Origin of the sequence: Nitratireductor sp. GCM10026969, from assembly GCF_042660605.1 — a bacterium.
Taxonomy (GTDB): domain Bacteria; phylum Pseudomonadota; class Alphaproteobacteria; order Rhizobiales; family Rhizobiaceae; genus Chelativorans.
In genome coordinates this window covers 1-56909 of the sequence record NZ_JBHSUM010000002.1, presented here as the reverse complement: position 1 = coordinate 56909, position 56909 = coordinate 1, and the positions used below count along the sequence as shown (strand labels likewise).

At 63.8% G+C, this 56909-nt stretch carries 52 protein-coding genes and 1 pseudogene (1 of these 53 running past the window's edge); 27 read left to right on the top strand and 26 right to left on the bottom strand.

The window, feature by feature from the left end; all coding sequences use genetic code 11:
* From ACFP9U_RS00960 to ACFP9U_RS00935, 6 genes are all read right to left on the bottom strand, one after another.
* On the bottom strand, positions 1 to 280 hold the 5' portion of the coding sequence (locus tag ACFP9U_RS00960) for an ABC transporter ATP-binding protein (protein WP_378618347.1). It extends 842 nt beyond the left edge of the window; 280 of the gene's 1122 nt are visible here — the first part of the coding sequence; the start codon lies at positions 278 to 280; its stop codon lies beyond the left edge, outside the window.
* A complete protein-coding gene (locus ACFP9U_RS00955) occupies positions 262 to 2199 on the bottom strand; it encodes a glycoside hydrolase family 127 protein (RefSeq protein WP_378618345.1) in 1938 nt (645 codons plus the stop codon). Before ACFP9U_RS00955 ends, ACFP9U_RS00960 begins: the two co-directional genes overlap by 19 nt.
* A gap of 32 nt (positions 2200 to 2231) precedes the next feature.
* Positions 2232 to 3107, bottom strand: a complete 876-nt coding sequence (locus ACFP9U_RS00950; RefSeq protein ID WP_322450485.1) for a carbohydrate ABC transporter permease — start codon at positions 3105 to 3107, stop codon at positions 2232 to 2234.
* Positions 3104 to 4051 carry a carbohydrate ABC transporter permease gene (locus ACFP9U_RS00945; protein ID WP_378618344.1) on the bottom strand — a complete coding sequence of 316 codons (948 nt, stop codon included), beginning with the start codon at positions 4049 to 4051 and terminating at the stop codon, positions 3104 to 3106. Before ACFP9U_RS00945 ends, ACFP9U_RS00950 begins: the two co-directional genes overlap by 4 nt.
* A gap of 71 nt (positions 4052 to 4122) precedes the next feature.
* Positions 4123 to 5364, bottom strand: coding sequence for an ABC transporter substrate-binding protein (locus tag ACFP9U_RS00940; protein ID WP_322450483.1), 1242 nt, complete (start codon positions 5362 to 5364; stop codon positions 4123 to 4125).
* 32 nt (positions 5365 to 5396) lie between these two features.
* On the bottom strand, positions 5397 to 6404 hold the full coding sequence (locus ACFP9U_RS00935; RefSeq protein ID WP_378618342.1) for a LacI family DNA-binding transcriptional regulator: 1008 nt from the start codon (positions 6402 to 6404) through the stop codon (positions 5397 to 5399).
* 527 nt (positions 6405 to 6931) lie between these two features.
* Between ACFP9U_RS00935 and ACFP9U_RS00930 the strand changes: the two genes are divergently transcribed.
* The 4 genes from ACFP9U_RS00930 (at position 6932) to ACFP9U_RS00915 (ending at position 11655) form a co-directional block, all read left to right on the top strand.
* The gene (locus ACFP9U_RS00930) at positions 6932 to 7579 is read left to right on the top strand and encodes a LysR substrate-binding domain-containing protein (protein ID WP_378618340.1); all 648 of its coding nucleotides are present in this window, start codon (positions 6932 to 6934) and stop codon (positions 7577 to 7579) included.
* A 17-nt stretch (positions 7580 to 7596) separates the two neighbouring features.
* Positions 7597 to 7836: a LysR substrate-binding domain-containing protein gene (locus ACFP9U_RS00925; protein WP_378618338.1), complete on the top strand. Its 240-nt coding sequence runs from the start codon at positions 7597 to 7599 to the stop codon at positions 7834 to 7836.
* 786 nt (positions 7837 to 8622) lie between these two features.
* Entirely contained in the window at positions 8623 to 9645 is a 1023-nt protein-coding gene (locus ACFP9U_RS00920; RefSeq protein WP_378618416.1) for a TAXI family TRAP transporter solute-binding subunit, read from the top strand.
* An 81-nt stretch (positions 9646 to 9726) separates the two neighbouring features.
* On the top strand, positions 9727 to 11655 hold the full coding sequence (locus ACFP9U_RS00915; protein WP_378618337.1) for a TRAP transporter permease: 1929 nt from the start codon (positions 9727 to 9729) through the stop codon (positions 11653 to 11655).
* Positions 11656 to 11671: 16 nt separating this feature from the next.
* Here ACFP9U_RS00915 and ACFP9U_RS00910 read toward each other — a convergent pair whose 3' ends face one another.
* The 4 genes from ACFP9U_RS00910 to ACFP9U_RS00895 are packed head-to-tail and all read right to left on the bottom strand — an operon-like array spanning position 11672 to position 15571.
* Complete coding sequence (locus ACFP9U_RS00910; RefSeq protein WP_378618335.1) at positions 11672 to 12466, bottom strand: SDR family oxidoreductase; 795 nt, start codon at positions 12464 to 12466, stop codon at positions 11672 to 11674.
* The gene (locus ACFP9U_RS00905) at positions 12463 to 13842 is read right to left on the bottom strand and encodes an MmgE/PrpD family protein (RefSeq protein ID WP_322450453.1); all 1380 of its coding nucleotides are present in this window, start codon (positions 13840 to 13842) and stop codon (positions 12463 to 12465) included. The genes ACFP9U_RS00910 and ACFP9U_RS00905 overlap by 4 nt, the downstream gene beginning before the upstream one ends.
* A complete protein-coding gene (locus ACFP9U_RS00900; RefSeq protein ID WP_322450452.1) occupies positions 13843 to 14757 on the bottom strand; it encodes an NAD(P)-dependent oxidoreductase in 915 nt (304 codons plus the stop codon). It lies immediately after the preceding gene.
* A 31-nt stretch (positions 14758 to 14788) separates the two neighbouring features.
* Entirely contained in the window at positions 14789 to 15571 is a 783-nt protein-coding gene (locus ACFP9U_RS00895) for an SDR family oxidoreductase (RefSeq protein ID WP_378618333.1), read from the bottom strand.
* 174 nt (positions 15572 to 15745) lie between these two features.
* Between ACFP9U_RS00895 and ACFP9U_RS00890 the strand changes: the two genes are divergently transcribed.
* The 3 genes from ACFP9U_RS00890 to ACFP9U_RS00880 all read left to right on the top strand — a co-directional run bounded on the left by ACFP9U_RS00890 (position 15746) and on the right by ACFP9U_RS00880 (position 18802).
* Positions 15746 to 17089, top strand: a complete 1344-nt coding sequence (locus ACFP9U_RS00890; RefSeq protein ID WP_378618331.1) for an MmgE/PrpD family protein — start codon at positions 15746 to 15748, stop codon at positions 17087 to 17089.
* A gap of 91 nt (positions 17090 to 17180) precedes the next feature.
* Positions 17181 to 17873, top strand: a complete 693-nt coding sequence (locus tag ACFP9U_RS00885; RefSeq protein WP_378618414.1) for a GntR family transcriptional regulator — start codon at positions 17181 to 17183, stop codon at positions 17871 to 17873.
* A 188-nt stretch (positions 17874 to 18061) separates the two neighbouring features.
* Complete coding sequence (locus ACFP9U_RS00880) at positions 18062 to 18802, top strand: sulfite exporter TauE/SafE family protein (protein ID WP_322450448.1); 741 nt, start codon at positions 18062 to 18064, stop codon at positions 18800 to 18802.
* 71 nt (positions 18803 to 18873) lie between these two features.
* On the opposite strand, the gene ACFP9U_RS00875 is transcribed toward ACFP9U_RS00880, so the two are convergent.
* The 3 genes from ACFP9U_RS00875 to ACFP9U_RS00865 are packed head-to-tail and all read right to left on the bottom strand — an operon-like array spanning position 18874 to position 21882.
* Entirely contained in the window at positions 18874 to 19857 is a 984-nt protein-coding gene (locus tag ACFP9U_RS00875; RefSeq protein WP_378618330.1) for a tripartite tricarboxylate transporter substrate binding protein, read from the bottom strand.
* 47 nt (positions 19858 to 19904) lie between these two features.
* Positions 19905 to 21422 carry a tripartite tricarboxylate transporter permease gene (locus tag ACFP9U_RS00870; RefSeq protein ID WP_322450446.1) on the bottom strand — a complete coding sequence of 506 codons (1518 nt, stop codon included), beginning with the start codon at positions 21420 to 21422 and terminating at the stop codon, positions 19905 to 19907.
* 10 nt (positions 21423 to 21432) lie between these two features.
* Positions 21433 to 21882: a tripartite tricarboxylate transporter TctB family protein gene (locus ACFP9U_RS00865; RefSeq protein WP_322450445.1), complete on the bottom strand. Its 450-nt coding sequence runs from the start codon at positions 21880 to 21882 to the stop codon at positions 21433 to 21435.
* Positions 21883 to 22464: 582 nt separating this feature from the next.
* Here ACFP9U_RS00865 and ACFP9U_RS00860 point away from each other — a divergent pair.
* From ACFP9U_RS00860 to ACFP9U_RS00835, 6 genes are all read left to right on the top strand, one after another.
* Complete coding sequence (locus ACFP9U_RS00860) at positions 22465 to 23175, top strand: GntR family transcriptional regulator (RefSeq protein ID WP_322450444.1); 711 nt, start codon at positions 22465 to 22467, stop codon at positions 23173 to 23175.
* Positions 23176 to 23440: 265 nt separating this feature from the next.
* Positions 23441 to 24349: an NAD(P)-dependent oxidoreductase gene (locus tag ACFP9U_RS00855; RefSeq protein WP_378618328.1), complete on the top strand. Its 909-nt coding sequence runs from the start codon at positions 23441 to 23443 to the stop codon at positions 24347 to 24349.
* A 274-nt stretch (positions 24350 to 24623) separates the two neighbouring features.
* Positions 24624 to 25022: a cupin domain-containing protein gene (locus ACFP9U_RS00850; protein WP_322450442.1), complete on the top strand. Its 399-nt coding sequence runs from the start codon at positions 24624 to 24626 to the stop codon at positions 25020 to 25022.
* A gap of 127 nt (positions 25023 to 25149) precedes the next feature.
* The gene (locus ACFP9U_RS00845) at positions 25150 to 25548 is read left to right on the top strand and encodes a hypothetical protein (RefSeq protein WP_322450441.1); all 399 of its coding nucleotides are present in this window, start codon (positions 25150 to 25152) and stop codon (positions 25546 to 25548) included.
* Positions 25541 to 26383, top strand: coding sequence for an alpha/beta fold hydrolase (locus ACFP9U_RS00840; RefSeq protein ID WP_378618326.1), 843 nt, complete (start codon positions 25541 to 25543; stop codon positions 26381 to 26383). The genes ACFP9U_RS00845 and ACFP9U_RS00840 overlap by 8 nt, the downstream gene beginning before the upstream one ends.
* Positions 26384 to 26413: 30 nt before the next feature.
* On the top strand, positions 26414 to 27214 hold the full coding sequence (locus ACFP9U_RS00835) for an N-acyl homoserine lactonase family protein (protein ID WP_322450439.1): 801 nt from the start codon (positions 26414 to 26416) through the stop codon (positions 27212 to 27214).
* Positions 27215 to 27374: 160 nt separating this feature from the next.
* Here the strand turns inward: ACFP9U_RS00835 and ACFP9U_RS00830 are convergent, their stop codons facing one another.
* The 5 genes from ACFP9U_RS00830 to ACFP9U_RS00810 all read right to left on the bottom strand — a co-directional run bounded on the left by ACFP9U_RS00830 (position 27375) and on the right by ACFP9U_RS00810 (position 32007).
* Positions 27375 to 28076, bottom strand: coding sequence for an ABC transporter ATP-binding protein (locus tag ACFP9U_RS00830; RefSeq protein ID WP_378618413.1), 702 nt, complete (start codon positions 28074 to 28076; stop codon positions 27375 to 27377).
* A 29-nt stretch (positions 28077 to 28105) separates the two neighbouring features.
* A complete protein-coding gene (locus ACFP9U_RS00825) occupies positions 28106 to 28828 on the bottom strand; it encodes an ABC transporter ATP-binding protein (RefSeq protein WP_378618324.1) in 723 nt (240 codons plus the stop codon).
* On the bottom strand, positions 28825 to 29799 hold the full coding sequence (locus ACFP9U_RS00820) for a branched-chain amino acid ABC transporter permease (protein ID WP_322450437.1): 975 nt from the start codon (positions 29797 to 29799) through the stop codon (positions 28825 to 28827). The genes ACFP9U_RS00825 and ACFP9U_RS00820 overlap by 4 nt, the downstream gene beginning before the upstream one ends.
* Entirely contained in the window at positions 29796 to 30656 is an 861-nt protein-coding gene (locus ACFP9U_RS00815; RefSeq protein WP_322450436.1) for a branched-chain amino acid ABC transporter permease, read from the bottom strand. The genes ACFP9U_RS00820 and ACFP9U_RS00815 overlap by 4 nt, the downstream gene beginning before the upstream one ends.
* A gap of 91 nt (positions 30657 to 30747) precedes the next feature.
* Positions 30748 to 32007 carry an ABC transporter substrate-binding protein gene (locus tag ACFP9U_RS00810; RefSeq protein WP_378618322.1) on the bottom strand — a complete coding sequence of 420 codons (1260 nt, stop codon included), beginning with the start codon at positions 32005 to 32007 and terminating at the stop codon, positions 30748 to 30750.
* A 139-nt stretch (positions 32008 to 32146) separates the two neighbouring features.
* Between ACFP9U_RS00810 and ACFP9U_RS00805 the strand changes: the two genes are divergently transcribed.
* From ACFP9U_RS00805 to ACFP9U_RS00780, 6 genes are all read left to right on the top strand, one after another.
* Complete coding sequence (locus ACFP9U_RS00805) at positions 32147 to 33613, top strand: aldehyde dehydrogenase (protein WP_378618320.1); 1467 nt, start codon at positions 32147 to 32149, stop codon at positions 33611 to 33613.
* 153 nt (positions 33614 to 33766) lie between these two features.
* Complete coding sequence (locus tag ACFP9U_RS00800; protein WP_378618318.1) at positions 33767 to 34516, top strand: SDR family NAD(P)-dependent oxidoreductase; 750 nt, start codon at positions 33767 to 33769, stop codon at positions 34514 to 34516.
* Between the two features lie 42 nt (positions 34517 to 34558).
* The gene (locus ACFP9U_RS00795; RefSeq protein ID WP_378618316.1) at positions 34559 to 35515 is read left to right on the top strand and encodes a branched-chain amino acid ABC transporter permease; all 957 of its coding nucleotides are present in this window, start codon (positions 34559 to 34561) and stop codon (positions 35513 to 35515) included.
* Positions 35515 to 37278 carry an ABC transporter permease subunit gene (locus ACFP9U_RS00790; RefSeq protein ID WP_378618314.1) on the top strand — a complete coding sequence of 588 codons (1764 nt, stop codon included), beginning with the start codon at positions 35515 to 35517 and terminating at the stop codon, positions 37276 to 37278. The genes ACFP9U_RS00795 and ACFP9U_RS00790 overlap by 1 nt, the downstream gene beginning before the upstream one ends.
* A complete protein-coding gene (locus tag ACFP9U_RS00785) occupies positions 37271 to 37978 on the top strand; it encodes an ABC transporter ATP-binding protein (protein ID WP_378618312.1) in 708 nt (235 codons plus the stop codon). The genes ACFP9U_RS00790 and ACFP9U_RS00785 overlap by 8 nt, the downstream gene beginning before the upstream one ends.
* Before the next feature lie 31 nt (positions 37979 to 38009).
* Positions 38010 to 39233, top strand: a complete 1224-nt coding sequence (locus ACFP9U_RS00780) for an ABC transporter substrate-binding protein (protein ID WP_378618310.1) — start codon at positions 38010 to 38012, stop codon at positions 39231 to 39233.
* A gap of 121 nt (positions 39234 to 39354) precedes the next feature.
* Here the strand turns inward: ACFP9U_RS00780 and ACFP9U_RS00775 are convergent, their stop codons facing one another.
* From ACFP9U_RS00775 to ACFP9U_RS00755, 5 genes are all read right to left on the bottom strand, one after another.
* The gene (locus ACFP9U_RS00775) at positions 39355 to 40761 is read right to left on the bottom strand and encodes an MmgE/PrpD family protein (RefSeq protein WP_378618309.1); all 1407 of its coding nucleotides are present in this window, start codon (positions 40759 to 40761) and stop codon (positions 39355 to 39357) included.
* Between the two features lie 12 nt (positions 40762 to 40773).
* Complete coding sequence (locus tag ACFP9U_RS00770; protein WP_378618307.1) at positions 40774 to 41934, bottom strand: acyl-CoA dehydrogenase family protein; 1161 nt, start codon at positions 41932 to 41934, stop codon at positions 40774 to 40776.
* Positions 41931 to 43112, bottom strand: coding sequence for a CaiB/BaiF CoA transferase family protein (locus tag ACFP9U_RS00765; protein ID WP_378618305.1), 1182 nt, complete (start codon positions 43110 to 43112; stop codon positions 41931 to 41933). The genes ACFP9U_RS00770 and ACFP9U_RS00765 overlap by 4 nt, the downstream gene beginning before the upstream one ends.
* Positions 43109 to 43957, bottom strand: coding sequence for an FAS1-like dehydratase domain-containing protein (locus ACFP9U_RS00760; protein WP_378618304.1), 849 nt, complete (start codon positions 43955 to 43957; stop codon positions 43109 to 43111). Before ACFP9U_RS00760 ends, ACFP9U_RS00765 begins: the two co-directional genes overlap by 4 nt.
* Before the next feature lie 106 nt (positions 43958 to 44063).
* The gene (locus ACFP9U_RS00755; RefSeq protein WP_378618302.1) at positions 44064 to 46121 is read right to left on the bottom strand and encodes a TRAP transporter large permease subunit; all 2058 of its coding nucleotides are present in this window, start codon (positions 46119 to 46121) and stop codon (positions 44064 to 44066) included.
* 205 nt (positions 46122 to 46326) lie between these two features.
* On the opposite strand from ACFP9U_RS00755, the gene dctP reads away from it, so the two are divergent.
* The 8 genes from dctP (at position 46327) to ACFP9U_RS00715 (ending at position 54574) form a co-directional block, all read left to right on the top strand.
* Positions 46327 to 47394 (top strand): TRAP transporter substrate-binding protein DctP, encoded by a 1068-nt coding sequence (dctP, locus tag ACFP9U_RS00750; RefSeq protein WP_378618301.1) that lies wholly within the window; start codon positions 46327 to 46329, stop codon positions 47392 to 47394.
* Positions 47395 to 47585: 191 nt separating this feature from the next.
* Positions 47586 to 47966, top strand: a complete 381-nt coding sequence (locus ACFP9U_RS00745; RefSeq protein ID WP_322450422.1) for a carboxymuconolactone decarboxylase family protein — start codon at positions 47586 to 47588, stop codon at positions 47964 to 47966.
* Positions 47967 to 48852: 886 nt separating this feature from the next.
* Entirely contained in the window at positions 48853 to 49815 is a 963-nt protein-coding gene (locus ACFP9U_RS00740) for a Bug family tripartite tricarboxylate transporter substrate binding protein (protein WP_378618299.1), read from the top strand.
* A gap of 73 nt (positions 49816 to 49888) precedes the next feature.
* Positions 49889 to 50362, top strand: a complete 474-nt coding sequence (locus ACFP9U_RS00735; RefSeq protein ID WP_378618297.1) for a tripartite tricarboxylate transporter TctB family protein — start codon at positions 49889 to 49891, stop codon at positions 50360 to 50362.
* Positions 50353 to 51879, top strand: a complete 1527-nt coding sequence (locus ACFP9U_RS00730) for a tripartite tricarboxylate transporter permease (RefSeq protein ID WP_378618296.1) — start codon at positions 50353 to 50355, stop codon at positions 51877 to 51879. Before ACFP9U_RS00735 ends, ACFP9U_RS00730 begins: the two co-directional genes overlap by 10 nt.
* The gene (locus ACFP9U_RS00725; RefSeq protein WP_378618294.1) at positions 51842 to 52540 is read left to right on the top strand and encodes a GntR family transcriptional regulator; all 699 of its coding nucleotides are present in this window, start codon (positions 51842 to 51844) and stop codon (positions 52538 to 52540) included. Before ACFP9U_RS00730 ends, ACFP9U_RS00725 begins: the two co-directional genes overlap by 38 nt.
* Before the next feature lie 67 nt (positions 52541 to 52607).
* Entirely contained in the window at positions 52608 to 53663 is a 1056-nt protein-coding gene (locus tag ACFP9U_RS00720; protein ID WP_378618293.1) for a 2-hydroxyacid dehydrogenase, read from the top strand.
* On the top strand, positions 53663 to 54574 hold the full coding sequence (locus ACFP9U_RS00715; protein ID WP_378618291.1) for a dihydrodipicolinate synthase family protein: 912 nt from the start codon (positions 53663 to 53665) through the stop codon (positions 54572 to 54574). Before ACFP9U_RS00720 ends, ACFP9U_RS00715 begins: the two co-directional genes overlap by 1 nt.
* 21 nt (positions 54575 to 54595) lie before the next feature.
* Here ACFP9U_RS00715 and dgoD read toward each other — a convergent pair whose 3' ends face one another.
* From dgoD to ACFP9U_RS00700, 3 genes and pseudogenes are all read right to left on the bottom strand, one after another.
* Positions 54596 to 55744, bottom strand: a complete 1149-nt coding sequence (gene dgoD, locus ACFP9U_RS00710) for a galactonate dehydratase (protein WP_378618290.1) — start codon at positions 55742 to 55744, stop codon at positions 54596 to 54598.
* Between the two features lie 170 nt (positions 55745 to 55914).
* Positions 55915 to 56661, bottom strand: a complete 747-nt coding sequence (gene pldH / locus ACFP9U_RS00705; protein WP_378618288.1) for a pyridoxal 4-dehydrogenase, SDR-type — start codon at positions 56659 to 56661, stop codon at positions 55915 to 55917.
* Between the two features lie 38 nt (positions 56662 to 56699).
* A pseudogene (locus tag ACFP9U_RS00700) lies at positions 56700 to 56909 on the bottom strand (alanine--glyoxylate aminotransferase family protein); the annotation flags it as partial.

Genomic DNA, 56909 nt, shown 5'->3' with positions numbered 1-56909 from the left:
TCGCGATCCCGCGGCGCGACGGGTCGCGGTCGGTCACGTCCTCTCCACCGATGAAGACATCGCCCGAGGTCACGTCCTCGAGCCCCGCGATCAGCCGCAGCAGGGTCGACTTGCCGCAGCCCGAGGGGCCCACGAAGACACAGAACTCGCCGCTCTCCACGGACAGGTCGATCCCGTGGATCACGTCATGCGCGCCGAACGACTTGCGCAGCCTCCTCAGTTCGATCATGCCCGCCCCCGTTTCGGCCGACAGGCTCCCGATCATCGTGTGCGTATCCATACCAGCATCTCTCCCGGGTCCCGGTTGTCCCAAAGGAAATAGGGCACAAAGGTGCCAAGCACCGTCTCGACGCGGGGCGGTGCCGCCTTGTAAAGCGCCCTGCCCCAGCCCTCGTGCGTTTCCTTCCCGACGGGCACCCTGATCGCAACCGCTCCACCGAGTTCGTCCATCTTCGACGTCTCTGCCCTCTCAAAGCCGCCGTCGAGCAGGATCGTGTCCAGCGGCGTGTCGTTGTCCGTTTCTTCCATGCAATAGACCAGCGGCCCGCGCGTCAGCGCCGTGCGGCCGCGGTCGGCGCGGATGCGCGGGTCGGCGCGCAGGGCCGTGACCGCCATCGGTAGATCGAGCGTCACGCTGTCGCCATGCGACCACTCGCGGTCGATCGTGACGTAGCCGCTCCTTGAGGCCGAGCTGAGGTCGACCGCCTCACCGCCCACACTGACGGAGGGGTTCGCGCACCAGCCCGGCAGCCGCAGGGAGAGCGCGAAGCGGCGCGGCGTCTCGGTACCGATCTTCAGGACGACGCGGCCGTCCCATGGGTATTCGGTCTCCTGCTCGATGCTGACTCTGCCACCGCCAAGAGTGAACGTCGCTCGGTTGGCGCCGTAGAGGTGGACCGCCAACGCATCGTCGGCGACGCCGTACATGTAGGTCCCGATCGAGGTGACCGCGCGGGCGATGTTGGGCGGACAGCACGGGCAGCGATGCCACTCCCAGCGGTGATGACAGCCCCGGCTCTCGAGCGGGTTCTCGTAGAAGAACCGGTCGCCCTCGACCGACAGGCCCGACAGCGCGCCATTGAGGAAAGCCGTCTCCATCACGTCGGCATAGACCCGGTTCGGCCCGCGTCCCAGCATCCGCGATGCCCAGAAGGCGAGCGCGATGGCTGCGCAGGTCTCGGCATATGCCGTCTCGTTGGGTAGATGATAGGGGTCCGAGAAGCCCTCGTTGTGCTCCTCGGGCCCGATCCCACCGGTGACGTACATCTGCCGCTCGGTCAGATCCGACCAGAGCATTTCGAGCGGTTCGGTCAGGCTGTTGTCGTGGAACTCGGTCGCCACGTCCGCCATGCCGCAATAGAGGTACATCGCCCGGACGGCGTGACCCACAACGCGGGTCTGCTCACGCACGGGCAGGTGCGACTGGCTGTACTCGTGGGTACCGTGGACGAAACCGTCGGGTGAGGCGCCGCGGCGCTCGGCCTCGAGGTCGAAATAGTGCGGTTTCCGGCCGCGCACGTCGATGAAGAACTTCGCCAGGTCGAGATAGCGCTGCTCTCCCGTCTCGCGGCCGAGCTTGATCAAGGCGAGCTCGATTTCCTCGTGCCCGCAATAGCCCTGCATCTTGTCGGCGCCGGGGCCGAAGCGCCGGTCGATCAGGTCGGCATAGCGGATCATCACGTCGAGGAACTTCCGCTTGCCTGTCGCCTGGTGGTAGGCCACGGCGGCCTCTATCAGGTGGCCCGCGCAATAGAGCTCGTGACAGTCGCGCAGATTGGTCCACTCCCGGCCCGGCTGCATCCTCAGATACCAGGAGTTGCAGTAGCCGTCCTCGCGCTGGAGCGCGGCAAACATGTCCACGATCTCGTCCACCCGCGCCTCGAGCGCCGGGTCCGGCTTGCGGTGGATGGCATAGGCTGCGGCCTCGAGCGCCTTTGCAACATCGGAGTCCCAGAACATCTGCGTGGTGACGGTCGGCTCCTTGCCCTCCTTGCGGTGGAACGGCAGGCGCTGCCTGGGGACGGGGCGCGTGGGGTCGATCTGCTCGAACATCCCCGCCTCGGCGCAGCGGTCGAGCAGGATGTGCACCGTGGTCGAAGCCACGGCATCCGCCCGCTCGCCCCAGAAGCCGCGCAGTTCGACATCCGGGATCGCTGGCGGTCGGAACTGTAGTTGCGATACGTTGGTCACGGCATTCACCTGGTTTTTCCTTTCAGGTCTGTATCGCGCTGTCACTTGACGGCTCCCGCGGTCAGCCCGCGCAGGTAGTAGCGTTGCAGCGTTACGAAGAGGATCAGGCAGGGCACCATCATCACGGTGACGCCGGCCTGCACCGCCCCCCAGTCGACCGAGCCGTAGTTGCCCGAACGGACGGCGGCGATGAGGATGGGCAGAGTGTAATTGTCCTGATCGGTCATCAGGACCAGCGCGGCCAGGAACTCGTTCCAGGCCGCGAGGAAGGCGAAGATCGCGACCGTCACGACGCCGGGTAGCACCAGGGGCGCCATCACCCGCATCAGTACGGTGAAGACCCCGGCTCCGTCGACCCGCGCGGCCTCTTCCAACTCCTTCGGAATCCCGTCGAAGGCGTTACGCATCATGAAGACGGAAAAGGGAAGCTGCAGGGTGGTGTAGATCAAGATCAGCCCGAACAGCGTGTTCTGAAGCCCGACCTTGGCCAGGATCAGGAACAGAGGTGTCAGGATCGACTGGAACGGGATCATGATCGTCGAGATGATCAGCACGAATAGCAGGTTCTTCAGCGGGAATGAGAAGCGCGAGAAGCCGTAGCCTGCGAAGAAGCTGACCACGACCGACAGCGCCACGGTGGCCACCGACACGATCACGCTGTTGGCGGCATGGGTCCAGATGCCCGACCCGACGCTGCCCAGCACCTGATAGCTGTCGGTGCTGAAGCCCGTGGTCGGCCAAGGCGGCAGCGGCGGGCGCCGCGCCTCGGCTGTGGGCTTGAGGCTGGCCGCCACCGCCCAGAACAGCGGCGCAAGGAAGATCGCCGAGATGGTCACGCCGACCAGGTGCCGGGTGATCCGCTCGGCCAGCCTGCGCTGCCGGCGGCGTGGCGTGGCCGGTTCGGCGGTGTCGGTCATCTTGCATCCCTCGGGTCCCGCAGCAGGCGGAGTTGCACCGTGCTGATGATGACGAGGATGACGAGCAGAACGATCGACAGCGCCGAGCCGTAGCCGAGGCGGAACGACACGAAGGACTGCGTGAAGATCCAGTAGACCGCCGTCAGCGTCTGGTTGCGCGGCCCCCCGCTCGAGATCAGATAGAACTGGTCGAAGGCGAGCATCGACCCGGCCACCGATAGCGTCAGTGCCAACGCGATGGTCCTGCGCATGAGCGGCAACGTGATCCGCCGGAACCGCTGCGACGCTGACGCGCCGTCGATGCGGGCCGCCTCCAGGATGTCGGAGGGCACGCCCTGCAGGCCGGTCATCAGGATCACCATCGTCAGGCCGGCGGTCTTCCAGACCACCATGATGATGATCGACCAGAACACCCCGTTATAGCTCGCTAGCAGGTTGAACCGACCCTCGGTGATGCCCAGTCCCTGCGCGGCCGGGCTGAAGAGCCCGTTGTCCACGTGCATCAGCCAGACCCACAGCAGCGCGGCGGATCCGAAGCCCACGACGACGGGCAGGAAGACCGCGGTCCGGTAGAAGCTGTTCGCCCGATTCGGCTGCTGCACGAACAGAGCCAGCGGAAAGGCCACCGCAAAGATCGCGATGGTCACCACCACCGTGTAGTAGATCGTGAAGCCCAACGCGTCCCAGAAGCGGCTGTCCGACCACATGCGCACATAGTTGTCGAGGCCGATGAAGCGCGGCTCGCCCATGAGCGGCCAGCGATGCAGCGACATCCAGGCGGCGCTGCCGAGCGGAATGAGGAAGAAGACGACAACGAGAAGGATCGCGGGGCTGACGAAGAGAAGCCCCGCCACCGAGCGGCGCAGTCTCTTGCGGCGGCCGCTCCGCCCGCGGTCGCGCACGCCAATGCCGGCGACCTCCGCTTCCTGGGTCGTGATGCTCATGATGGTGTTCCGGACTTTGGGGCAGTGGGCGCGGCCCGCAGCGTTTAAACGTAGGGGCTGCTCGAGGTCTGTCAGTAGTCCGACATGTCGATCATCGACTGCATCTCCTCCTGCAGATACTGGAAAGTGCCATCGACGTCGTCGGTGTAGAAGATCTCGCCAATGAAGGTGCTCCAGGGGCTCGTGGACGAGTTGATCAGGTCGTTGTAGATCGGCGTTCCCGGCGTCTTGCCGTTCGCCATCGCCTCGGTCGCGGTGGCGTAGCGCTCGTCGAGGCCTTCCAGGGCCTCTTCGGCCACGGCGCCGTTGACCGGAATGCCGGTCGCTCGGGCGAGGATCCTCTGCCCTTCGAGCGAGTACATGAAGTCCACCCATTCTCGGACCGGCTCCATGTCCTCGATTCCGGCGGTCACGACGAAGTTGTCGCCGCCCGCGAACGAGGAGAACCCGCCCTCCTCGCCGGGAATGAAGCCGACGCCGTAGTTCAAATCCGGATAGTCCGCCTTGAGCGCGCCGATCGCGAAGGCACCGGAGAGTTGCAGGCCGATGTTGCCCCCGGCGAAGGCCGCCAGGAAGTTCACCCCGTTATCGGTCTGTGCGCCGGCCGGAACGAGCCCGTCCTCGATCATTCCGCGGTAGAGATCGACCGCCGCCCGCATTTCGGGCGTGTCGAGCGTGGCCGTCCTGGCATCGTCGGAGAACAGTTGCCCGCCCGAGGCCCAGACCATCGGCAGGAAGGTGAAGGCATTGCAGCCCGGGCAGGTACCTGCGTAGTAGAAGCCGTGGATGTCCTCGCCCAGCGCGTCGATCGCGGCGGCATGCTCGGCGATCTCGGCGAAGGTGGTCGGCGGGCTCTCGGGGTCAAGCCCGGCCTGCTCGTAGAGGTCCTTGTTGTAGATCACCAGCGACGCGTCGGCGCCCATGGGCAGCCCGTAGATCTTGCCCTGATACGTGCCGACCTGAATGTGGGCGGGCGACAGTTCGTCGAAATAAGGCAGGGACTGCGCGAACTCCGTCAAGTCCTCGAGCTGCCCGGCCGCGGCGAAGGCCTGGGTGTAGACCAGGTCGATTGACAGGATGTCGGGCGCCGAGCCGCCGGCAGCGGCTGTGGCATACTTCTGCACGAGTTCCGAGCTCGGCACGATCTGCAACTCGATCTGGGTATCGTGGCTCTCGTTGAACACCTCAATCATCTCGGGAAGGAACACTGCAGTGTCGTCCCGCCCCCAGATGGTCAGCGTCTCCTGCGCCGCCAAGGGCGATGCGGCCCCCAACAACGCGGCAATCGTCAGTCCGCTAGTCAGTTCTTTCATGGTTTTTCTCCTCCTCAATTGTATCGCCCCGGTCAGCCGACCGGCCCGATCGTCGATGCCCTGCGCACCAGGGTGCAGGGCAATCGGGTCGTCCCTTCCGCCTGGTGCTCTCCCGCGATCATGCGCATCAGGGTGAGCCCCACCTCCCGGCCGAGTGCGGGCAGGTTCATGTCGATCGAACTGAGCGGTGGCCGGGAATCCTCGGCCAGCACGTGCCAGTTGTCGAAACCAATCACGGCGACCTGTCCAGGGACCGCGATGCCGCGTTCGCGCAGGGCGTCGACCAGCCCGTGCCCGATTTGGTCGTTGCCGCAGAAGACCGCGTCGGGCCACTCGGCCTCGGGCCTGCCGTCAAACAGCTCGGCCACGGCTGTGTGCCCCCAGCGCTGGGACCAGTCGCCGTTGAGGACCGCCATATCGGATGCCAGACCGTGCGCGGCGAGCGTCTCGCGCCAGGACGCGGCCCGCTCCCGCACCACGCGGAAGCGCTCGGGCCCGGTCACGTGAGCGATCCGCCTGCGGCCGATCTCGATGAGATGGGTGACCGCCAGCCGCGCCCCTTGCTTTTCGTCTGGCGCCAGCGTGACCCCGTGCTCGGGACCCTGGCTGAGCGCGTAGACAATCGGAACGGGCACGCCGCTTAGATCGATATCGGGCAGACGGTCGACCCGCCGGCCCGAGATGATGAGCCCGTCGACCCGCTTCTGCAGCAATGCGTCGAGATGCGTGGCACCGAGTTCGGGCGGTCCGTCGATGGTGCAGAGAAAGACGGACATGCCGTGGGCGATCAGCCCCTCCGTAACCCCCGCCATGAGCGGCAAGCTGAAGCGGCCGTAGGTGTCGTCGGTCAGTAGCCCGACTGAGGAACTGCGGCTGGACTGCAGCGCTCGCGCCATCGCGTTCGGGCGAAAATCGAGCCTCTTGGCCGCGTCGAGGACGGCCTTCCGAGTCTCCTCCGACACCCGACCTGTGGCGTTCAGGACCTTGGAAACAGTGGCAGTCGATACCCCCACCGCATTGGCCACGTCGCGGATCGTCACGCGCAAGCCTCCACCCTGGTCCCTCATCGATTCCTCTCATGAGTAATCGTTTAACCACTACATCAAAGTTGGCGATTCGACAAGGGTAAACGTTTAATCTACCGCAAGCAGCTTTGGTTGAGCGTGAGAATGATGACATCCCGGTAGGCCTGACCACGTCATTGCGCCGACGGCGCGTCGCCGAAAATTGCGGCACGGGAATTCGCTGGTAACCGTGTGCTGGCCTTCGACTTCACACAGGACAAATGGGAGGTGCTCGGCGAGTGCAACCGCCAGCAGCGCAATTTGCACATGCCCTGCTGTGGCGCCAAGTATTACTGTTGCGCCGCTCCAAACTGGGTACTCAGTTCTTTGCCCACAAACGGGTCGGTGCCTGTGTTACCGCGCCGGAAACAGAGGTGCACCTGCGCCTCAAGCAACTTGCGGTCGTAGTCGCCCGCTTGCGGGGGTTGGGATGCCGAGACCGAGGTTGCCGGCCGTGGCGCCAACGGAGAACCTTAGTGCGCTGACATGCTCGCTTGGAGGTGATGACGCCCGGATTGCTATCGGGATCCAGTGGTCCAGCCAGACCAGGGAAGAGACCCTGCGCCGGCAAGAGCGGTATCGCCAGTCCGGCAGCCTGTCGAGCTTCAGGGTCATTGCGGTGCCTCCCGCGGCCCATAGAGCGCAGCATCTCCACCACCGAGGAGGGCGATCGTCTGCTGGTCAGGTTACGCCATGCCTTCGCAGAGATCGCGGCGGCAACCGAGGAACTCGACGAGCGCAGGGCGCGGCCGACAGGCATCGTAAAGATCATCATGCCGCGGATTGCTTATCGCGATCTTATGGAGCTGCTGCTCCCCAACTTTCACGCTGCCTATCCGGACGTCGTGCTCGAGATCCATCTCGACGACGCGATAACCGATATCGTGAGTGAGGGATATGATATCGGGCTCCGGCTCGGCGAATATCTAAACCCCGAAACAGTCGCCTTTCCCGTCGGGCCGACACTTCGTCAGATTGCTGTCGCCTCCCCAGCTTATGTCGCCGCGCACGGCACCCCATCGCATCCGCGCGATTTGGCCAATCATCTCTGCATCAATTGGCGTCCGCATCGTGGTGATGCACCCTATGCTTGGGAATTCTCGAAAGACGATGAGCAGATCATCGTCGCGGTGCGCGGACCGCTTACGTAAATGACCGCGAGCTTGCGGTGCGCGCAGCGCGGCTGGGGCTGGGCATTGCGCTATGGGTCGAGCATCGTGTCCGGGATTGGATCGCGTGCGGGGAGCTTGTGTCGCTGCTGGAGGATTGGTCTGCGCCTTATCCCGGTTTCCACGCCTACTACTATCGTGACCGCCACATGAGCCCCGCCACGCGGGCGGTACTGTCGTTCCTGCGCAACGCAAGTCGATCATCGATCCGGAGCGCAAGCGAGCCCTATCGAAGCTGACAGAGGGAAGCAGCGACTCGTTCTGGTCGGAATTGGGTGCATCTGATACCGAGATCGTCATTCGCATCGGCACCCACTGCCACTCGTCGCGGTGCGGCTCATACAATGCAAGCTTCCGGGCAGCGGTCCCGGCGGGCAATCGAGGCCTTACCATCGACAGGCGACTGGGCCATGTCGCTCGCACCGCGGCCAGGTTGGCCTCGACGCTCGACGGCTGGTCTTTGTTAACGAGACCTGGATCAAGACCAACATGGCGCCGCGGCGCGGCTGGGAGCTGACGAGTAGCGGAGATAGGCGGCAGCGGACCTCTGCTATCATTACCGCCGCGATAACGGCTGGATAGATTGAAGGTCCACGGGCGCGGTCGTTCCTTCTCGGATCCAGTTCTTAATCTCACAACAACCTGCCCGCGCTGCACACGATCTGCACACACCAAGTCGTAAGTAGATGATACATAAAACTTTCCGCGTAATCCATTCATGCGGCGCGACGGAAAAGACTTCCCTTTATGTTCAATGGTTTATGATACATCTCAACGAGATCAGATCATGAACGCCGTGCATTAAGTTGGACCAAACCGCACGGGTTTGTACGCTGTTTGATCGATCTGTGCACGGAAATCGCACGGATTGAAAGGACTGCGCTTTGTGGGCCTTACTTCAGCCGTCGCCCTGGAACCATACTATTGTATGACGAGATGATTGACTGATTCTAAGACGGCCTATATCGTGCCGCTCCGTTGGTTTTCCGCAGGAATGCCGCAGCCAGACGAGTGGAGGAGTGGAGATGGTTTTAACAAAATTGCTACGGATGCTGGTGCCGGTGGCGCTGATTGCCGGCTCAACCGTTGCTGTGCCTGCCCAGGAGGCGCTGGGGGATCCGAGCTGGAATTATGACCTCGTTTTGGGCGGCGGCTCGGCGACTGGTAATTCCAAGATCCTGGCAAGCGCGCTTGGCAAGATCGTCACGGAGAACGTGGAGGGCGTCCGCGCTTCGGGGGCGGTCGTTCCGGGTTTCGACGCCGAGAGCGTGATCCACACCCATAACGGCACCATGCATGGCGGGGTGGGGACGCCGCTGGTCATCACGAATGCCACACAGGGGGTGGCGCCGTTCCCCTCCGACGGTGTCGACGTCAAGTTCTGGTTCGCGCACAACGAGGTGCCGCTCAACATCCTCGCGCAGAAGGACGCGGGCATCACCAAGATTAGCGAGCTCGCCGGCAAAACCGTGGCGCTCGCGCCGCCCGGAACCTCGAACTACCTCTTCACCGAAATCATCCTGCAGGCACATGGGCTCGAGGTCAGCGATCTCAATGTGCGCACCATGGATACTTCGGAGGCCATCAACCAGCTTCAGAACGGCAGCGTGGACGCGATCTCCTATGTTCGCGACTACAGCGGCGCGATTCTAGAACTTTCCACCGCGCGCGACATTGTGTTGCTGCAGCCCGAGAAGGAAGCGCTGGACAAAATCCAGCAGCGCATCCCCTGGGCCGGTCCGAAGAAATGGCCGTTCGTCGATGATTACCCCAATCTCGAGGTGCCGGGGGAGGCTCTCGTGTTTGTCTCGCCGGAATTCATGTTCCTCGACGGCGACCTTGAAAACGAGCTCGTCTACGCCATGACGAAGGCCGTCTGGGAAAACATCGAAGAGGTGCGGCGCAGCTCGCAAGTCTTCGCCGAGGTGAATCTCGAGGGGGCCCTGTCCGGTGTGCCGATCGAACCGCATCCCGGCGCGCTGCTCTACTACCGGGAGATGGACGTCCCCGGTTGGGAGCAATATGCGGATTTGATTCCCGAGCAGTAGAACAGAGCCAGGAATGGTCTTTCTCGGGACGCCGTCCGGCGATGGCGTCCCACGGATATGTTGGGGCCGACGGAGAAGGTGATGTCCGGCACGGGGAGCGGCAAGATCGAGATCGCCGAGCAAAGCGGTGCAAGGGACTACGAAGGCTATGGAGCGTTGCGCAAGATCGTCGTCAGCGCCCTGTCTCTTTCGTTGTTCCTTTATCCATTCGTAACCGGGATGCTGAGTCACCCCCCTGCGCTGGTTTTCCGACCCACCTATCTCGCGCTCATGCTGATTCTGTGCGCACTGGTTCTGCCGCCGAAGATTTGCGCCCGCAATACGCCCGGCGCCTATCTTCTCGACGGCATTCTCGTGCTCGGAGCGGCAGCCGCCATCTGGATCGCCTTCGTGTGGCTCGATTTCGTGCTGGTCTTCACGCTGACGCTGCCGCAGAAGCTCCTGTGCATCCTGCTCCTGCTCGGCGCCATGGAGCTTACCCGGCGCACGCCGGTCAAGCCGCTGAACTACATCGCCATCGGCGCCATCGCCTATGCCCTGTTCGGCTACATGCTGCCGGCGCTGTTCGGTCACGCAGGGCTTTCCGTCGACCGTCTCCTCTGGAGCCAGATCTTTACGACGGACGGCCTGTTCGGCACGCCGCTTGCCATCGGCGCGACCTATATCGGGCTCTTCGTCTTCTTCGCCGCGTTCCTGGAGGCCAGCGGCGGCGGACAGAAATTCATGAGCTTCACCATGGCGCTCGCCGGCCGCTTCAGCGGCGGGCCGGCCAAGGTGGCGATCCTGGCAAGCGCGCTGATGGGCATGATGTCGGGCAGCGCGGTGACCAACATCGTGACGACCGGCGTCATCACTATCCCCATGATGAAGCGGGTGGGCTATCGCCCGGAGGTCGCCGCAGGCGTGGAATCGACCGCCTCGCTCGGTAGCCAGATCACGCCCCCGATCCTGGGAGCCACGGCATTCCTCATGAGCGAGATCACCGGCGTGCCGCTGATCCAGATCATGGGTCTGGCACTCATCCCCTGCCTTCTCTTCTATCTGTGCATCTTCATGCAGGTGCATCTGGCTTCGGTGAAGCTCGGCATGAAAGGCATGGATCCGCGTGAGATTCCGGATCTGCGCCGCTCCTCGATCGAGGTCGTGCCCTTCATCCTGCCGCTCGTCGTGCTGGTGTACCTCCTGTGGCGGCGCTATTCGCCCGATTACGCGATCTCTTCCTCGATCATCGCGTTCTTTGCGGTCTGCATGCTTCAGCGGCAGACACGGCAGGCTCTGATCGGCAATTTCATGAACGGCATTCGGCAGGGCGCAAGGACCTGCATTCCGCTGGTCGGCTCTCTGGCGATAGCGGGGGTCATCATCGGCATACTGACGATGACGGGCCTCGGCGACCGGCTTTCCTATCTCATCGAGATCGTCTCGGGCGGGAACATCCATATCATGATCCTCGTCACGGCGCTGACATGCATGTTCCTCGGGATGGGCATGGTGACCATCGGGGCCTATGTGCTGGTCGCCGTCACCACGGCGCCGCTGATGGTCGATCTCGGCATCCCGCTGGTCGTCGCGCACCTCTTCATCTTCTATTTCGCCGTCATGAGCGCAATCAGCCCTCCCGTGATGGTGGGCGTCTTCGCCGCCGCTTCGATCGCCGATTCCGATCCGATTAAGACGGCGCTGCACTCGCTGCGCTTTTCCATCGTCGGATTCCTCGTGCCGTTCATCTTCATCTACGAGCCGCGGATCCTGATGCTCGGCGGCTTCACACCCATGGGCGCGTTCCTTCTGTTTACGACCGTGATCGGCATCATTGCGCTGTCGATGGGCTTCGAACGCTATTCGCTCTTCAACCGGCTACCGCACTGGAAGGCGGCGCTGTTCGTTGCCGTGGCCGTTATCGTGATGATGCCCATGCCCATATTGAGCATCGCCGGCACGGCAATCTTCGCGCTGCTGATGCTGATGGAGATGCTCCATCGGCGGCTTGCACGCAGCTCCGCCGCCTGACGTTCCCTGGGTCTGCTCAGGCCACGTGCCAGCCGCCGTCCATGGGCAGCGTGGCACCGGTGATATCGGCGGAATGGGGTCCGCAAAGGAACGCGATCAGGGTGCCCACATTCTCCGTCTCAACGAAGCGTGCCGTCGGGTGGCGCTCGCGGATATAGGCGCGGCGCGCCTCCGCCTCATCGATGCCCTCGCGCTGCGCGATGCCGGCGATCTTCCTGGCGATCGGCTCTGAAAGCACTGAGCCGGGAGAGACGGCGTTGCAGGTTACGCCGGTTTCGGCCGTCTCGATGGCCACGGCCCGGGTGATGCCGAGGAGCGCGGTCTTGCTGGTGACATAGTCGATGCGCTCGGCCGCGCCGCGATTGCCATAGATGGAGGAGAGGTTGACGATCCGCCCCCAGCCTTTCGCCTTCATGGCGCTGAGCGTGAGCCTGATCAGGTGGAACGCGGCGTTGACGTTCACCGCCAATGCCCGCTCCCAATCAATCCTCGGGAAGTCCTCTATGGCGTGAAAATGGCGTATCACGGCATTGTTGACCAGGATGTTGGGATCGCCGAAATCGGCGCGGATGCGCTCCACCATGCGCTCGATTGCGCTCGGGTCCGCGAGATCCGTTCCGTCGAAGATGACCCGCCGGCCCGTTCGCTCCGAGAGCCGGCTGGCCTTCTCCTGCCCCTCCCGCGGGGAAACCAGCCCGTGGAGGATCACATCGGCGCCCTCCTCGGCAAGCTTGGATGCGATTGCAAGGCCGAGGCCGGACACCGAACCGGTGACGAGCGCTCGTCTGCCCTGCAATACGGGTGATGTCATGTGCGCGCCTCTCCGCCGCAGGCGCCGAAGACACGTCCACAATCCTCGCTCTCATCGATGCGCCACAAGCGTTCGAGCAGGCTGTCCACGTTGCGCAGGCCTATGGGTTCGGCATGCCTGCGGAACTTCTCCGAGAGATTATCGTCGCTCATCGGATTGGCGGCGGAACCGCGCGCGCCTTCGACCACGGCGGTGAATACTCTCCCGTCCTTCATGTCCACCCGCATCTCGATGGAATAGATGTCGCGCTCAGTCTCGTCCACGAAGCGGATCTGCGGCCGGCGCCCCCTTGTCTCGGCGACGGCGGCATCGGAGAACTCGGCCACGCCCGCCCTTCCCTTCAGGATGGCGACCGAGAGGGCGTGCTGAGCGCTCACCTGGGATAACCGGCCGCTTTCCACGTCCGGACGGTCCGTGCGCTCACGCAGGAGCGGATGGGCGCGGATGGTGACCGTGTCGATGTCGGCGGGATCGGCCAAGCCCTGCTCGCGCAGTTCGAGCGCCGCGTCGACCACCGGGTTGAGCACCACGCCGACCGGATAGGGTTTGTAGGTGTTGGAGGCGAACTCCCAGCGCTCCCAGAGCCCCTCCGTCACGTCCTCGGGCTTCGGCGTGTCGCTGTAGAGGCCGATGAAGCCGAACTCGCCGCCGAGCACGTCCGCCGGCCCGGTGAAGCCTTCCCTTGCAAGGCGTGCGGAAATCAGCCCGTTCCGCGCGGCATTGCCGACGCTGATGCTCTTCGACATCGTGCCCAGCGCCTGGACCATGCCGCAGGCCTGCACCGCCGCATTGGCGATCGCGGAGACCGCCGCCCCCTCGTCCAGACGCAGGAGGGTGCTCGCCGCAAGCGCGCTGCCGATCACGCCGCAGGTGGAGGTGATGTGCCAACCGCGCGCATAATGTGCGGGTGAAACGGCGTTGCCGATCCGGCATTCGGCCTCCGCGCCAGCAATGAAGGCCGTCAGGAACGCGCGCCCGCTCGTCCTTTGTTCCTGCGCCACCGCCATCAGGGCCGGCACGACAGGCGCGGAAGGGTGCATCACCGTGCGCGGATGGGTGTCGTCATAGTCGTGGATATTGGCCGCCATGGCGTTCAGGAAGGCGGCGAGCAGCGGATCGCACCTTTCCGCCCGGCCGACCAGGACGGCATTTCCAGACGGGCTGTGCGCAGAGAGCACCTTGAGCGCCTTGTCGATGGCCGGCTCGCGGCAGCCAGCGAAGCCGGTGGCCAGGATATTGACCAGAGCACGTCTTGCCTGATGGCGCACCGCCTCCGGAATATCTTCATAAGCAAGGCTGGTCGCGAAGCGGGCGACGGCCTGCTCGAGCCCAGCCGTGTGATGCGCGATCGCCTTTGTTGCGATCTCAGCCGCCATCTACCTGTCCTCTCCGGCGGCCGCGCCGCGCACCTCCACGCCCGCCTGCGCCTCCACCAGCTTGATCACCGTGGTGAGATCCGCATCCGCACCCAGCGTGTCGCGCGTGGCATTGAGCACTTGCTGGACGGCTTTGCCCACCTTCATGTCGACACCCCGGCGTTCGGCCTCCTCTATGCACAGGCGCGCATCCTTGGCCGACAGGCCGATGGCGAAGCCGAAGTCGAATGTGCGCGGCAGGACATTGTCGGGAATCTTCCTTTCCGTCGCGCTGTTGCGGCCGCTCCCGGCATTCAGCACCTCGATCATGCGGTCCGGGTCGAGCCCGCACTTGACGCCAAGCACCAGTGCCTCGCTGGAGATGGCGAGCGCCGTCGTCGACACGAGATTGTTGATGACCTTCATGGATTGGCCCATGCCCGGCTCCGTGCCGACGACGAAGAGCTTGCCCAGCAACTCCAGCACCGGCCGCAGCTCTTCCACCGCCTCCGCCTCTCCAGCCGCCATCAGGGCAAGCCGGCCGGCCTCCGCCCCGGAGACACCGCCGCTCACGGGACAATCGACCAGGACCTTGCCTCTTGCCGCGAGTGCCGCCGCCACTTGCGCCTCCGTTTCGGAACCCGTGGTGGAGAGATCGACAATGCTGCGCGTCCGCTTCGCCGAGGAAAGGCCGCCCTCGCCCAGACAGACCTGACGGACGACCTCCGGAGTGGGCAGCGACAGGAACGCCGCATCAGCCTCCGCGCCCAGTTCGGCAAGAGAGGGCACATGCCGGGCGCCCGCCCGGACGAGATCGGCCACGGCGTCTTCGTTCGGATCATAGACCACGAGATCGTAGCCGGCCCGCAGAATATTGAGCGCCATCGGCCGGCCCATATTGCCAAGCCCCACGAACCCGTAGATTGCCTGTCCCATGAATAACCTCTCCGTTCTGTAACCGATGCCGTCAGATGCCAGGCGTGGAGCCGCCGTCCACGATTATGGTCGCGCCGTGGACATATGCCGCCTCGCTGGACGCCAGAAAGCAGACCATGCGGGCGATGTCGTCCGGCTCGCCGAAACTTGCAATCTCCAGCGACTGGCGCAGCCTTTCCTGCGCCTCCTCCAGGCCGATTCCCTCGCGCTCGGCCACAGCCGCAATGCGCTTGCGCAAACGGTCCGTCACGATATGTCCGGGGCAGACGACATTGACGCGCGGACGCCCGTCGCGCGCCCGCTTGGCAAGGGCCTTGGAAAAATTGATGATGGCCGAATTGACCGGGCCGCCGATGGTGAAGGCAGGCTCCGGCGTCTGCGCGCCGACGCCGGAGATGTTGATGATGGCACCGCCGCTTTTTTCCAGATGCGGCCAGGCGCTGCGGCAGCTGCGCACCATCCCGTGGTACTTCAGCGCGAAGCCTGAAAGGTGGTCCTCGTCGGAGAGCTCGAGAAAATCGCCGCGCTTGGTGTCCCCGGCATTGTTGACGAGCACGTCGAGGCAGCCGAACAGGCCGACCGTTCTTTTGACCATCTCCTGCGGCGCGGCGGGCTGGGCGAGGTCGACGGCTATTGCAAGGCTCTCGGGCGTGCCTGCCCTTTCCGCTTCGCTTGCCACTTCCTCCAGTGCCACTCGGTCCCTGGCGGCGAGTGCCACGCGGTAACCTGCCGCAGCAAAACCCAGCGCGATGGCCCTGCCGAGGCCGCGGCTGGCGCCGGTGATCAGTGCCACCCGGCTGCTGTGCTTGTCCATGATGCCGATTTTCCCGTCCCCTGGCGCGCCGGCGGCGCCGTTCCGAACCGTATCAGAATACTCTCATACAATCATGTTGACTGTCAATAATATCTCGGGCTAGACGTAACATGCCGGGCAGGCTCCACGCCGGACAGCGTCGACCGGCAAATGCCAGCCAGGAGGAGCCGAAGAGTGCATGTAACGCAAGAGATGGCGGACTATGTCGTCGGCAGCCGGTTCAAGGACCTGCCGGAGGATGTTGTCGCGGAGGCGCGGCGGGCGATCGTGAATATCGTCGGCTGCGCGATGGGCGGTGCGCCGGAGGACGGGGCCGATATTGCCATCGCCACTTTCTCTCCGTTCTTCGGCAAGCCGACGGCCGCCATTATCGGCCGACGGGAGAAGGCGGACCCTCTTCACGCCGCACTCATCAACGGCATCACCTCGCATTTCCACGACTATGACGACACGACGCCGAAGAACTACATCCACGCCAGTTCTCCGGTCGCCTCCGCGCTCTTTGCCTATGCGAGCGCCAATCCCGTCTCGGGACGGGATTTCCTGCACGCCTTCATCCTCGGCTTCGAGGTGACCTCGCGCGTCGGCAATGCGACCTATCCGGCCCACTACGATGCGGGATGGCACAGCACCGGCACGTGCGGCGTCTTCGGCGCCGCCGCTGCCATCGGCAAGCTCATCGGGCTGGATTCCGAGCAGATGGTCCATGCGATCGGGCTCGCCGCCACGCAGGCGGCGGGTCTACGCGAAATGTTTGGCTCCATGGGCAAGCCCTTCCACCCCGGCCGGGCGGCGCAGAATGGCTATGGGGCCGCCCTTCTCGCGCAGAATGGCTTCACCTCCGGCATCTATCCGCTCGAAGGTCCGCGCGGTTTCGCCACGGTGCAATCGGCCGACCATGATCTCTCCAAGCTGACGGACGGCCTCGGCCGCGACTTCGATCTCAGGGAGAACACCTACAAGCCGTTTCCCTGCGGCATCGTCAATCACCCGGCCATCGACGCGGCCATCCAACTTAACCGGGAGCACGGCCTTGCGCCGGGTTCGGTCAAGGCGGTGAGGCTGCGCGTAGCGCCGCTCGTCATGGATCTTTGCGGCAAGCGCGACATCACAAAGGGGCTGCAAGGCAAGTTTTCGGTCGTCCACGGCACGGCGGTCGGTCTCGTGCGCGGCAAGGCCGGCCTGCAGGAATATACCGATGAGGCCGTCAACGACCCGGAGATCCGCCGCGTTCGCGAGAGCGCGGTAGCCGAGGGGGATACAGCCATCTCGGAGGACGGAGTCGCCATGACAGTGGAGCTCCAGGATGGCCGTGTACTCACCAAGACGCTTACCCATTCGCTCGGCAATCTGGCGCGCCCCCTTTCCAACGCCCAGCTCGAGGAGAAATTTCGCGACCAGGCGCGCCGTCTCCTTTCCGCAGGGGGTGTCGAGCGTCTGCTTGGCCAGTGCTGGACCATCGCGGAACTGCCGAGCACCAGCACTCTGGTCGACGCATCGGTGCCGGAGGAAGCCTGACGCCGAGCCCGAGGAGACCGGCTCGCACAGGTGGCGTAGCGCCGAGATGTGCATTATGAAGAGGCCGGACGCCAAGAAGCTGATTTTTGCCATGGATGATCAGAACCTGCAGATCACAAGCCAGCCGACGACGCTGCGGCGCATGGTGGAGGACCGGTTGCGCACCGCAATTCTCCGCGGCCGCTTCCAACCCGGCCAGAGACTCGTCGAGCGGGAACTGTGCGAGCTGATCGGCGTCAGCCGCACCTCCATACGCGAGGCGTTGCGCCAGCTCGAAGCCGAAGGGATCGTCGACACGGTTTCGCAACGCGGCCCCGTCGTTGCGGTCATCGACATGGAAGAGGCCCGACAGCTCTATGCAGTGAGGGCGCTGCTTGAAGGCTATGCCGGAAAGGAGTTCGCACGCAACGCGACGGACGCGGAGGTCGAGGAACTCAGCGAGGCGGTCGACGCCATCAAAGCCGATATCGGCAAGGACGATATCGGTCCGAACATGCTCGGCGCCAAGTCACGCTTCTATGCGGTCCTGATGCGCGGCAGCCGCAATATCTTCATCGAGAAGCTGCTCACAATCCTGCACAACCGGATCATGCTCTTGCGGCTCACAACCATGAACCAGCCGGGCCGCGTCCATGAGAGTCTCGCCGAGATCGGGGAGATCCGCGACGCGATCGCTGCACGTGACCCCGAGCGCGCCGAGCGCGCCTGCATCAGGCATATCGAGTCCGCCAGCATCGTCGCGATGCGCGTATTGCAAAAGCAGGAAGAGCAAAAGCACAGCTAGCGTGTGCGTTCCGCCGATATGCAGCGGGACGCATCCGATGCGGGGGACTGGAGGACGAAATCGGCCTATGGCGTCTAACCGGACCGCGGGACCGCCGCGGCACGAGGGGGTGCGTGCGTGCGCACGGGCTTGCAAGGAAGCAGGCGGACGCCGGCGGCCTTGTCGCACCGTAACGGGTGCGGCCTGACATGCCGGACCTGGCGCTGTTTATCCTCGCCGGACTTATCGGCGGCGCCGTCAACGCGCTGGCAGGCGGTGCCAAGCTTTTCATCTTCCCTCTGCTCATAGCCTCGGGCCTGCCGCCGGTGGTTGCCAATGCCACGAGTACGGTCGCCCTCTGGCCGGCACAGCTTCCAGCCGCCTGGCTTTACCGGCACATTTTCGCCGGACGTGCGGTAGCCTTCCTGCGCCGCCTCGCCCCGGCCCTCGCCGGCGCGCTGATGGGCTCGTTTGCGCTAATTCTATCTCCGGAGGATGCATTTCTCGCGGTGGTGCCTTTTCTGCTGGTTTTGGCGGTGGTGGCAATCGCGCTCGGAAATCGCCTGGCGCTGCTGGTGAACCGCCTGGTGGTGGGCCGCAGTCACGGCCTGCTGACGATGCTTCTGATGTTTCTCACCGGCTTCTATGGAGGCTATTTCGCCGCCGGGCTCGGCTTCTTCCTCATAACGATCCTGACCATGGGGGGCATGACGTCGATCCGCAACGCCAATGCGGAGAAGAATCTGAGCGCCTTCTTCATTAACACGACGACCATCATTCCCTATTTCCTGTCAGGGCTTGTCGATCTGCAGGCGGCCCTGAGCGTGCTTGCCGGGGGGCTGGTGGGCGGCTATTGCGGCGGGTGGCTGAGCAAGTACCTGCCTGAAACACCGATGCGCATCCTCGTGGCCACACTCGGCCTCATCCTCACGCTCTCCTTCTTGTTCTGAGGTAAAATCGGCGGTCGACGGAATGCAGGCTGGCCGGGCGCGGCAGCGCGCCCGGCCAGGGGTGGCGGCGACTACTCGCTCTTTTCCTGCTGCTCCAGGGTCGCGAGGATGGCCTGATAGGTCTCACGCTCCTTCCGGATCACCTCGCGCGCCTCGGCGAGACCGCGGAAGGTCATGTCCATGAAGCGCGTCTCCCCGACATTCTGGGCCTGCTCGCCATTGACGGCCGGCTCGAAAGCGGCGGAAATCTTCTCCAGCACTTCTTCGGGCGTGCCCGCCGGCGCATGCAGCGAGATATGACTGGTCACGCCGAAGGGAAAGCCCATTTCGCCCATGGAGATCAGATCCGGAGCGACCTTCAGCCGGCCGTGAGAAGCCGCGAACAGGGCTTTCGCGTCGCCGGCATTGACGAGTGGAGCCCAGGAACCTCCGGAGAAGGAGACGTCGACATCCCCCGACAACACGGCCTGGACGGCGCCGCTCCCGCCGCTGACGGGCAGCGGCAGCAGTTCTATTCCCCGTTCCTTGGCGATGTACTGCATCAGCAGGCGGTCGATGGCCAGCTGGCTGGCATAAGTCATCGGCCGGTTCTCTTCCTTGACGCGCTCGACCAACTCATCAAGTGTGCCGAAAGGCACGTCCTTGTTGGCAAAGACGGCGTTCTGAAACTCGCCCAGAATGGCGACATGCCCGAAGTCGTCGATGTCATAGGCCGTGCGTTCCACGAGCGGCGCCAGAGTGATGGAGGTCGAGTTCGTGGCGAGCAGCGTGTAGCCGTCCGGATCCCGGCTCATTACCTGCGTCGCCGCCACTCCGCCACCGGCGCCGCCTACATTCTGCACGAGGATGTTTTGACCGAGCTCGCGGCTAAGAATCTCGGTCATGGCGCGGATGGCGGAGTCCGTGCCGCCTCCGGCAGGATAGGCGACAACGATGGTAATATCGTCTTGGGGCCATTCCTGTGCCGCGGCCGGCGCCGTCCACGATGAAACGAGCGCGAGCGCGCCCGCACCCGCCATTGCTGCCGCGGCAAAGAGGCTCGTTCGTCTTGTCATTCCCGGCATCGAGCAGTCCTCCCTTTAAAGATTTCTGACTGTTTTCTTCAGCCGGTATCCGGCTGGCTCCTTCCCATCGAGCGCAAACCTTTCACCGTGAAGCGCCAGATGGAAAAAACGGACAGCAGCAGGAAGGCGATCGCGATCGGGTGGTCGAGCAGGATCGCCGCGTTGCCGCCGGAAAGAATAAGCGACTGCCGGATCGTCAACTCGGCCATCGGGCCGAGCACGTAGCCGACGACGAAGGTGACGAAGGAGAAGTCCAGCTTCTTCATGAAATATCCGAAGAAGCCGAATACCAGCATCAGATAGACGCCGAACATGCCGCCGCCTTCCATATAGGCGCCGACGATGCACAGGAAGATAATAACGGGGTAGATGACGGTCTCGCGTATCCGGATGATCATCCGGAACAGATACTGGCCGGAGAGCCCGACGAAGAGCAGCGCGACGGCGGCCATGATCATGCCGATATAGATCGAGAAGACGATGTCGCCGTTCTCGCGGAAGAGGAACGGGCCGGGCGTCAGCCCGTGCATCATGAAGGCGCCCATGAGAAGCGCCGTCGACAGGCTCCCCGGAACGCCGATCGCAAAGACGGGAATGAGGGCTGCAGGAACCGTTGCGTTGTCCGCCGCCTCGGAGGCGGCGAGGCCCTCCGGCGCACCACGGCCGAAGCGCTCCGGATTGGGCGAGCCGTTGCGCACCCAGGTATAGGACAGGAAGGACGCGAGCGTGGCACCAAGGCCCGGCAGAAGGCCGATGCCGGTACCCACCAGAGAACCGCGCATCATGGCGTTGGAAACACGCTTCAGCTCAGGCCGCGACATTTTCGAGCCGGCGGCCCGCTCGGTGTCCAGCCGCGCCCGCGGCACGGCATGGGACCCGCGCCAACCATTATCGATCTGGATGAGGATTTCCGAAAGCGCCAGCGTGCCGATCGCCACCGCCAGAAGCGGAACCCCGTCATAGAGCTCGACCATGCCGAATGTGAGCCGGGGCAGGCCGGTTTCCGAGTCGATACCCGGCGCGGAAAGGAGCAGGCCCAGAAAACCGGCGATCAGCGCCTTGAAGAAAGACTCGCCGGAAACGGCCGCGATGAAGGTGATGGAGAATATCAGGATCGATGCCAGCTCGATCGGCCCGAGCCCGATGGCGAAGCGGGCCATCGGCTGGGCGAGCGCGATCAGTATGAGCGTGGCAAAGATGTCGCCTGCGACCGAGGCATAAACGGCTATGTTCAACGCCTTCTTGGCCTCTCCCTTGCGGCTCATCGGATAGCCGTCATAGGTGGTGACCACGGAAGAGGGCTCGCCCGGCACGTTGAGCAGGATGGCCGACACGGCCGAGCCGGCTGCACCCCCCTTGTTGATGCCGATCAGGAATGAGAGCGCCATGGCCGGCGACATGGCGAAGGTGAAGGGAATCGCCACGGCGATCGCCGTCGTCCGGTTCATCCCCGGCAGTGCGCCCACGAGATAACCCAGCAGCACGCCCAACAGCACATAGGCAAAAACGAGTGGTGTGAGCGTCTCGGAGATGGCAACGGTGATGTTGTCGATCATGGCGGCTCACTCAGGGAAGCGGTGTGCGCAACACGTGGATTGCGAGGAAGTAGACGGCCGCCACCGGCAGGGTCGAGGTCGCGAGGATGCGCAGGAGATTGCGCTCGCCAAGAAAGACCATGAACCCGGCGATCAGCAGCGGGCCTCCGACGATGATGTTGAGCAGATCGATGATGATCACGCCGGTCACAACCAATGCCATGGAGGATGCGAACATCAGAAGATTCCAGCGGGTGATCGGGACCGGCCGCGGCTCGACCCCGCTACGCATGCGATAGGCCGCATGGAGCGCCAGTCCGGCCGCACAGACCACCATGCCTGTCGACAGAAGCATCGGAAAGAAGGTCGGCGGCAGGCCGAAATGCATCCCTTCCTCGGTGGCCATCGGAATGACCAGGAAGATGAGAAGAGATCCAAAGAGAACAATTCCGACCCCGCATAACAGGTCGACTTTATGCATGCCCACGGCTCCTCCCGGCCCGTTCCCGCATAATCCATCCCCTCCCGGATGGCCTGCCGGTTGTCCCGGCAATTTGAATCACCCTAACCATGCATCGTTGTCTGTCAATGTGTAAATCATACAATAATACGCCGATATCGGCTTCGCCGCGGAGGCGCGATTGGATAAGCTGCCGGAAGCCCTGGGCGCCACGGCCTGCATCGGTAGAGGCAGAGCCTGTTCCACCGCGAGTTCTGGGGAGTGGGAGCAGTGGGAGACGCCGCAGTTCGCGAACGTACGGAAAGTCATCATCGACCTGGAAGGATAACTGCGGCGGAGACCGGTCGGAAGACGGGCCAGCCATATAACCTGCACCAACTGGAGAGGTATCCGGCACGATGCCATTGGAGATTTGCCAGCGAGTCTCACCCGCTTTACGTCAAAAAGATCCGTCCGATATGAATGTAAGACAAACTCTATTATGCTGGACAGACCTATGCCTGTGGGGAATAATCGGCAAATCCGTACCGGAACTTCGTAGCACAACGATAACCGTTCGGCATCTGCCCGACGTCAAGGACAAAGAAAGGCCTAACCGAGAGTATGACTGGAGTGAAAGCTTCCGATCAGGAATTTCTCGTCCCCCGGCCCGCCGCGACGCTGCGTCATGGCGTGACGGAAAGCATACGCCAAGCAATCGCGGCTGGGCGGTTCAGGCCCGGGGAAAGAATGCCCGAACGGGATCTCTGTCAGCTGACCGGCGTCAGCAGGACCCTGGTGCGCGAAGCCCTGCGCCAGCTCGAATCGGAAGGCCTGATCGAGGTGATCGCGCATAAGGGACCGGTTGTCTCCCGCATCACCGCAGCCCAAGCAATCGGCGTATATCAGGTGCGCGAAGTGCTGGAGGGCCTCGCCGCTCAGCTCTTCGCGGAACACGCGTCGGATGAGGATCGGCAGGCGCTGCATGGAGCTTTCGAAGAGGTAAAGCAGGCGGATGCCACTGCCAAGCGAATCGCCATGAAGAACAGATTCTATGAATGTCTCATTGCGGGCACCGGAAACGATGCGCTCGGTAAGACCCTGTACCTCCTGAATGCGCGCACCATGCTGCTGCGTGCGCAGTCCCTCCAGGCGCCGAACCGATGGAACCAGAGCCTGAAGGAGTTGGAAGCTCTGGTTGCGGCGCTCGACCAGCGCGACCCGGAAAAAGCACGCTCACTTGCCGTCAACCATGTGCGCCGGGCCGCAGCTGCGGCCATGCACACCTTTTCGATGGATACCCGCGAGAGCAAGCAGCAGGGATCGGCAGCCTGACCGGCCCCGGGCCCCTCACGGGTTGTCCTTGCCTACGGCGTCGTCCTGCGCGAATCTATGAGTGCGACAGGATTGTATTATTGTAATATCACTGCTATTCTTAGGCCGTGGTCGCGGCCCCGGTGTGGGCCGCAGATAGGTACAAAATCCGCCTTCCTGCGGCCCAAACCGGCCGGCGATCTCCCGCCTGCCCCCGCTATCGCGCGTTCACCGGTCGGTGCCGAAGTGAGGCGAGTGGCGGTTATTGCGCAATCTGGAGGAAACTGTGAGCGAGACATTCGGATTTATTGGCCTGGGCAATATGGGCGCCCCGATGGCCCAAAACATTCTGAGGGCCGGCTTTCCCCTCGTCGTTCACGACGCGCGGGAAAGCGCAGTGGAGAGTTTCGTGAAGCAGGGCGCCGGGTCCGCTGCTTCGCCGTCCGAGCTTGCTTCCACCGTCGAGACCATTTTCCTTTCCCTCCCAACCCCGCCGATCGTCGAAGCGGTGGCGCTCGGCGAGAACGGCATCGCATCGGGAAGCAAGGTCAAGCGCGTAGTGGACCTGTCGACCACCGGTCCGTATATGGCCGCAAGCCTGGCCGAACGGCTAAAAGAGCGCGGCGTCCGCTGGATAGACTCGCCCATCAGCGGCGGTGTCGCGGGTGCGAAGGCGGGGAGCGTAGCGGTGATGTTCTCCGGTCAGCGCGAAGATTTCACCGACCTGACATCCGTGCTCGAGGCCATCGGCAAGCCGTTCTACGTCAGCGACAAGCCCGGCCTCGCCCAGACGATGAAGCTCGTCAACAACATGCTCTCGGCTGCCGCCATGGTGCTCAGTTCCGAAGCCATCGTCATGGGGGCGAAGGCCGGCCTTGATCCGAAGATCATGGTCGATGTCATCAATGCCGGCAGCGGGCGCAACACGGCCACCATGCAGAAATTTCCGAATTCCATCCTGCCGCGCACCTTCGACTACGGCTTCGCGACAGGGCTCATGCACAAGGATGTGCAGCTCTTCATGCAGGAGGCGGAGCGCATGGGTCTCTCGCTGGAGGCCTGCAGGACCGTGCTCGACGCGTGGCAGAAGGCAGTCGACACGCTCGGCCCGGACTCCGATTTCACCAGGATCGTTACCCTGGAGGAGAAAAAATACGGGGTCGAGATCCGGGGCCGCTCGGCTGAAAGCGGCTGAGTACATTACCGTAATACAATCATATTGACTTCATTCGGGGCGCATGATGAAGTTCGCCGGAAGCATTTGGCGCCGGAGGAATGCGCCGCGACAAGCTGCCATTGATGCTGATTGTGCCTGACAAGAGCGCGTTCCTCCCCCTCTGGGCTCAACGCAGATGGCACTGCCCGATGCACTTGCGGCGGCCGTCCCGTGGGGCTGGCAATGGGATAAGGTGGCGCGTTTTGCCGAGCAGGCAAATGGCCTGATCGGACAGATAACGAGGGAGAGAAGTATGGAAATCATACCCTGTGGCTCCAGACCATCACGGCGCGGCCCGGCGAGCGCCTTCACCGGCACCGTCTGGCAAGATCCGGTCATAGACGCGCCCAAGCCGGCATTGTTGAAATCGAATGTAGTCACTTTCGAGCCCGGGGCACGCACGGCGTGGCACTCGCATCCGATGGGCCAGACGCTCTTCGTGACGGCCGGCACCGGGCGAATCCAGGCTTGGGAAGGCCCGATCCGCGAGGTCAAGGCAGGCGACGTGGTCTGGATCCCGCCGGGCGAAAAGCACTGGCACGGCGCAGCCCCGGACAACATGATGACGCACATCTCCATGCAGGAGGGCCATGACGGGAACGTGGTCGAATGGCTGGAGCACGTCACCGACGAGCAATATGCCGGCGACTGAGGAGCCCCGGCTGCGACATGCCGGGTGTCCGCCCGTTCCAGGTTCTTTGGCAAGTAGCGGGTGGTCGCGCAGCCAGGGAAACACCGCGAGGCGCGCTTATGAGGCGAATAGCGCGTAAGGAGGAGCAATGAAAAGCTTTCCCGACGAAGGCTGGATGGAGGACTTCAAGGAGGCTGTGGCCCGGGATCCGGAGCTTGCCGTTACGGGTAAGTGGTTCGACGTGGATATGGGCCTTACCTTTGGCGAGCGGCGCTACGTGTTGCGGGTGCGCAAGGGCAGGATCGAGGAAATCATCCCCTCCCCCCGCTTCGACGTGCGTACGCATTTCCAGATCAGGGGACCGGCGGATCTTTGGGAACGCTTTCTCTCAGAAACGCCGCCCCCGCTCTACCACGACATCTTCGCCATGATCATGCGGGTGCCGGAGTTTGTGCTGGAAGGCGACACGCTGGTCGCCATGCAGAACGCACGGGCGCTGCACAGGATGATGGGCTTGATGCGCAGCGTGGGGAAGCAATATGCCTGAGTTCGAGCCCATCACCGGCCGCTACATGAAGGTGTCGATCAAGGCAAAGGAGCATCGCATCTTCGTGGAGGAGGCGGGCCAGGGAATTCCGCTGATCTGCCTGCACACCGCCGGCGCCGACAGCCGGCAATACCGCCACTTGATGAACGATGGTGAGGTGACGAACCGTTTCCGCGTCATCTGCTTCGACATGCCGTGGCACGGCCGCTCCGATCCGCCGGCAGGATGGTGGCTGCAAGCTTACGAATTGACGACCGAGGACTATCTGGCTGCGATCGAGGCCGTCTGGCGGGCGCTCGGTGTCGAGCGTCCGGTTTTCATGGGCTGTTCCATGGGCGGGGCGATCGTTCTGAGGATCGCAAGCGACTTCCAGAACGAGATCCGCGGCGTCGTCGGGCTGGAAAGCGCGGCCTACGCCCCCGGACGCTACAACGAATTTCTCCATCATCCGGCCGTCCACGGAGGCGAACTGGTGGCGACCTACACATGGGGCCTGAACGCGCCTCACAGCCCGGAAGCGGGCAAGCGCGACAATTGGTGGTACTACGCCCAGTCGGGACCCGGGGTCTATCGTGGCGACGTCATGTTCTACAGTTTCGATTTCGACGCGCGCGAGCACATCAGGGGAATCGACACGTCCAAGTGCAAGGTGAGCCTGCTTACCGGCAGCTATGACTATTCCTGCACGCCTGCGATGACCGAGGCGGTCGTCAAGGAAATCCCCGGGTGCCGCTACACCGAGATGGAGAATATCGGGCATTTCCCGATGATCGAGAATTATGAGCTTTTCCGCACATATCTGATGCCGGAGCTCGACTTCATGGCAGCCGACTGACAGCCGAACGCACCTGACGGAGGAAACATCATGTCGCCTGAGCCGTATGAGGTCTTCGCCATTCGCTATGCGCACAACCCCGCAGCGCGATCGGCCCACAATTTCGTCGGCGGAGACCCGCATGACGTGCCGATGCCGCTCGATTACTTCGTCTGGGCGATCCGGGGCAACGGCCGCACCTTCATCGTCGATACGGGCTTCGACGAGGCGATGGCCAAGAAGCGTCAGCGGGATTTCCTGCGTTCCCCTGGCGAGGGCCTGAAGGCCATCGGTATCGATCCCGATTCGATCCAGGACGTGATCCTCACGCACATGCATTACGATCATTGCGGCAATTACGACCTCTTCCCGAATGCGAAATACCATCTGCAGGACATTGAAATGGCCTACTGCACCGGCCGATGTATGTGCCATACGGCGCTGAAGGCGCCGTTCGAGGAGGAGGATGTCGTCGCCATGGTCCGGAAGGTCTTTGCCGGCCGCGTCAAATTCCATGACGGCGCAGCGGAGCTTGCTCCGGGCATTTCGGTTCATCACGTCGGCGGCCACAGCAAGGGGCTACAGGTCGTGCGAGTGTGGACCCGCCGCGGCTGGCTCGTCGTCGCGTCGGACGCCAGCCATTTCTACGCAAATATGGAGCAGGGCCGCGCGTTTCCCATCATGCACAGCCTGGCCGACACGCTTGAAGGCTATGAACGGCTGTGGGATCTGGCGAACGACCGGTCGAACGTGATCCCGGGACACGATCCGATCATCCTCGACCGCTATCCCGCCCCCTCTCAGGGGCTTGAAGGCGTGGTGGTGCGGCTCGACGCCGACCCGAAATCTTAGACCGGTTCATCGTTTCATTGAAACGCTGATCCGGCCTATCTATTTGTTTCGCCGCATTTATGCGACGCTAGATGATTCCATCTGGCTGCAAAATACTTTAAGCAGGAAGCACGGCACATCTGGAGGTGCCGTACCTCGCCCCAACTGCCGATAGGCTTCCCTACAGGCCGAGATAGGCCTCGCGGACCTTCGGATTCTGTTGCAGGGCCCGAGACGTGTCGCTCAGCACGACCCGGCCGGACTCAAGCACGTAGCCGCGCGACGCCACGGACAGCGCGAGCGCGGTGTTCTGCTCCACCAGCAGGATGGACGTGCCGCTCTCGTGAATTTTCACCAGCGCGTCGTGCACCTGGTCGACGACGATGGGTGCAAGGCCGTGGCTCGGTTCGTCCAGGATGAGCATTCGCATGCCGAGCATCATCGCGCGACCGAGCGCGACCATCTGCTGCTCGCCGCCGGAAAGCGTGCCGGCCCGCTGGTTCCGCCTTTCCTTGAGACGTGGGAAGAGCGCGAAGCATTCCTCCAGTCGCCGCGCATGCCTAGGGTCGCGCCGCACCGGGTACGCTCCGAGCATCAGGTTCTCCTCCACCGTCATGTCCGGGAAGAGATGGCGACCCTCGGGAACGTGGGCGATGCCGAGCTTCGGCACTTCATAGGGTTGAAGCCGCATGAGGTCAGCCCCGCCAAAAACGATCCTGCCGCGCGACCGCGGAACCAGACGCGAGATGGAGCGCAGGAGCGTGCTCTTGCCCGCCGTATTGGCCCCGATAACGCAGACGAACTCCCCTTCCCTCACCTCCAGCGAGACCCCGTGCAGCACCTCACCGTCATAGCCGGCGTAAAGATCCTCTATGGAAAGCAGCGGCTCGCCCGGCACGTGCTCGACCTCCCTCATGCGTATTCCCTGCCCAGATAGGCGCGAACGACTTCCTGGTTTCGCGAGATCTCCTGCGGCGAACCCTCGGCGATTTTCCTGCCGAAATTCAAGACCACGATGCGCTCGCACAGCGACATGATGGCGTGCATGTGGTGCTCCACCACGATCACGGTCAGGCCGTCCTCCCGCAGCGAGCGGATGAGTACCATGATCTCCTCCATCTCGACGCGGTTAAGCGCGGCCATCACCTCGTCCAGCAAGAGGACCTTCGGGCGCGTGGCCAGGCCGCGCGCCACCTCCACCCGGGCGCGTTCGGGAAAGGAAAGATCGCTCGCCGCCTTCTCCGCCACGCCGGCAAGCCCGACCCGCTCCAGGCAGGTTCGCGCGGTCGCGCGGGCATCGGCAACGCTCTCGCGCAGGAGAGCCCCGATCAGCACGTTGTCGAGCACGGAGGTTTCCGCGAAGAGCGCGACATTCTGAAACGTCTTCGTCATGCCGCGCTTTGCGATGCGATGCGGCCTGAGGCCGGTGACATCCTTACCCTCCAGCCGAACTGCTCCGGCTGTGGGCTTGTGCAGGCCGACAAGCGTGTTGAAAAGCGTGGACTTGCCCGCTCCGTTCGGCCCGATGAGCCCGACGATTTCGCCTTTCGAAACATCGAAGGACAGGTCCTCCAGCGCCTGCAGCCCGCCGAAGCGCTTGCTGATTCCGCGGATCTCGAGGAGCGGTCCGTTCATGCCCCGTCTCCTCTCCTGAAGCGTGCCACCCCATCCCTGATCAGCACGAGAATGCCGCGCGGCTGGACCAGGATCACGGCGATCAGCACGAGACCGAAGGCAAGTTGGGACAGGCCCGCCATCTGCGAGGACAGGTAGCTGTTGGCGAGTTCCTCTACCGGGATGATGAAGAAGGCGCCGACAATCGGCCCCAGAACAGTGCCCGCGCCGCCGAGGATCGTCACGATCGCCGCACGGATGGAGACCGGCACGATACCGAATACGGCATCCGGATCGAAGAAATAGTTGAACTGCGCGTAAAGCGTGCCGAGGATCGCCGTCAGGGCGGCCGAGATCACTGCGGCGACGATCTTCACCCGCGTCGTGTCGACGCCGATGACTTCGGCCGCCTCGACATTCTCCTTCACCGCCCGCAGTCGGTAGCCGAGCGCGCTGTGGCGGATGACGAGAAAGACGCAGGAGATCAGCACAAGCGCCCCGAGAATGATGTAGTAGTAGGGCAAGGTGCTCCTGAACTGGAGGAGCGCGAAGCTGTCCTCCATCGCGAACGGGACCGAGAGTCCGACGGGACCGCCCGTTACGCCCGACCAGGAGATCGCGATGATCCGCAACACCTCGCTGAAGGCAAGGGTGGCAAGCGCGAAATAGTGCCCACGCAAGCGCATGGTCGGGAAACTGAGCAGATAGGCGGCCACGGCAGCGATAGCGGCCCCGGCCAGCATGCCGAGCCACGGCGAGACGCTGAAATGGATGAGCAGCAGCGTGGAGGTGTAGGCACCGAGGCCGAAAAAGGCCGCATGGCCGAGCGAGATCTGGTTGGCAAGCCCGCCGACGATGTTCCAGGCCTGGCCCAGTGCCGCGAACAGCAGTGCCAGTGTCAGCACCCGGATGGCGTAGCCGAGCGGGTCGAGAAAGAGTGGCAGGGCGGCAGCCAAGGCCACTGCCGCCACACCGGCGATCCACCACCTCATCGGGCACCCCCGAGAAGGCCGTTCGGACGCAGCGCCAGCATGGTAATGAAGACGATGAAGAGCACCAGGTTCTGGAGCTGGATCGGGAAGAACAGGGTCGAGACCGACTGGATGACACCGACCGCCAACCCGCCCACGACCGCTCCCGCCACGCTGCCGAGCCCGCCCAGCACAACCACCGTGAACATCAGCACCACGAATTGCTGGCCAACCGTCGGATGCACGGTGAAGTAAGGTAGGATCACCGCGCCGCCGAAGGCCGTGAGCCCTACACCGAGACCGAAAGCGATCTGGCGCATCCGGTCGGCATTGATGCCCATCAGGTGAGCGGCCATCGGATCCTGGGCGGTCGCCCGCATGGCGCGCCCATACCAGGTCCCGTTGGTGAAGAGCCAGAGCGCGACACCGCACAGGAGAGACATCAGAAATGCCGCAAGATAAGGTACGCTGATGAAAAGCGGCCCCAGTCGCAGCGCCGTCGTCTGATATGCCGTCGAAACGGAGCGGAAATCAGAACCGAAGGCGATAAGGGCAAGATTCTCTATAACGATCAGAAGGCCGACCGTCACGAAGATCTGGGCGAGCGGTGGTGCGTTGAGCACGCGCTGTATGAGGGTCCGCTGCACCAGAATGCCCAGGCCGAAGATCAGCGCAAACGAAAGAAGCGACCCTATGAGAGGATCGAGCCCGAGGAACTTCCAGGCGAAATAGGCGATGAACATGCCGAGCATAAGGAACTCGGCCTGGGCAAAATTGATGATGCCCATCACGCCGAAGACGAGGGTGAGGCCTATGGAGATGACGGCATAGACGCCGCCGATCATCAGCCCGTCGATTACAGCTTGCACGAAGGTCACCGAAACACTCCGAGGACGACGCCATTCGATTGTCGTATGAAACCGCTCCCGCACCAGGCGCACGGGAGCTGATTGCGGCGGCCGGTCTGGATCAAGCGCCGGTCCAGACGGCTTCGCCCCTGGCCAGATCTTCCGGCCAGACCGTGACGAGATCCTCGCCGCGCCATTGCACCATCAAGGGACGCGCCAGCGTGTTGAGCCCCGTCTCGTCGAAGTCGACCGCATCGTTGGGCATGGCCGCACACCATCCCCCCTCGAAGCGCGTGTTTGAAAGCGCCTCGCGCACGGCCTCCGGATCGGCCTCGCCCGCGATCTCGAGCGCCTTGGCCAGAACGTCGAGGCAGACGGCATGCTCCAGCGCCTCATGCACCATGAAGTATCCGTAGCGCTCCCTGAAAACGTCGGTGAGCTCTGGTGCCTGGTCGTAATTGCCCGGCGCGATCGACATCACGCCGTCGGCGAACTCTCCGAGCGCCTCCTTGAAATCGGGGATGACATAGCCGCCGGCGCCGCCGATCACCGGAAGCGTGATGTTCTGTTGGCGCATGGAGCGGATGATCTGCAGCCCGTCATTCAGATAGGAGCACGGGAAAACGGCCTGCGCATCGGTGGCGCGCAGCTGGTTGATGAGCGGGGTGACGTCGGTGATGCCGAGCGGATAGGCCTCGTCCATCACCACCTCGATGCCGAGCTTCGCCGCCGTGTCGCGCAGGCCGGCCGCCTGCGAGGTCCCGTAGGCGGTGTCCTCGTACATGATGGCGATGCTCTGCAGTTCCTGCCCCGCACCGCCGGCGATCTGCGCCGTACCTTCGAGCTGCGCCGCGCCCAGCGTGGAGGCCTTGTTGATGGCCTGGAAGACGTAACGGAAGCCGCGCCCGGTGATCTGGTCGGAGAAGGACATGGTCATGAGAGGAATGCGCCGTCGCTCTGTCACCTCCGAGAGGGCGAGCGTCAACGACGAGGCATAGGCACCAAGGATCGCCACCACGTTGTGCTGTGTGATCATGCGCTGCCCGACGGTGGCGGCGGTCGTCGGCGTCGAGGTCGAGTCGGCCACGATGAGGTTGATCTTCGCGCCGTCAAGCGCCTTGATGCCGCCGTTTGTGTTGATCTGCTCGGCGACCATCTCGATACCGTTGCGCGAATTGACGCCGAACTGCGCATTGGCGCCGGACAGCGGGACCACGACACCCACATTGACGCTGTCCTGCGCCCACGCCAGCCGCGAAATGTAGGGCGTGGCGAGCGCCGCCGCGGCGATGGCCAAAACTGTGCGGCGATTGGGCCGGAGGTCGGCCAGCCGCTCCCACACAGCGGGCGCAAGTTTTGACTCGTTCCTGTCGGACTTCATGATTTTCCTCCCTTTGTTCGCCCGAAGTTTCCTCCGCACACCGGGCGCAGTCAAGAATAGTCATACAATCATACGGTAGACGACTTTGGTGATTTCTGCCACCCTAACGAACTCACTCATCGTGAAGGACAGGAAAAGCATGGAACGCTACGGTCACTTCATCGCCGGCGCATTTTCAGATCCGGCCTCCGGCGACTGGTTCGACACCGTCAACCCCTATACCGGTCAGCCCTGGGCACAGATCGCCCGCGGTTCGAAGCAGGACATCGACCGGGCGGTTTCGGCGGCGCGCGAAGCGTTCGAGGTCTGGAGCGCGCTGAAGCCGTCGGCCCGGGGCAAGATACTCTGCCGGCTGGCCCACCTGATCGAGGAGAAGGCCGAGCATCTCGCCAAGATCGAGGTGCGTGACAACGGCAAGCTCTATGCCGAGATGCTGTCGCAAACCCGCTATCTGGCCGAATGGTACCGCTACTATGGCGGCCTTGCCGACAAAATAGAGGGAGCCGTCATCCCGTCGGACAAAGCAGGCATCTTCAACTTCACCCGCTACGAGCCGCTCGGCGTGGTCGGTATGATCACCCCGTGGAACTCGCCGCTGCTTCTGCTTTCGTGGAAGCTGGCCGCAGCGCTTGCCGCGGGCAACACCGCGGTAGTCAAGCCGTCCGAATTCACATCCGCTTCCACCCTCGAATTCATGCCGCTCTTCGAGAAGGCCGGCTTTCCGGCCGGCGTCGTCAACACGGTGACCGGCTTCGGCACGGAGGTCGGGGCGGCACTGGTCGACCATCCGGACGTCGCGAAGATCGCCTTCACCGGCTCCGACATCGGCGGACAGAAGGTCTATGAAGCGGCGGCCCGGCAGATCAAGCACGTCTCGCTGGAACTCGGCGGAAAGTCGCCCAACATCGTCTTCGAAGACGCGGACATGGAGGCGGCGGTGATGGGTGCCATCTCCGGCATCTTTGCCGCGACCGGGCAGACCTGCATCGCAGGTTCGCGCCTGCTCCTGCAGCGTTCGATCCACGACCGGTTCATGGAACGCCTGCTCGAGATGGCACGGGCGGCCAAGACCGGCGACCCGATGCTGCCCGACACCAATGTCGGCCCGGTCACCACGCCGGCCCAGTTCAAAAAGGTGCTCGACTACATCGCCATCGCGCGCGAGGAAGGCGCGCGCTGCGTGCTCGGCGGCAAGCCCGTAGCCGATGCACCCGGCGGACAATTCGTAGAGCCGACGATCTTCACCGGCGTGACGAACAGGATGCGTATTGCCCAGGAGGAGGTATTCGGCCCGGTGCTGGCGGTGATCCCCTTCGAGGACGACGAGGATGCCGTCCGCATCGCCAACGATATCCAGTTCGGCCTCGCCGCCGGCGTCTGGACCAGGGACATGGCGAGGGCGCTCAAGATGTCGGAGCGGCTGCGGGCGGGCACGATATGGATCAACACCTACCGAGCCGTCAGCTACACCTCGCCCTTCGGCGGCTACAAGCGCAGCGGAATCGGGCGCGAAAGCGGTCTGGAGGCCGTCAGGGAATATCTTCAAGTGAAGTCCGTCTGGATCGCCACGGAGACGTCCGTCGCCAATCCATTCATCATCCGGTGAGCCCGTATGGCGCGGCGGATCTGTCGCCGTGCTGTGCGCCACCATCATGTGTCCGCGGTGCATCAAGCCAGTTGCGCTTTCAAAATATGATTGTATTATCGTAGTACTTTTTAACAGCGGCCCCGTGCCGTTAAACAGTGTTGGGGAGGAGCTATGGGTCGCCTTCAGGGGAGGGCTGCGTTCGTAACGGGCGCTGCCGGTGGCATCGGTCTAGCGATTGCGCTTGCCATGGCCCGCGAGGATGCCCGGGTCGGAATGGCCGACATCAATGCCGAGCTCCTGGGCAAGGCAATCGACGGAGCGAAAGGCCTCGACCTCCACCCCTATCAATGCGACGTGGCGGACCGCACAGCGGTCCGCCACGCCATCGATACGCATGCGGAAGCATCCGGCGGGCTCGACATTCTGGTCAACAATGCGGTCAGTTTTCACTACGCGCCGCTGGCCGAATTCCCGGAGGACATTGCTTCCCAAATGCTCGATGTCGGCGTCAAGGGCGTCTACTGGTGCTTTCAAGCGGCCACGCCGCATCTGATCCGCCGCGGCGGGGGCAGCATCATCAATTTGTCCTCCATCGCGGTGTCCATGGCGTTCCCGAACGCCGCCGTCTACACCTCGATCAAAGGCGCGGTCGATGCCCTCACACGCCAACAGGCGGCCGAATTGGGCCCGCACGGGATTCGCGTCAACGCCCTCGCGCCCGGCTCGGTGCCGACCCCGGGCGCCAATTCCGTCATCGACGCGAGCGGCTGGGAAAGCCGTGCTGGAAAATCCGTGTTGAAGCGCCTGCCCACTGCTGAGGAGATCGCGGACTCTGCCGTGTTCCTGGCTTCGAACGAGGCGAAGAACATCACCGGGATCACGCTGAAGATCGATTCCGGCATGACGATCGCCGGCCCCTGAGGCAGTGGCCGGCCGTGCGGTAACAACTCAGAGGCCCTGTTCATGACGGACGCTCAGATACTTGCCGAAAGCATATTGCAGGCCCTGGCGACCGGCATTCTCATAGGCGCGATCTACGGGCTGATGTGCGTAGGCCTTGCCATGATCTTCGGCATCATGCGGGTCATCAACTTCGCCCAGGGCGATTTCATGATGCTGGGCATGTATGCCGCCTATTATCTGCTCGTCACCTTCGGCGTGCAGGCGCTGTTCGGCACCGTGGCGGGCCCCTACATCGCCGTGGCTGTCGCAGGCCCGCTGCTCTTCGCCTTCGGCTACGGCGTCCACCGGCTGCTCATCCGGCAGGTCACCGGCATCCGCACGGCCGAAATGGAAGCCGAAGGGCATTACGCCCAGCTCATCCTGACGCTCGGCATCGCGCTGGTGCTGCAGAATGGCGCCATGATCCTGTTCGGGGCACAGCTCATATCCGTTCGCACCCCGCTCACCGGCGACGCATGGATGCTGCCGCTGGGCGAGGTGATGGCCGTCTTCTTCAACAAGGCGCGCGTGGTGGCGGCAGTGATTTCCGGCGCGATCATTCTCGCATTGTGGCTGGTCATCACGCGTTCGCGGTTGGGCAAATCCCTGCGCGCGGCGGCGGACAATCCGGAAGCCTCCACCTATATGGGCATCGATGTCGACCGCGCCCATCGCACTGCCTTTGCCCTCGGCACGGCGGTCACGGCCGTCGCGGGTGGTCTGCTCGCCACCAACTATCCCTTCCACCCCTTCGTCGGCCTCGAATATGTGATCATCATGTATGCCGGCGTGGTGCTGGGCGGCATCGGCAGCATCATCGGCGCCTTCTGGGGCGGGATGGCCATCGGTCTCGTGCAGCAGCTTTCGATCCTCGTCCTGCCGACGCAACTCCAGAACGCCACGATCTTCGTCTTCTTCCTGCTGATCGTCATCTTGCGTCCGCAAGGCTTCTTCGGCCGGCTCACGGAGCGTACCTGATGGCATTCGTCCGCTCCCTCGTTCCGTTCTTCGTCTTCGCGGCGATTTATCTCGCCGTCGCCATGTTGGTGAGGAACTCCTACCATCAGCTCATTATCACCCTCGTGCTCGTCTGGGCGGCCTTCGGGCTCTCCTGGAACATGCTGAGCGGCTATACGGGGCTGATCTCGTTCGGCCACGCCTCCTTCTTCGGCCTCGGAGCCTTCGCCACGGTGCTGGCGCAGATCAATCTCGGCCTGTCTCCATGGATCATGCTGCCGGTATCGGCGCTCATCGGAGCGCTCGCCGGCGTGCTCATCGGTCTGCCCACTTTCCGCCTGCGCGGTCACTACTTCGCGCTCTCCATGCTCGCCTATCCGCTCGCGATGTACTACGTGTTCCAGTGGCTCGGTTACCCCGAAATCACCATCCCGCGCGTGCTTGAAAATCCGGCCGCCTACATGCAGTTCAGCGACGGCCGGGTCTACACGGTGCTGGCGCTCGTCCTGCTTACGGTGGTCGTCGTCATCAGCCGCTGGGTCGAGCGCTCGCGCTTCGGCATGTCGTTGGTCGCCATCAAGCAGAACGAAGCGGCCGCGGATGCTGCCGGCGTGGACGTCCTGCGCTGGAAACTGAAGGCTATCGCCTTGAGCGGCGCCATTGCCGGTGCCGTCGGCTCCTTCTATGCGGTGGTGATCCTCGTCATCACGCCCAATTCGGTCTTCGGCATGCTTGTCTCCGCGCAGGCGCTGACGGTTGCGATGTTCGGTGGCGTAGGCACGGTCTGGGGGCCGATCATCGGAGCTGCCTTCCTGATCCCGATTGCCGAAGTGCTGCATGCCGAGCTCGGTTCCTACCTGCCGGGCATCCAGGGCGTCGTCTACGGCCTCGCCATCATCGTACTCATCATCGCAGCGCCGGAAGGCGTTTTCTGGAAAGGCCGCGACCTGTTTCGCGCACGGCGCCCCTCCGCTCCCCGCTCCGAAGCCAAGCAAGCGGCGCGGGCGGCGGATCACAGCAGCGCCGGCCGGGTTCCCATTCGCAGCATATCCGACGAGATCGTGCTCGACGTGCGCAACATCTCCAAGAGCTTCGGTGGATTGAAGGCCGTCCAGGACGTGAGCTTCACCGTGCGCAAGGGCGAGATCCTCGGCATCATCGGCCCGAACGGTGCCGGCAAGACGACACTCTTCAACCTGCTGAACGGCTTTCAGAAGCCCGACACGGGCCAGGTCCTGCTGCACGGAGAAGATCTCGCCGGCCGCAAGCCCCACTATATCTGCCGGGCAGGCGTCGGGCGCACCTTCCAGATCATGCGGCCCTTCAAGCGCTGGAGCGTGGCCGACAACGTTAAGGTCGGCGCCTATGTGAAGGCGGAGGACGAGGAGGACGCACAGCGGATCGCGCGCGACGCCGTCAGGCGCGTGGGGCTTGCCCCGATCTCCGACCGAGTTGCCTCCGCGCTTACCACCAAGGAGCTGCGCCTGATGGAGCTTGCGCGCGCGACCGCCGGCCAGCCGGAGATCCTCCTGTTGGACGAAACGCTCGCTGGTCTCGGCAGCGACGAGGCGAAGGAGGTGGTTGAGGTCATCCGCGAGCTCGCCGCCACAGGCTTCACCATCATCATCATCGAGCACACCATGCAGGCCATGGTGCAGCTCGTAAACCGTTTCCTGGTGCTTGATCACGGGCAACTCCTCACCGAAGGCAAACCGCAGGAGATCACCAGGGATCCGCGCGTCATCGAGGCATATCTTGGAGCGAAGTGGGCCGCCAATGCTTGAGATCAACAAGCTGACATCGGGTTATTCCGAAGTCCCGGTGCTGCGGGAGGTCTCGATCACCGTCGGCGCCGGGCAGTTCGTCTCCATCGTGGGGCCGAACGGCGCGGGCAAGACGACGCTCTTCAAGACGATCTCCGGAACCGTCTCGCCGATGGGCGGGGCGATCCGCTTCGAAGGCGAGGATCTCTTGAAGATCGCGCCATCAGACCGCCCGCATCTGGGCATCGCCCATGTCCCGGAAGGGCGTCAGGTCTTCGCCTCGCTGACTGTGCTCGAGAATCTGGAGATGGGGGCCTTCACGGAGGCCGGCCGGAAATCCTGGAAGACGAACATCGACAAGATCTTCGCCTGGCTGCCCGTCCTGCGTGAGCGTGCGGAGCAGCTCGCCGGCACGCTTTCCGGCGGTGAGCAGCAGATGCTGGCGATCGGTCGCGGCCTCGCCTCGGCGCCGAATCTCCTGATGCTCGACGAGCCGTCGATGGGGCTGGCGCCCGCCATCGCCGATTTCATTTTCGACAAGCTTATCGAGATCCGCAAGGACACAGGTTTGACCATCTTGCTTGTCGAACAGCGCGTCGCCGAAGCGCTGCAGTTCGCCGACCACGGCTATGTGCTGGAGACCGGACGTGTCGTCCTCGAAGGCAACAGCCAGGCTCTGCAGGCCGACGACCGAATCCGGCAGGCCTATCTGGGCATGTGACTGCCCGAAATCAGAAAGGGAGGAAATGACAATGCGTACCCTGCGAAAGCTTCTACTTGCAAGCGCCGCCGCGCCGTTTGCCGCCCTGGCGTTGGCCGGAATGGCAATGGGCCAGGACGGGACGGAGCCGGTGCAGATCGGCCTTATCGTTCCCGTCTCGGGAATCTACGCGCGCCCCGGCCAGGTCATGCAGATGGGCGCCGAACTTGGCATCGAAGACGTGAATGCCGCCGGCGGCATCTCCTGCCTTGACGGCGCACCGCTGGAGCTGGTGGTGATCGACAGCGGCGACAGCGTCGAGAAGGCGACAAACGCAGCCCAGCGCATGGTTGCCGAATATCCGGATCTCGTCGGCGCCAGCGGCGCCTATCTCAGTTCCTTCACGCTGGCGGTCACGGAAGTGACGGAGCGCGCCAACCTGCCGCTGCTCACCCTCTCCTATTCGGACCTGATCACCGAGCGCGGCTTCAAGAACGTCTTCCAGACCTCGGCTACGGCCGGCGCGCAGGCCTCCATCGCCCTGCCGATCATCATGGACCTGGCGGAAAAGGAAACCGGCGAGCGCCCGAAGACGGTGGCGATCATCACTGACAACACCGCCGCCTCCCTCTCTTCGGTCGAGCGCATGAAGGGCGGCCTGCTAGACGAGCTCGGCCTCGAAGTGGTCATGGAAGAGGTCTTCACACCACCGCTTGCCGACGCCTCCGCACTGGTGCAGCGCGTTCGCACGAGCCGGCCCGACCTCCTTTTCTTCCTGCCGACCGTGATCTCCGATGCCAATCTCATCCTGCAGAAGATGCAGGAGTTCCGCGTCGACGTGCCGACCATCTCCTTCGGCATCGCCATCGCGGAGCCGGAGGTGCTGAACGTGATGGATCCCGCGCTTCTGGAAGGCGTCATGTCGGCAGTTGCCAACTGGGGCGTGAAGGGCCAGGAGGACCTGATCCAGCGGCTCAACGAGCGCTACGGCGAGCCGTGGATGACACAGAACGCCATCTCCACCTATGGCGATATGTGGATCTTCAAGGCCGCGCTGGAGGAAGCCTGCAGCCGCGACCGCGAAGCGGTGGCCGAGGCGCTGCGCAATCTCGATGCAGGACCCAGCAGGTACTATCCCGGCGGCACGATCAGCTTCGACGAAAAGGGGCGCCGCGACGGCGCCAGCCTGACCATCATCCAGTGGCAGGACGGTGTGCCGGTCACGGTGTTCCCGGAAGAATTGGCGGTTGCCGAGCCGCGCTGGCCGAGCGAATGACCACGCATCGCCGAGGCATGCGCGGCGTGCCTCGGCTGATCGGCGGGGACAACTGCCGGTCGTCCGCAGCCGGTGTTGTCGCCATACCTGCATCCGGGGGTCAAAAAAATCGCGTGATACGTCACGCGATTTTCGATGCTTCCATGTTGAACAAGGTTCCGACCTGCTCGATCTCCCCGATACGCCAGAGCCGATCGAGTAGCGGGCCGAGTTCGCCTTGACGCACGGCGCCGCCGGAAAGGGCGAGCGAGCGGAACTTCGCCTCGATTTCGTCACGCGAAAGCGTATTCCCCGGGTCACCCTTCGGCTCGTCGACGCGACCGTGAAGCTCGCGGCCCTCGACCGTCATGACGGTCACCTTGCCGATCCAGCGCGCCGGATAGGCGCTGTCCACTTCCGGGTCGAGCACCATTCTTGTGCGCTCGATGAAGGAGAGCGCCTTGGCGTCGTTGAGCACCTGTGCGAACTCCGCCAGCCCGGCGCGGCGGTGCACCGCCACGAGGCCGAGGGTGGTGCCCATCGAGAACTTGGCCTGATGAACGGACTGCGGCATCGAAACGGCGCCGAGAACGTCGATCGCGCCCTGGTGTACATGCGTGACGACTTCGGCGACGTCTTCCGGTTCAAGGTTATGCGTTTCGATCACCTGAAGCAGCGCATCGGCGGCGGGATGCGTATGCCGGCAGGAGGCGTGGAATTTGAAGGAGGTTTCCGTCACTGCCCAACGCTCACCCAGGCGGTCGAGCAGCCGCGCGGGATCGGCATCGCTCGACATTCCCGCCGCAAGCCCCTGCCTGCCCTCCAGAATCTTCTTTGCGCCCGTAAAACCATTCCTGGCGAGCCACGCCGCCATAAGCCCGTTTTCCGCGGCCTTGGCCGTGTGAAGCTGCTTGGAATCGGCAGCATCGCGCAGGAATTCCCAAAGGCCTGCCGTCTGGGTTCCGGCAGAGCCGAAGGCATGGAGCATGGTCGCGGGACCGAAAGCCAGGAGTCGCCCGGCGGCTGCGGCCGCGGCAAGAGCGCCCGCCGTGCCCGTGGTGTGGAAGACCGTGTAATGCGAGCGGCCGAGGAATTCGCCGACCCGGATGCCGACCTCGTAGCCAGCCACCGATGCGGCCAGAAGGTCGCGGCCCGATGCGCCGAGTGCCTGCGCCGTCGCGAGCGCCGCCGGGAACACGACGGCCGCCGGATGGAAGACAGAGCCGTTGTGGACGTCGTCCTGTTCGGAGACGTGACTGGCGGCGGCGTTCACCGCAGCGGCGAAGATGGGGGATGTCGTGCGGCGGTTGGTCAGGATCTCCGCCGGGCCAGCCGCGGGTCCCATCTCATCGGCATATTGCTCGAGGGCCGAAATCGGCCGCTGCCCACTGCCGGAAAGCGCGGATCCCACCCAATCGACGAAAAGCTCGGTTATGCGCGCGATCACGTCATTGGGAATGGCCTCGTAGCCGAGTCCCGCCGCAAAGGCGGCGAGTTCCGCTGTCTCCGTGCCTTTTGCCTTCCCAAGAAGTGGATTGCGTTCGCCCATGGCTCGATCCCTTCAGAAGGAACGTGGCAGGCCGAGGACATGCTCTGCCACATAGGAGAGGATGAAGTTGGTCGAGATCGGCGCGACCTGGTAAAGTCGCGTTTCACGGAACTTGCGCTCGACGTCATATTCCTCGGCGAAACCGAAGCCGCCATAGGTCTGCAAGCAGACATTGGCAGCCTCCCAGGAGGCGTCCGCCGCCAGCAGCTTGGCCATGTTGGCCTCCGCACCGCAGTCTTCCCCCGCGTCGAACTTCCGCGCCGCCTTGAAGCGCATCAGGTTCGCCGCCTCGATGTTCACATAGCCGCGGGCAATGGGAAACTGGACGCCCTGGTTCTGACCGGTCGGGCGGTCGAAGACCCGCCGCTCCCTTGCATAAGCTACCGCCTTTTCGGTGAACCAGTAGCCGTCACCGATGCATTCGGCCGCAATCAAGGTGCGTTCCGCGTTGAGCCCGTCGAGAATGTACCGGAATCCCCTGCCCTCCTCGCCGATCAGGTTCTCGGCCGGAATCTCTAGGTCGTCGAAAAACAGCTCATTCGTCTCGTGGCCCACCATGTTGCGGATGGGCTTCACCGTCAGCCCGTTGCCGATCGCCGCATGCAGGTCGACCAGGAAGATGGAAAGGCCCTCGGACTTCTTCCTCACCTCGGCCAATGGAGTCGTGCGGGCGAGCAGGATCATCAGGTCGGAATGCCGGATGCGCGAGATCCAGACCTTCTGGCCGTTGACGAGATAGCGGTCACCCCTCTTTTCCGCCGTGGTCTTCAGCCTCGTGGTGTCGGTTCCGGTCGTCGGTTCGGTGACGCCCATCGATTGCAGGCGCAGCTCTCCGGAAGCGATCTTCGGCAGATATTTCTCCTTTTGTGCCTCAGAGCCGTGACGCAGCAGCGTGCCCATATTGTACATCTGGCCGTGGCAGTGGCCCGCATTGCCGCCTGCCCGGTTGATCTCCTCCATGATGATGGAGGCCTCCACGAGCCCCAGCCCGGAGCCGCCATATTTTTCGGGAATCATGGCCGCGAGCCACCCGGCTTTGGTCAGCGCCTCGACAAATTCTTCCGGATAGGTCCGATCGGCGCCGTGCCTGCGGTGGTACTCCGGCGGAAAGCCGGCACAAAGCGCGCGCAGCGCCTCGCGCAGGTCTTGATGTTCGTCATGCGGGGCTTTCATGGCGACTCGCTTCCTTGGCTTCCTACCGCGGTAATCTCTTCCTCACCCAATCCGATCTCGCGGAGAATGGCTGTGGTATGCTCACCAAGAGCGGGAACGGGGCCGAGCCGCGGCTGCCACGCCGCACCTGAGAACGGCAGAAGGACCGGGATGGTGCGGCCAGGCATGCCGACATCCCGCCATCGCCCGCGCGCAGCAAGCTGCGGATGCGCCCAGAGCGCGGCCATGTCGTTGACGCTCGCCGTGCCTATGTTGGCTGCCTCGAGCCTCGACATGGCCTCTGCCGTCGCCAGCTTGGCCATAGCCGACCTGATCTGCGGATCGAGCAGTTCCATGTGTCTCGTACGGCCCGCATTCCCCTTGAAGCGCTCGTCCACCGCAAGATCCTCCCGCTCCAGCACGAGGCGGCAGAAGGCCTGCCATTCGCGGTCGTTTTGCAGGCCGAATAATACCGTGCCGTCGGAGGTGTCATAAGGGCCGTAGGGAAATATGGTCGCGTGACCTGCTCCGGCGCGCCGCGGAGGCTCCGCCGTATCGGTGGCGAAATACATGGCATAGCCCATCCACTCGGCCATGGCTTCCAGCATGGAGATCTCGATGTGGTCGCCCCTGCCGGTCTTGTGACGGTTTAGGAGCGCAGCGAGGATAGTGCTGTAGGCCGAGACGCCGGCCGCGGTATCGGCAATAGAAATCCCCGCCTTGGCCGGCGCCTCCGGCGTGCCCGTGACGGAGAGGAAACCGGCCTCGGCCTGGATCAGGAGGTCGTAGGCCTTTTTCCCGCCATAGGGGCCGCCTTCTCCATAACCGGAGATCGCGCAGGTGATCAGCCTTTCGTTTTCGGCACGGAGCGTCTCGTGGCCAAGTCCAAGGCGGTCGGCCGCGCCCGGCGCCAGGTTCTGCACGAAGACGTCAGCCTTCTCTATAATCCGCCTGAACACGGAGACTGCCTCCGGCTTCTTCAGGTCGAGCGTGAGGCTCTCCTTGGAGCGGTTCGTCCACACGAAGTGGCTGGACTGGCCCCGGGCGCGGGTATCGTACTGGCGCGCGAAGTCGCCGCCATCCGGCCGTTCCGCCTTGATGACGCGGGCGCCCTGGTCGGCCAACAGCCGCGTCGCATAGGGCGCGGCGATGGCCTGCTCCAGGCTGACGACGAGAATTCCGTCGAGCGGGCGCGTCATGTCTCCACCACGACGGTTGCCGTCATCGCCAGGCCGCCCTCGGCATTCGTCGCCCAGAGATCAACCTTGCCTTCCCGGTCCGGCGGACTGCCGTTGAGATGCATCTCCCGGCCGTCGAAGAGCGGCGAGACGGCGCGGAAACCGAATGATTTGATCCGCGCCGCCGGCAGCTTGCGGCGAACAAGATCGAGCAGTAGCGTGGCCGACAGCGGACCATGGACGACGAGGCCGGGATAACCTTCCACGTCGGTGACATAGGGCCGGTCGTAATGAATTCGGTGGCCGTTGAAGGTAAGCGCGGAATAGCGAAAGAGCAGGACCGGATCCGGCACCAGCAAGCGGTGCCATTCGCCAGGCTCCCGTTTCTCCGGTGCGGGCGTCACCGCCGGCTGCTGCAGGCCGCGATAGACGATATCGTGTTCGTCTGTGACAAGAACCGGCCCGTCGGGTCTGCCGATCTCATGGCGGACCGTGACGAAGACGAGTTCGCTGGCCCGCCCCTCCTTCCGCTTTACGGAGGCGATGATCGATCGCCGCACGAGCGGCGCGCCGACCGGCAGGTCACCTGCAAAGTCGAGCCTGCTCCCCGCCCACATCCGCCGTGGCAGATGGTGGACCGGTGGCAGGAAGCCGCCCCGCTTGGCGTGGCCGTCCGGCCCCAGTCCCGACTGCCTTTCGCACGGCAGGAAGACGAGCCAATGGGAAAGCGGCGGCGCGGGATAGCCCTCACCGGGCGGAGGATCGTCGCGGTCGAGAGTCGCAAGGAAGCGAGCGACCGTCTCCGCGGTGAGGAGATCCTCGCGCGTCTCGGACTTCCCGATCCAGTCTTCGAGCGGCGTGTCCATATGTGTTTCCTGGCTGCTTTGGGGACTGCCCGAGGGCCGCAACAATATTGTCTTACCGTATGATCACGAATCCTTGCGCAGCGCCGCCCCGGCGGTTTCGCTGCCGTTACTTCATCCGTTCCGGCAGCCAGGTCACGATCTCCGGATAGGCATAGATCAGGACCTGGAACCCCAGCATGATGCCCACAAACGGCAGGACGCCGTAGACGATCTCGCGCAAGGGCACACTGCTGGCAACGCCTCGGAGGATGAACAGAACGATGCCGACCGGCGGCGTGACGAGCCCGACCTCGATCATAATCACCAGCGCCACGCCGAACCAGAGCGGATCCAGCCCAAGCGACATGATGATAGGAAAGGTGACGGGTAGCGTCATCAGCATCATGGAGATGGATTCGATGAACATGCCGAGCACCACATAGATCGCAGCGATCACCAGCATGATCATCCATGGCGCAAGCTCGGTCGCCTCGACATAACTCACCAGCGTCCGCGGGATGCGCAGGAAGTCGAAAACCCAGCTCATGATCGCCGCGCCGACGACGATCATCAGCAGGAAGGACGTGATGCGAACCGTCTCCAGCGCGATCTCCGCCATCGCCCGCAACGTGATCATGCGGCGCAGGAGGCAGATGAAGAAGGAGGCGGCCGCCCCCACCGCGCCCGCCTCGCTCGGCGTGGCGATGCCGAGATAGAGCGAGCCCAGCACCATCAGGATGATGATGGCGAACGGCAGGACGGAGGCCGTTCCCCTCAGCTTCTCCGCAATTGTGAAGTGCTCGCCGCGCGGCGTCGCCGCAGGCCGCAAGACGGACCAAGCTGCCACACCGCCCATGAAGCCGAGGCTCAACAACATGCCCGGAATGATGCCGCCGACGAAAAGTTGGGTGACCGGCACGCCCACTGTGGTGCCGTAAATGATCATGGCAATGCTGGGCGGGATCAGGATTCCCAGCGTGGCCCCCGCCGCCACGACCCCGAAGGTGAGCCTCTGGCTGTAGCCGCGCTTGATCATCTCCGGACAGGCAACTTTGCCCATCGTGGCGGCCGTGGCCAGGCTCGAACCGGAAACGGCAGCGAAGACCGCCGAAGCGCCCACCGTCGCATGCGCCACGCCGCCCGGCGTGCGGCCGAACCAGCGCGTCAGCGCGTCGAACATCTCGCTGGTCACCCCGCTGCGGATGAGCAGCGCACCCATGAGGACGAACATGGGCACAGCGGTCAGCGTGAAGGTGTTGACGCTGTTCCAGGATCGCTCCGCCAGCACGGAAAGCAGCGGGTTGGGTAGGAGGAAGACCAAGCCCAAAAGCCCGACGATGCCGAGCGTGAGCGCCACACGCACCCCGACGAGCAGCAGGCCTAGAAGGGTGGCGACAAGGAGAAGGCCCATCAGCGGCAGGGCCGCCCCCTTGGCCGTCCAATAGACGAGGCCGAGAGTGCCGATCGCGGCCCCCACGGCAAGGAGCATCCTAGGGCCGTTGACGACGAGCACACCGGCCAGCGCCACCGCCACTATGGCCATCGAACCGTAATCGAGCGGCCAACCAGTGGGTCGAACCGGTCCGGTGCCGAGCCAGACAAGGAACAGGGGAAGGCCGAGCGCAAGCAGCGGCACCACCACGGAGACGGAGCGATGCGGTCGGCTGCTCCTGAGAATATCCCCGAAAATGGCTAGCGCGAAGGCGAGATAGCCGATGGAGACAGGGACCTGCGGGATCCATTGCGGGGTGCCCAGCAGACCCCAGTCGCGGGTGTCGTTCACATATTCCTGATAATTGAAGATCACCATCTGCCAGCCGGTGAACAGGACGAAAACGAGTCCGAGCCAATTGGCGAAGATCTCGAAGACGCGGCGCCGCTCCGCCCGCAGGTTGGCGAGCACGAGCTCCACCTGCACGTGGTCGCCGGCCCTCTGCGCCTGGGCCAGCCCCAGAAAGGTCATGCCGACCAGGATGTAGGTGGCGATGTCCGTGCCCCAATAGGTGGGATCGTTGAGCGCATATCGGGAAAAGATCTCGAAGCAGACGATCGAGGTCATCACCACGAGTGCGAGCGCGCTGAGATATCCCGTTGCATCGCTGACGCGGTCGATGAGGATAATGGTGGATGTGGCTTCGCCCGAAGGTGACGAGGGCGTATCCACGCATTCCTCCGCGTGCTGCATCTGAATCCTCCCGCTCAAGCTCCCCTCGCCGGCACATGACACAGCTGCATCTCTACCGACACCGGCCGCGCGGCAGACAGGGAACACACGACCGAAGCTAGCATCGGCTTTCGACCGTTGCAATGTCCTGTGTGATTGTATTATTGTCAGTGCATCCGATTTCAGAGGGCAGTTCGGCCGCGCCATACAACCAGGGAGGAATAGCATGACCAGGAAGCTCGACAAGGCAGGTGCCTGCGGAATTGCGTCGCTGATCGGCAGCGTGGCTACGCGTGCCGTTGCGTTCGGCTTTGCCGTTTCCGCCATGTTGGCCCTGCCCTCGCAGGCGGCCGCCCAGGACTTCGACCTCACGATGGGTGTGCTTGCGTCTCCGAACTCGCTCTACACGGCCATGATGGAGCAGGTGCCCGAGCGCATCTCCAAAGCGACCGGCGGGAAGGTGCAGGTCACGCTCAACGATTCGTTGGTCGGCGGCACGCAGATCACCGCCGCGGTAAGGGACGGACGCGTGCCGATGTCCGGCGCGTTGCACACCTATCTGGCGGGCGACGATCCACGCATGGGTTTGTTCAACCTGCCCGGCCTCGTCAACAACATGGCCGAATACACCTATCTCTGTGAAGCCTTCTGGTGCGAAGACGTGGAGCGGCTGTGGGAGGAGAATTGGAACTCTGTCGTTCTGGCCGAAGGAGCCTGGTGCAGCCAGGCGCTGTTTTCGAAAGAACCGATCCGCACCTTGGAGGATTTCCGCGGCAAGGTGCTCAGGGTCCACAATCCCCAGACGGCCGCGCTGATGGAGGCAATCGGGGCGGAGCCGGCACCCCTGCCGCTCTCCGAGATACCGCCGGCGCTCGAACGCGGCGTCATCGACGGTGTCTTCACATCCACCTGCTACGGCAACGGCCAGGAATATTGGCGGCTGGCCGAAAACGTCCAGAACTGGCAGATCGGGCCGATCACCGGCTGGGTCGTCATCATCAACAAGGATGTATGGGAATCCATCCCCGAGGACCTGCGCACCGCGATCCAAGCGGAGATGGACGATCTCGAGCACGAGGCGCTCTATAACTTCTATGACTATGTCAATGCCGCCGTCGCCGACATGGAAGCGGCAGGGATCGAGTACTGGACGGCGCCACAGAGCGAGGTCAACCGCGTAACCGCGCCGGAATATGCCGAGGCTGCCTATCAGGCCTTCTACGACCGGGCCCGGGAGCTTGGCTTCGACGGCGAGGCCTATGTCGAGCGCGCGCGTGCCGTTCTTGGAAAGTGACTGCGGGCTTGCCTGCAAGACAGCATCAGTGCCGGCGCGTGCTTGCGCGCCACGAAAGTCCTCCCGCCGCGCCCGGCGTCGCGGGAGCTGCATTGTCTCGCTTCGCACGGGACAATGCACGGTGGGTGCCACCGTTCCCCATGGCCCAACAGACCGGGCTCCCAGGCATTATCAGGAAGGTGAAGAGCTAGATGGACGACAAACTGTTCGACAAGGGATTGGCAAAGCGCAAGGCGACGCTTGGCGCGGAGTACGTCGAGAAGAATCTCGCCTCGGCGGATGACTTCAGCCTTCCATTTCAGGAGGCGATGACGGCGTGGTGCTGGGGCTTTGGATGGGGCGACGATGCAATCGACCCGAAGACGCGCAGCCTCATGAATCTCGCAATGCTCGGAGCGCTCGGCCGTTGGCACGAATGGGAGACCCATTGCCGCGGCGCCCTACGTAACGGTGTTACCAAGGAACAGATCCGCGCGGCCGTCCATGTCGTCGCGATCTACGGCGGCGTTCCATGCGGAGTCGAATGCTTCCGCATCGCTCGCAGGATTCTGGAGGAGGCCGGGCAGCTCTAAGCAGCCCGCGCCTCCTTCCATCTACCCGGCCTTCGACAGACAGGACGGAACGCGTATCCAGCGCGCGTTGGTGTCCACTTCTCGAACCAGTCGCCATTCAAGCCGCTTCACTGACAAGCGTCGAACCCGTGCGGCGAAGATCATCCGTAGCGACGAAGCGCCAGAAAGCCACATCTAGCTAGCTTCTGGACTTCGCTCTCACTGAAACAGGTATCCGTTCATTTTCGCTTTGTCACTGCACAGAAAATGCACGGGGATCTCATTAACAAGTTGAGATCTAAGGATTCTCCGTCCAATCCATCATCGGGGCGATGGCGAACTTAAGGGATTGGTTATACTGCATCTTCCTGCATTGTCATGGAGCTGATCGAGAACGTGTGCATTGGCTTTTGGACCAGATTGCACACGCTTTTAGCACTTTGATCTCTCTGTGCACACCGAACGCACACGCCGGGAAGGAGTGCAACGAACGGCGACCTTCGTAAAATTGGTTCGAGGAAGTGGCATGTACAAGTGCGCACCCAGGACAAGAACATCTGGGTGCCCTATGGCCAGTGTGAGGTGACCTATGCCGTCCGTGAAAGGCTCGATAGCGGTGGTGGAGGTGACGGGCGAGGTCCGCTCAAGGCCCTTGATCCCGCTGGGTGACGAATCGTCAGCCATAAACATCTCCACGTGCCGTCAGGCTCGTGCCTTAATTCCACATGGCATTCTTACTTTCGATTGCCGTCACCAGGATTTCACCGCCGCCAGCACGAGGGAACAGTCCCGTGCCTCATCCTGGCGCGCCCATGATTCCCCCGCTGCCACCGGACACCCACGGGGCGTGTGTTGACACCACACGGCACGTTATTGATATATTACAGGATATCACAGGGAGGAAATGATGAAGATCGCCTTTTCCATAACCGCCACCGCCATCGGATGGATGCTGGCGCTGAACGGGGCGGCTCTTGCCCAGTGGCCGGAGCGCCCCTTGACCCTGATCGTCCCGGCCGGGGCCGGCGGCGGCACCGACGCGACGGGGCGCCTGCTTGCGCAGGAGCTCGAAGAGCGCCTCGGCCAGCCGGTCAACGTGGTCAACCAGGGCCAGGGCGGCGGCGTCGTCGGATTTACGACGATGACCGACGCCGATCCGGACGGATACACGCTCGGCATCGCCTACAACTTCGCCCACTACAAGCCGATGGGCCAGGGCGATTTCGACGTCGCCGACTTGACGCCGATCGCCCAATACAATTTCGATCCCGCCGGCTTCCATGTCCGCCAGGATTCGGAGTGGGATTCGATCACGCAGGCGCTGGACGATATCAAGGCTGATCCGGCCGCCTACGACATTGCCTGCGGCGGCGGCTGCGGCGGCTCCTGGCCGATCGCGCTGGCAACGCTGCTCCAGGAATGGGAGGTGGATCTTTCGCAGGTGCGTATGATTTCCGGCCAGGGCGCCGCCGCGGCGCTGCAGGAGATGGTCGCCGGCGGCTTCGATGTCGTTCCCTGCTCGGTACCGGAAGCCGGTCCGCTGATCGAAGCCGGACAGGTCAAGGGACTCGCCGTCTTCGGCTCCGAAAGGCTGCAGGCCTTTCCCGATATTCCGACGCTGGAGGAAGAGACCGGGCTGGAGCTCGAACTGGGCGCATGGCGGGGGCTTGTCGCTCCCGCCGGCCTGCCCCAGGAGATCGCCGATCAGTTGGAGACGGCCATGGAAGACATCTACAATGATGAGGATTTCCAGCAGACGATGGTCTCGCGCGGCTTCGGCCTGCGGTGGCGCAACTCGGAAGACTTCAAGACCTTCCTCCTCAACGAGGAGGAGCAGGTTCGCGAACTGATCGGCACGCTGGGACTCTAGTGCCCGCTCCAGCCATGAGATGGACGGGCGCCGTCGGCGGGCGGCGCCCATATATGCAGGTCCAAAGAAGTCCATGAACTTGAGAAACACCGCGATCGGGGGAGCGTTCATGGTTCTCGGCGCGGCACTGATCGTCTTCGCCATGCCACTGGAGACGCCGCGCCACATTCCCTACGGTCCCGATCTCTTCCCCAATATCGTCGGTATCGGCATGATCGTCTTCGGTCTCGTCGCCGCTATCCGTGCCTGGAGGGGTGCCGATGCGGCGCCGGGCTTGCGGGGTGAGCGCCGGTTCGGACTGCCGGTCGTGGCCTTTCTCGCTGTCCCCCTTCTATTCGTCGCCGCCGCCCCTGCCCTCGGCTATCTCATCATCATGCCGCTCTTGCTCGGCGGCCTGATCGGCCTGATGCGCGGCCGCTGGATCAGTTCGCTTCTGATCGGGACGGCGATCGCCCTCGCCCTGCAGGTCCTGTTCCAGCAGCTTATGCGCGTCCCGCTGCCCTGGGGCCTCCTTGAACCGTATGCAGGGGTGCTGACATGGATGTGATGCTGCGCGCCCTCGTGCTGCTGGCCGATCCGGTCGTCATTACGGCCATGGTGCTCGCGGCCATCTATGGCCTTGCCGTCGGCTCGGTTCCCGGCCTCACCGCATCGATGGCCGTGGCGCTGATCATCCCCATCACCTATTTTCTCGACCCCGTGCCGGCGCTAGCCGCGGTCATGTCGCTCTCGGCCATGGCGATCTTCGCCGGTGATCTGCCGGGCGCGCTCCTGCGCATCCCCGGCACGCCGGCATCGGCCGCCTATGCCGACGAAGCCTATCGCATGACGCAGCAAGGCAGGGCGTCGCAGGCGCTGGGCGTGGGGCTCGTCTGCTCAGCCGTCGGCGGTGTCTTCGGCGCCATACTTCTGATCACCGCGGCGCCATGGCTGGCGCGGATAGCCCTTCAGTTCTCCAGCTACGAGAAATTCTGGCTTGCCTGCCTGGGACTGACGGCGGCGGCGGCTGTCAGCCAGGGACACTGGACAAAGGGCGCATTGTCGCTGCTGCTCGGTCTAGCGATCGCTCAGGTGGGCCTGGACCCGGTTTCCGGCCAGATGCGTTTCACCTTCGGTTTCAGCGCCCTGACCGCAGGACTGAGCTTCATCCCCGTCCTCATTGGCTTTTTCGCCATTCCCGAACTGCTGCGCTATGCCCTCGGTGCTGGCCGCAACGGCGCGCAGGTCGCCGCTGCCGCCGTCGGCCTGTTTCACGGGCTGTGGACGGACTTGAAGCGGCTGCGCTGGGGGATCGCCCGCGGTTCGGCAATCGGTGCGGTGATCGGCGCCATTCCCGGCGCCGGCGCCGATATCGCCGCCTATGTCTCCTATGCACTCTCCAAGCGTCTTTCCCGGCACCCGGAAAAGTTCGGCACCGGCATCACCGACGGGATTGCCTCGGCTTCAGCCTCCAACAACTCCTCCATCGGCGGAGCGCTGATTCCGGCCACCGTGTTCGGCATTCCCGGAGACAGCCTGACCGCCATCATCATCGGCGTCCTGTTCATGAAGGGCCTCAACCCCGGGCCGAACGTCTTCCTGATGAACGCGGATCTGATCAATGCCGTCTTCCTGTCCTATCTCATTGCCAATATCCTGATCGTGCCTTTCGGCTTCGCCGCGATCGCCGGCTATCGCTACGTGCTCAAGGTGCCGAAGTCGGTCCTGATGCCGGCGATCCTGGCCTTCTGCATCGTCGGCGCCTTCGCCGTCGACAACACCATGTTCGCCGTCCTCACAATGCTGATGATGGGCATCGTCGCCTACGCGCTTGAAGAAGGCGGCTATCCGCTGGCACCGGCCATCCTCGGGCTGGTGATCGGGCCGATGCTGGAAGAGACCTTCCTCACGTCGCTGACGCGGGCGCGCGGTGAACTGCTGGCATTCGTGGAAAGGCCCGTCGCCGGCGGCTTGGCGACGGTAACGATCATTTTGTGGCTGTCGCCGCTGATCGTCTTTCTGGTCCGCCTGATCAGGAACAGGAAAGATGCGCAGCGTGACCGAGGGGGCCAGTCCCGTGCTTGAGCCGGAAAGCCGGTCGGAAGCAGCCTACCGGGCGATTGAGGAGATGGTCGTCACCCTGCAGTTGCCGCCGGGCACGGTAACCACCGAGCAGAAGCTGTGCGAGCGTACCGGCTTCGGCCGCACGCCGGTGCGCGAGGCGCTACTGCGGCTTTCCTATGGCTTCCTGGTCACCATACTGCCGCGGCGCGGAGTCCTCGTCCGGCCCGTCGAGGTCGACTACATTCTCATGACGATCGACATACGACAGTCTGTGGAGCGTCTGATGGTCCGCCGGGCGGCGCGGCTGGCCGACGATTTCCAGCGTCGCCGGCTGCGCGATCTCGCGGCACTGATCGAGGAGGCGGCGCACGCGCCGGACCCGCTGCGCTTCATGCGCATCGACGATGCGTTCAATCGTCTATTGGCCAAGGCAGCACAGCATGAAGTGGCGGCCCGCACCTTTGAGCCCCTGCACTGCGTCAACCGCCGGGCAGGCTTCGTCTATGCGGGCGCGGAAGGCAAGGGGCTTGCCGAGACCGGCCGCGAGCACGTGCGGATCATGCACGCCATCGCCGCGGGGAATGCCGCGGAAGCCGAAGCGGCTCTGGACGCACTTCTCGCCAAGTCGATCGAAATCGCCCACGAATTGTCGGCCAGCCAGGCAAGGGAGCTTGTCCCGTGATGCAACGGGCGCACCGGCACGGCGCCGCCCTCGCCTGCCCTTCTTCCAGGCGCAAACCGGAACGAAGATGACCAGGCGCGCAAAATCCTTCAAGGTCGTCATTCATGGCGACAGTTTCGCCGACCGGCAGGCCGACATCGAGACGGCGCTCGGCGACAAGTTCCGCATCGTCGCCGTCGGGCTCGGCGCGGCAGCCGAGGAGAAGCAAGCCGCCTTCGACGATGCCGTGGCGGCGATCACCGTCCGCTATGACGCGGCGACGCCCGCCCCCGCCTCGCTCCGGCTCGTCCAGGTTCCCGGCATCGGATGGGACGACATCGACCTCGCCCATATCCCGCCCGGCGCGAACGTGTGTAATGTCGGCGGGCATGAGACAGGTGTCGCCGAGTACGCGGTTGCCCAGATGCTGGAGTGGTGTCATCGGCTCCGCCCCGCCGAAGAAAGCTTCCGGCGCGGGTCCTGGGAGCGATCGAGCCGCTTCGGCGCAGCTCCGCATCGCGAGCTTTCGGGCTCGACCATAGGCATTGTCGGCTTCGGCGCGATCGGCCGCGTGCTGGCGCGGCTGTTGCGCGGTTTCGGTGTCCGAATCCTGGTGGCCAACCGCTCGCCGATACCCGACGGTTCGGGTGTGGACGGCCGGTTCGCGCTGAGTGACCTGCCGGCAATGGCGGCCGAATGTGATTTCCTCCTCGTTGCACTGGCCCTGACGCAAGAAACGCGTGGCCTCGTCGATCGCGCCGCTCTCGATGCGCTGGGCGCCAAGGGGGTTCTGGTAAACGTGGCGCGCGGGCCGGTGGTCGACGAGACGGCGCTTTGGCAGGCGCTGAGCGACCGCCGTCTCGGCGGTGCCGTTATCGATGTTTGGTACCGATATCCGCCCGCCGAGGACGCCGACCAGCGCCCCGGGCACTATCCGTTCGAAACATTGCCCAACCTCGTCATGACACCGCACCTGTCCGGCTGGACGGCCGGCACGGTCGAGCGGCGGCTGGCCTTCATGGTTGAAAACATCCGCCGCGCAGCCGAAGCGCGGCCGCTGCTCAATGTGGTGTCCAGCCCCTCTACCCGCGCCGGGCGAACGCCGCCCGCACACATTCCTGACACAGGTCGCGGAAAGCAGTGATGAAAAAGCTCCCGAAAGGCGTGCACACCGTCCTCTATGCCCTGTTCGGTGCCGACGGCGAACCGGACCGCCAAGCGATGCGCCGCCAGGTGGATATCTGTGTCGACCGGTATGGCGCGGCCGGTATCGTCACGCTGGGGCTAGCGACGGAGGTGCGGCATCTGACGCAACAGCAGCGCCGTCGCATTGTGGAGTGGAATGCCGCGGACATCGCGGGCCGGGTGCCGCTCGGTGTCACCATCTTCGAGCCGACGCCAGAGGACCAGGTTTCGGCGATCGCTTATGCCGCCGATCACGGCGCCGACTGGGTTATCATCCAGCCGCCCGTAACGGCGTCGGACGAAGCGGCGCTCGCCACGGCATTCGGCACGGTCCTGCGGCAATGCCCGATTCCTGCCGCCATACAGAACGCGCCGCAATTCATCGGCGTCGGCCTCGGCGTCGACGCCATCCGTCGCCTGGGCGACGATCACGACAACCTCATCGCTGTCAAGCAGGAGGTCTCGGCCGTTGAAACGGCTGCCCTGGTCGGTGCGGTGGGCGAGCGGCTGCAGGTCTTTTCGGGGCGCGGCGGGCTGGAGTTGATCGATTGCATGCATGCCGGGATCGAAGGCCATGTCCCGGCACCGGAATACGCCGATTTCCTGATCAGCATCTGGAATGCCATGGCCGCCGGCAAGGAGAACGAGGCCCGCGCCGGCTATGCGCGGCTGCTCCCCATGGCGACCTTCGTCGTCCAGTCGCTCGACACGTTAACAACCTACGGTAAGTTACTGTTTTGCCGCCGTAACAGCCTCGCGTTTTACCCACGTCGCGGAGCACCGGCGCCCACACCCTTCGGCTTCAGGGCGCTGACGGGACACGCGCATATGCTGGGTATAGACACCGCCGGCTGGGACCCGATCGGCTGACCTGCTCGGCAGAGCCCGGCGCTACCACTCGGCGATGGAACCGTCCCTGTGCCGCCAGACAGGAGCGCGCCAGTCGTGCCCCTTCTTGGCATATTCGCGCACAACATCCTCGTCGATGACGATCCCCAGGCCCGGCCCGTCGGGGATGTGGAGGAAGCCGTTCTCGCACACGAACCGGCTTTCCGGCGCCAGCGTGTCGAGAAGATCGCCGTCGCTGTTGTAGTGGATGCCAAGGCTCTGCTCCTGGATGAAGGCGTTGTGGCACACGGCATCGATCTGCAGGCTGGCGGCAAGGGCGATCGGCCCCAGCGGGCAGTGTGGCGCCAGTGCGACGTCGTACGCCTCGGCCATGGCACCGATGCGGATGGTCTCCGTGATACCGCCCATATGGCTGGGGTCGGGGTTGATCACCTGTGCTGCCCGTGCCTCGAACAGGGCCTTGAACTCGGCGCGGCTGTGCATGCGCTCGCCGACCGCCAGCGGGATCGACGTCAACCGCGACAGCTCGCGCAGGGCTTCCAGTTGCCCCGGAGCCACCGCGTCCTCGATGAAGAGCGGCCGCAGCGGCTCGAGCTCGCGCACCAGCACCCGTGCCATCGGCGCGTGCACACGGCCGTGGAAATCGAAGGCGAGATCCAGTTGCAGTCCGACGGCTTCCCGCAGTTCTGCGAGCCGCGTGACGATGCGGTCGATCTCGGCATGGGAATCGACGACGGCAAGCTCGTCGCAGATGTTCATCTTCACCGCGGTAAAGCCCGCCTCCATGGCCGAGCGCGCCTGCACGACGAGGTCGCGCGGGCGATCGCCGCCGATCCAGATATAGCTGCGCACGCGGTCGCGCTGTGCGCCACCGAGCAACGCATGGACCGGAGCGCCGAGCGCCTTGCCGGTGATGTCCCAGAGCGCCTGGTCGATGCCGGAAATTGCGCTCATCAACACCGGCCCGCCGCGGTAGCAGCCATTGCGGTAAAGCATCTGCCAGGCGTCATTGATGCGGCGCGGGTCGTGGCCGATCAGCATCTCGGAGAGTTCGTTCACCAGCGCTTCGAGGGTGCCGGCCCGGCCTTCCAGGATCGGCTCGCCCCAGCCGCTTATCCCCGCATCGGTGTCAATCTTCAGGAACAGCCACCGCGGCGGCACGCGAAAGGTTTCAAGACGTGTGATCTTCATGCCGCAGGCGCTCCGTCACAACTCCACGCCATGAAGATCCTTGACCTCCGCGGCGCCGATACCCGTCTCTACCATGCCAACAGGCACAGACAAACTCCGCAGCGCTGGCCGCACCGAAAGCGACCAGAACGCGCTAAGAACCGCCCGAGACAGGTTCACCGTCGTGGTTGTCAGTGGCGTATCATCCCAGCATCCACATTCAGCGTCTGGCCGGTGATCCAGCGCGAATCGTCGGAGGCCAGGAAAGACACGACATCGGCGATGTGCTCCGGCTGTCCCCTGCCCTTTACCGCCTGCAATGTCTCGACAAACCCGAACGACTCATTGTGGGGACTGGCTTTGACGCCGTCGCTCTCGATCAGCCCCGGCGTCACGGCATTCGCAGTGATGCCGTGCTGACCGAGTTCGGTCGCCAGCGCGCGCATGAAGCCGATAATTCCGCCCTTGGCGGCGACATACGCCGCCATATTGGGCGTGCCGGCGAAAAAAGTATTCGACGAGATGCTGATGACGCGCCCGCCTTTGCCCGCGGCGCGCATGCGGTCCGTCGCCGCGCGCGTAACGATGAACGTACCGGTCAGGTTGACGTCGATTATTCTGCGCCAGTGGTCGAGATCGACCTCGTCCCACGGCACGAAAGGCACGATGGCGGCGTTGTTGACCAGAATGTCGAGGCCGCCGGCGCGCGTCTCGATCTCCTTAAACAGCGCGGCGACGGAGGATGGGTCGGAAATGTCGGCGGCGATCGCCAGCGCGCCGCGGCCGATCTCCGAGGCGGCGGCCTGTGACCCTGCGGCATTGATGTCGCTGACGATCACCGTCGCGCCGTCCCCGGCAAGGCGCTCAGCGATCGCCCTGCCTATCCCCTGTGCCGCGCCGGTCACCAGTGCCGTCTTTCCCGCAAGCCTGTCGGCCATTTTCATTCTCCTTGAAGATCTGTTGCGAATAAATGGCCTCACGCCGCATCGATGACGGCGAGCGCGGCCTCCACACCACGTCCCACATTCGCCGTGCCGCCCAGGGCGTTCAGCGCTCCGCCGAGCGCCGTGAGGGCCACCACCGCGAAGATCGGTTGCGCCGTCGGGCCCATATGGCCGATGCGCGTCAGCTTGCCCTGGGTCTCCGCGCGGCCCGAGGAGAAGACGACGCCGTAGCGCTCGCGCGC

Coding starts and splice junctions, on each gene's coding strand:
- ACFP9U_RS00780 (WP_378618310.1), top strand. CDS start 38,010: ATGCGTACCCTGCGAAAGCTTCTACTTGCAAGCGCCGCCGCGCCGTTT.
- ACFP9U_RS00840 (WP_378618326.1), top strand. CDS start 25,541: ATGCCTGAGTTCGAGCCCATCACCGGCCGCTACATGAAGGTGTCGATC.
- ACFP9U_RS00715 (WP_378618291.1), top strand. CDS start 53,663: ATGAAAAAGCTCCCGAAAGGCGTGCACACCGTCCTCTATGCCCTGTTC.
- ACFP9U_RS00795 (WP_378618316.1), top strand. CDS start 34,559: ATGACGGACGCTCAGATACTTGCCGAAAGCATATTGCAGGCCCTGGCG.
- ACFP9U_RS00805 (WP_378618320.1), top strand. CDS start 32,147: ATGGAACGCTACGGTCACTTCATCGCCGGCGCATTTTCAGATCCGGCC.
- ACFP9U_RS00770 (WP_378618307.1), bottom strand. CDS start 41,934: ATGAAAGCCCCGCATGACGAACATCAAGACCTGCGCGAGGCGCTGCGC.
- ACFP9U_RS00875 (WP_378618330.1), bottom strand. CDS start 19,857: ATGACAAGACGAACGAGCCTCTTTGCCGCGGCAGCAATGGCGGGTGCG.
- ACFP9U_RS00905 (WP_322450453.1), bottom strand. CDS start 13,842: ATGGCGGCTGAGATCGCAACAAAGGCGATCGCGCATCACACGGCTGGG.
- ACFP9U_RS00755 (WP_378618302.1), bottom strand. CDS start 46,121: ATGCAGCACGCGGAGGAATGCGTGGATACGCCCTCGTCACCTTCGGGC.
- ACFP9U_RS00790 (WP_378618314.1), top strand. CDS start 35,515: ATGGCATTCGTCCGCTCCCTCGTTCCGTTCTTCGTCTTCGCGGCGATT.
- ACFP9U_RS00785 (WP_378618312.1), top strand. CDS start 37,271: ATGCTTGAGATCAACAAGCTGACATCGGGTTATTCCGAAGTCCCGGTG.
- ACFP9U_RS00860 (WP_322450444.1), top strand. CDS start 22,465: ATGACTGGAGTGAAAGCTTCCGATCAGGAATTTCTCGTCCCCCGGCCC.
- ACFP9U_RS00940 (WP_322450483.1), bottom strand. CDS start 5,364: ATGAAAGAACTGACTAGCGGACTGACGATTGCCGCGTTGTTGGGGGCC.
- ACFP9U_RS00870 (WP_322450446.1), bottom strand. CDS start 21,422: ATGATCGACAACATCACCGTTGCCATCTCCGAGACGCTCACACCACTC.
- ACFP9U_RS00915 (WP_378618337.1), top strand. CDS start 9,727: ATGTCCGGCACGGGGAGCGGCAAGATCGAGATCGCCGAGCAAAGCGGT.
- ACFP9U_RS00735 (WP_378618297.1), top strand. CDS start 49,889: ATGAACTTGAGAAACACCGCGATCGGGGGAGCGTTCATGGTTCTCGGC.
- ACFP9U_RS00730 (WP_378618296.1), top strand. CDS start 50,353: ATGGATGTGATGCTGCGCGCCCTCGTGCTGCTGGCCGATCCGGTCGTC.
- ACFP9U_RS00725 (WP_378618294.1), top strand. CDS start 51,842: ATGCGCAGCGTGACCGAGGGGGCCAGTCCCGTGCTTGAGCCGGAAAGC.
- ACFP9U_RS00845 (WP_322450441.1), top strand. CDS start 25,150: ATGAAAAGCTTTCCCGACGAAGGCTGGATGGAGGACTTCAAGGAGGCT.
- ACFP9U_RS00880 (WP_322450448.1), top strand. CDS start 18,062: ATGCCGGACCTGGCGCTGTTTATCCTCGCCGGACTTATCGGCGGCGCC.
- dgoD (WP_378618290.1), bottom strand. CDS start 55,744: ATGAAGATCACACGTCTTGAAACCTTTCGCGTGCCGCCGCGGTGGCTG.
- ACFP9U_RS00950 (WP_322450485.1), bottom strand. CDS start 3,107: ATGACCGACACCGCCGAACCGGCCACGCCACGCCGCCGGCAGCGCAGG.
- ACFP9U_RS00885 (WP_378618414.1), top strand. CDS start 17,181: ATGGATGATCAGAACCTGCAGATCACAAGCCAGCCGACGACGCTGCGG.
- ACFP9U_RS00835 (WP_322450439.1), top strand. CDS start 26,414: ATGTCGCCTGAGCCGTATGAGGTCTTCGCCATTCGCTATGCGCACAAC.
- ACFP9U_RS00895 (WP_378618333.1), bottom strand. CDS start 15,571: ATGGACAAGCACAGCAGCCGGGTGGCACTGATCACCGGCGCCAGCCGC.
- ACFP9U_RS00900 (WP_322450452.1), bottom strand. CDS start 14,757: ATGGGACAGGCAATCTACGGGTTCGTGGGGCTTGGCAATATGGGCCGG.
- ACFP9U_RS00920 (WP_378618416.1), top strand. CDS start 8,623: ATGGTTTTAACAAAATTGCTACGGATGCTGGTGCCGGTGGCGCTGATT.
- ACFP9U_RS00740 (WP_378618299.1), top strand. CDS start 48,853: ATGAAGATCGCCTTTTCCATAACCGCCACCGCCATCGGATGGATGCTG.
- ACFP9U_RS00775 (WP_378618309.1), bottom strand. CDS start 40,761: ATGGGCGAACGCAATCCACTTCTTGGGAAGGCAAAAGGCACGGAGACA.
- ACFP9U_RS00720 (WP_378618293.1), top strand. CDS start 52,608: ATGACCAGGCGCGCAAAATCCTTCAAGGTCGTCATTCATGGCGACAGT.
- ACFP9U_RS00945 (WP_378618344.1), bottom strand. CDS start 4,051: ATGAGCATCACGACCCAGGAAGCGGAGGTCGCCGGCATTGGCGTGCGC.
- ACFP9U_RS00745 (WP_322450422.1), top strand. CDS start 47,586: ATGGACGACAAACTGTTCGACAAGGGATTGGCAAAGCGCAAGGCGACG.
- ACFP9U_RS00850 (WP_322450442.1), top strand. CDS start 24,624: ATGGAAATCATACCCTGTGGCTCCAGACCATCACGGCGCGGCCCGGCG.
- pldH (WP_378618288.1), bottom strand. CDS start 56,661: ATGGCCGACAGGCTTGCGGGAAAGACGGCACTGGTGACCGGCGCGGCA.
- ACFP9U_RS00930 (WP_378618340.1), top strand. CDS start 6,932: ATGACGCCCGGATTGCTATCGGGATCCAGTGGTCCAGCCAGACCAGGG.
- ACFP9U_RS00800 (WP_378618318.1), top strand. CDS start 33,767: ATGGGTCGCCTTCAGGGGAGGGCTGCGTTCGTAACGGGCGCTGCCGGT.
- dctP (WP_378618301.1), top strand. CDS start 46,327: ATGACCAGGAAGCTCGACAAGGCAGGTGCCTGCGGAATTGCGTCGCTG.
- ACFP9U_RS00910 (WP_378618335.1), bottom strand. CDS start 12,466: ATGACATCACCCGTATTGCAGGGCAGACGAGCGCTCGTCACCGGTTCG.
- ACFP9U_RS00760 (WP_378618304.1), bottom strand. CDS start 43,957: ATGGACACGCCGCTCGAAGACTGGATCGGGAAGTCCGAGACGCGCGAG.
- ACFP9U_RS00825 (WP_378618324.1), bottom strand. CDS start 28,828: ATGAACGGACCGCTCCTCGAGATCCGCGGAATCAGCAAGCGCTTCGGC.
- ACFP9U_RS00810 (WP_378618322.1), bottom strand. CDS start 32,007: ATGAAGTCCGACAGGAACGAGTCAAAACTTGCGCCCGCTGTGTGGGAG.
- ACFP9U_RS00865 (WP_322450445.1), bottom strand. CDS start 21,882: ATGCATAAAGTCGACCTGTTATGCGGGGTCGGAATTGTTCTCTTTGGA.
- ACFP9U_RS00820 (WP_322450437.1), bottom strand. CDS start 29,799: ATGAGGTGGTGGATCGCCGGTGTGGCGGCAGTGGCCTTGGCTGCCGCC.
- ACFP9U_RS00765 (WP_378618305.1), bottom strand. CDS start 43,112: ATGACGCGCCCGCTCGACGGAATTCTCGTCGTCAGCCTGGAGCAGGCC.